This is a genomic window from Acinetobacter junii (genome assembly GCF_018336855.1).
In the GTDB taxonomy this organism is placed as follows: Bacteria; Pseudomonadota; Gammaproteobacteria; order Pseudomonadales; family Moraxellaceae; genus Acinetobacter; species Acinetobacter junii.
The window spans coordinates 3344939-3392646 of record NZ_CP059558.1 but is presented as its reverse complement, the minus strand read 5'-3'; the positions used below and the strand labels follow the sequence as shown (position 1 = coordinate 3392646).

At 40.0% G+C, this 47708-nt stretch carries 42 protein-coding genes, 2 tRNA genes and 3 rRNA genes (1 of these 47 cut by a window edge); 26 read left to right on the top strand and 21 right to left on the bottom strand.

Annotated elements, in window-relative coordinates:
• Positions 1–672 precede the first annotated feature (672 nt).
• The 5 genes from rpmH (at position 673) to mnmE (ending at position 4770) form a co-directional block, all read left to right on the top strand.
• Positions 673–807 (top strand): 50S ribosomal protein L34, encoded by a 135-nt coding sequence (rpmH, locus tag H2677_RS15725; RefSeq protein ID WP_000831329.1) that lies wholly within the window; start codon positions 673–675, stop codon positions 805–807.
• Between the two features lie 28 nt (positions 808–835).
• Positions 836–1231: a ribonuclease P protein component gene (rnpA, locus tag H2677_RS15720; RefSeq protein WP_004950005.1), complete on the top strand. Its 396-nt coding sequence runs from the start codon at positions 836–838 to the stop codon at positions 1229–1231.
• Between the two features lie 9 nt (positions 1232–1240).
• Complete coding sequence (gene yidD / locus H2677_RS15715; protein WP_004950001.1) at positions 1241–1561, top strand: membrane protein insertion efficiency factor YidD; 321 nt, start codon at positions 1241–1243, stop codon at positions 1559–1561.
• Positions 1562–1566: 5 nt separating this feature from the next.
• The gene (gene yidC, locus H2677_RS15710) at positions 1567–3324 is read left to right on the top strand and encodes a membrane protein insertase YidC (RefSeq protein ID WP_212638901.1); all 1758 of its coding nucleotides are present in this window, start codon (positions 1567–1569) and stop codon (positions 3322–3324) included.
• A gap of 90 nt (positions 3325–3414) precedes the next feature.
• Entirely contained in the window at positions 3415–4770 is a 1356-nt protein-coding gene (mnmE, locus tag H2677_RS15705; protein ID WP_212639625.1) for a tRNA uridine-5-carboxymethylaminomethyl(34) synthesis GTPase MnmE, read from the top strand.
• Positions 4771–4823: 53 nt separating this feature from the next.
• Here the strand turns inward: mnmE and H2677_RS15700 are convergent, their stop codons facing one another.
• Complete coding sequence (locus tag H2677_RS15700) at positions 4824–5999, bottom strand: PilT/PilU family type 4a pilus ATPase (RefSeq protein WP_004914541.1); 1176 nt, start codon at positions 5997–5999, stop codon at positions 4824–4826.
• A 379-nt stretch (positions 6000–6378) separates the two neighbouring features.
• Between H2677_RS15700 and H2677_RS15695 the strand changes: the two genes are divergently transcribed.
• A complete protein-coding gene (locus tag H2677_RS15695; protein WP_212638900.1) occupies positions 6379–7077 on the top strand; it encodes a DsbC family protein in 699 nt (232 codons plus the stop codon).
• A 49-nt stretch (positions 7078–7126) separates the two neighbouring features.
• Here H2677_RS15695 and H2677_RS15690 read toward each other — a convergent pair whose 3' ends face one another.
• The 3 genes from H2677_RS15690 to guaD all read right to left on the bottom strand — a co-directional run bounded on the left by H2677_RS15690 (position 7127) and on the right by guaD (position 9676).
• The gene (locus tag H2677_RS15690) at positions 7127–7378 is read right to left on the bottom strand and encodes a GlsB/YeaQ/YmgE family stress response membrane protein (protein WP_212638899.1); all 252 of its coding nucleotides are present in this window, start codon (positions 7376–7378) and stop codon (positions 7127–7129) included.
• A 228-nt stretch (positions 7379–7606) separates the two neighbouring features.
• Positions 7607–8134, bottom strand: a complete 528-nt coding sequence (gene hpt, locus H2677_RS15685) for a hypoxanthine phosphoribosyltransferase (protein WP_004914531.1) — start codon at positions 8132–8134, stop codon at positions 7607–7609.
• A 216-nt stretch (positions 8135–8350) separates the two neighbouring features.
• Positions 8351–9676, bottom strand: a complete 1326-nt coding sequence (gene guaD / locus H2677_RS15680) for a guanine deaminase (protein WP_212638898.1) — start codon at positions 9674–9676, stop codon at positions 8351–8353.
• Between the two features lie 185 nt (positions 9677–9861).
• Between guaD and H2677_RS15675 the strand changes: the two genes are divergently transcribed.
• Positions 9862–10335, top strand: a complete 474-nt coding sequence (locus H2677_RS15675) for a hypothetical protein (RefSeq protein WP_212638897.1) — start codon at positions 9862–9864, stop codon at positions 10333–10335.
• Positions 10336–10396: 61 nt separating this feature from the next.
• Here the strand turns inward: H2677_RS15675 and H2677_RS15670 are convergent, their stop codons facing one another.
• The 3 genes from H2677_RS15670 to H2677_RS15660 form a co-directional block, all read right to left on the bottom strand.
• The gene (locus tag H2677_RS15670; RefSeq protein ID WP_212638896.1) at positions 10397–11557 is read right to left on the bottom strand and encodes a glutathionylspermidine synthase family protein; all 1161 of its coding nucleotides are present in this window, start codon (positions 11555–11557) and stop codon (positions 10397–10399) included.
• A gap of 14 nt (positions 11558–11571) precedes the next feature.
• The gene (locus tag H2677_RS15665) at positions 11572–11946 is read right to left on the bottom strand and encodes a hypothetical protein (RefSeq protein WP_017397592.1); all 375 of its coding nucleotides are present in this window, start codon (positions 11944–11946) and stop codon (positions 11572–11574) included.
• Positions 11947–12135: 189 nt separating this feature from the next.
• Positions 12136–13092: a TerC family protein gene (locus H2677_RS15660; RefSeq protein WP_004914511.1), complete on the bottom strand. Its 957-nt coding sequence runs from the start codon at positions 13090–13092 to the stop codon at positions 12136–12138.
• Between the two features lie 391 nt (positions 13093–13483).
• On the opposite strand from H2677_RS15660, the gene H2677_RS15655 reads away from it, so the two are divergent.
• Positions 13484–14680, top strand: coding sequence for a low temperature requirement protein A (locus tag H2677_RS15655; protein WP_004949973.1), 1197 nt, complete (start codon positions 13484–13486; stop codon positions 14678–14680).
• A gap of 60 nt (positions 14681–14740) precedes the next feature.
• On the opposite strand, the gene H2677_RS15650 is transcribed toward H2677_RS15655, so the two are convergent.
• Positions 14741–15655 carry a LysR family transcriptional regulator gene (locus H2677_RS15650; protein ID WP_212638895.1) on the bottom strand — a complete coding sequence of 305 codons (915 nt, stop codon included), beginning with the start codon at positions 15653–15655 and terminating at the stop codon, positions 14741–14743.
• 106 nt (positions 15656–15761) lie between these two features.
• Between H2677_RS15650 and H2677_RS15645 the strand changes: the two genes are divergently transcribed.
• From H2677_RS15645 to H2677_RS15630, 4 genes are read left to right on the top strand one after another with little or no spacing between them, the layout of a single operon-like run.
• Entirely contained in the window at positions 15762–16991 is a 1230-nt protein-coding gene (locus tag H2677_RS15645) for an acyl-CoA dehydrogenase family protein (RefSeq protein ID WP_212638894.1), read from the top strand.
• 16 nt (positions 16992–17007) lie between these two features.
• Positions 17008–18129, top strand: a complete 1122-nt coding sequence (locus H2677_RS15640) for a phosphotransferase family protein (RefSeq protein ID WP_212638893.1) — start codon at positions 17008–17010, stop codon at positions 18127–18129.
• Entirely contained in the window at positions 18126–18824 is a 699-nt protein-coding gene (locus H2677_RS15635; RefSeq protein WP_129261197.1) for a histidine phosphatase family protein, read from the top strand. The genes H2677_RS15640 and H2677_RS15635 overlap by 4 nt, the downstream gene beginning before the upstream one ends.
• 19 nt (positions 18825–18843) lie before the next feature.
• On the top strand, positions 18844–19587 hold the full coding sequence (locus H2677_RS15630; protein WP_004914490.1) for an SDR family oxidoreductase: 744 nt from the start codon (positions 18844–18846) through the stop codon (positions 19585–19587).
• 259 nt (positions 19588–19846) lie between these two features.
• Here H2677_RS15630 and mpl read toward each other — a convergent pair whose 3' ends face one another.
• Complete coding sequence (gene mpl, locus H2677_RS15625; RefSeq protein WP_005403981.1) at positions 19847–21208, bottom strand: UDP-N-acetylmuramate:L-alanyl-gamma-D-glutamyl-meso-diaminopimelate ligase; 1362 nt, start codon at positions 21206–21208, stop codon at positions 19847–19849.
• 153 nt (positions 21209–21361) lie between these two features.
• Complete coding sequence (locus H2677_RS15620; protein ID WP_212638892.1) at positions 21362–21889, bottom strand: hypothetical protein; 528 nt, start codon at positions 21887–21889, stop codon at positions 21362–21364.
• A gap of 129 nt (positions 21890–22018) precedes the next feature.
• Here H2677_RS15620 and H2677_RS15615 point away from each other — a divergent pair, with 129 nt between their 5' ends.
• The 4 genes from H2677_RS15615 to H2677_RS15600 all read left to right on the top strand — a co-directional run bounded on the left by H2677_RS15615 (position 22019) and on the right by H2677_RS15600 (position 25999).
• A complete protein-coding gene (locus H2677_RS15615) occupies positions 22019–22318 on the top strand; it encodes a DMT family protein (RefSeq protein ID WP_004914485.1) in 300 nt (99 codons plus the stop codon).
• Between the two features lie 136 nt (positions 22319–22454).
• Positions 22455–22967 carry a 5-(carboxyamino)imidazole ribonucleotide mutase gene (gene purE / locus H2677_RS15610; protein ID WP_004914484.1) on the top strand — a complete coding sequence of 171 codons (513 nt, stop codon included), beginning with the start codon at positions 22455–22457 and terminating at the stop codon, positions 22965–22967.
• Positions 22968–22978: 11 nt separating this feature from the next.
• Positions 22979–24100, top strand: coding sequence for a 5-(carboxyamino)imidazole ribonucleotide synthase (locus H2677_RS15605; RefSeq protein WP_004949955.1), 1122 nt, complete (start codon positions 22979–22981; stop codon positions 24098–24100).
• A gap of 606 nt (positions 24101–24706) precedes the next feature.
• Positions 24707–25999: a lytic murein transglycosylase gene (locus tag H2677_RS15600; protein ID WP_212638891.1), complete on the top strand. Its 1293-nt coding sequence runs from the start codon at positions 24707–24709 to the stop codon at positions 25997–25999.
• Between the two features lie 54 nt (positions 26000–26053).
• Here H2677_RS15600 and H2677_RS15595 read toward each other — a convergent pair whose 3' ends face one another.
• From H2677_RS15595 to H2677_RS15580, 4 genes are all read right to left on the bottom strand, one after another.
• Entirely contained in the window at positions 26054–26425 is a 372-nt protein-coding gene (locus tag H2677_RS15595) for a hypothetical protein (RefSeq protein WP_004914476.1), read from the bottom strand.
• 128 nt (positions 26426–26553) lie between these two features.
• Positions 26554–27450, bottom strand: coding sequence for a matrixin family metalloprotease (locus H2677_RS15590; protein WP_212638890.1), 897 nt, complete (start codon positions 27448–27450; stop codon positions 26554–26556).
• 333 nt (positions 27451–27783) lie between these two features.
• Entirely contained in the window at positions 27784–28698 is a 915-nt protein-coding gene (locus H2677_RS15585) for a matrixin family metalloprotease (RefSeq protein ID WP_212638889.1), read from the bottom strand.
• 324 nt (positions 28699–29022) lie between these two features.
• On the bottom strand, positions 29023–29934 hold the full coding sequence (locus H2677_RS15580; protein WP_212638888.1) for a matrixin family metalloprotease: 912 nt from the start codon (positions 29932–29934) through the stop codon (positions 29023–29025).
• Between the two features lie 174 nt (positions 29935–30108).
• Between H2677_RS15580 and H2677_RS15575 the strand changes: the two genes are divergently transcribed.
• Entirely contained in the window at positions 30109–30993 is an 885-nt protein-coding gene (locus H2677_RS15575) for an MBL fold metallo-hydrolase (protein ID WP_212638887.1), read from the top strand.
• Between the two features lie 45 nt (positions 30994–31038).
• On the opposite strand, the gene dnaK is transcribed toward H2677_RS15575, so the two are convergent.
• From dnaK to H2677_RS15560, 3 genes are all read right to left on the bottom strand, one after another.
• Entirely contained in the window at positions 31039–32982 is a 1944-nt protein-coding gene (gene dnaK, locus H2677_RS15570; RefSeq protein ID WP_004949942.1) for a molecular chaperone DnaK, read from the bottom strand.
• A gap of 187 nt (positions 32983–33169) precedes the next feature.
• Positions 33170–33715, bottom strand: a complete 546-nt coding sequence (gene grpE / locus H2677_RS15565; RefSeq protein ID WP_005158808.1) for a nucleotide exchange factor GrpE — start codon at positions 33713–33715, stop codon at positions 33170–33172.
• Positions 33716–33874: 159 nt separating this feature from the next.
• The gene (locus tag H2677_RS15560; protein ID WP_004949938.1) at positions 33875–34768 is read right to left on the bottom strand and encodes a LysR family transcriptional regulator; all 894 of its coding nucleotides are present in this window, start codon (positions 34766–34768) and stop codon (positions 33875–33877) included.
• Between the two features lie 108 nt (positions 34769–34876).
• Between H2677_RS15560 and H2677_RS15555 the strand changes: the two genes are divergently transcribed.
• The 9 genes from H2677_RS15555 (at position 34877) to rrf (ending at position 44271) form a co-directional block, all read left to right on the top strand.
• The gene (locus tag H2677_RS15555; RefSeq protein WP_212638886.1) at positions 34877–35731 is read left to right on the top strand and encodes an MBL fold metallo-hydrolase; all 855 of its coding nucleotides are present in this window, start codon (positions 34877–34879) and stop codon (positions 35729–35731) included.
• Positions 35732–36119: 388 nt separating this feature from the next.
• Complete coding sequence (locus H2677_RS15550; protein ID WP_004914451.1) at positions 36120–36356, top strand: hypothetical protein; 237 nt, start codon at positions 36120–36122, stop codon at positions 36354–36356.
• A gap of 357 nt (positions 36357–36713) precedes the next feature.
• Positions 36714–37784 (top strand): alpha/beta hydrolase, encoded by a 1071-nt coding sequence (locus H2677_RS15545; RefSeq protein ID WP_004949932.1) that lies wholly within the window; start codon positions 36714–36716, stop codon positions 37782–37784.
• A 130-nt stretch (positions 37785–37914) separates the two neighbouring features.
• Positions 37915–38463, top strand: coding sequence for a peptidylprolyl isomerase (locus H2677_RS15540; RefSeq protein WP_125299720.1), 549 nt, complete (start codon positions 37915–37917; stop codon positions 38461–38463).
• A gap of 426 nt (positions 38464–38889) precedes the next feature.
• Positions 38890–40427 (top strand): 16S ribosomal RNA (locus H2677_RS15535).
• A gap of 59 nt (positions 40428–40486) precedes the next feature.
• A tRNA-Ile gene (locus tag H2677_RS15530) sits at positions 40487–40563 on the top strand.
• 70 nt (positions 40564–40633) lie between these two features.
• Positions 40634–40709: transfer RNA gene (locus tag H2677_RS15525), tRNA-Ala, on the top strand.
• Positions 40710–41090: 381 nt separating this feature from the next.
• Positions 41091–43981 (top strand): 23S ribosomal RNA (locus H2677_RS15520).
• A gap of 175 nt (positions 43982–44156) precedes the next feature.
• Positions 44157–44271: ribosomal RNA gene (gene rrf, locus H2677_RS15515) — 5S ribosomal RNA — on the top strand.
• Together the 16S, 23S and 5S rRNA genes with 2 tRNA genes alongside form the textbook arrangement of a ribosomal RNA operon.
• Positions 44272–44641: 370 nt before the next feature.
• Here the strand turns inward: rrf and H2677_RS15510 are convergent.
• From H2677_RS15510 to ileS, 4 genes are all read right to left on the bottom strand, one after another.
• The gene (locus H2677_RS15510) at positions 44642–45184 is read right to left on the bottom strand and encodes an NADPH-dependent FMN reductase (protein WP_212638885.1); all 543 of its coding nucleotides are present in this window, start codon (positions 45182–45184) and stop codon (positions 44642–44644) included.
• Between the two features lie 104 nt (positions 45185–45288).
• Positions 45289–45771, bottom strand: a complete 483-nt coding sequence (locus H2677_RS15505) for an FKBP-type peptidyl-prolyl cis-trans isomerase (protein WP_004907359.1) — start codon at positions 45769–45771, stop codon at positions 45289–45291.
• Positions 45764–46303: a signal peptidase II gene (gene lspA / locus H2677_RS15500; RefSeq protein WP_004907358.1), complete on the bottom strand. Its 540-nt coding sequence runs from the start codon at positions 46301–46303 to the stop codon at positions 45764–45766. Before lspA ends, H2677_RS15505 begins: the two co-directional genes overlap by 8 nt.
• On the bottom strand, positions 46296–47708 hold the 3' portion of the coding sequence (gene ileS / locus H2677_RS15495) for an isoleucine--tRNA ligase (protein WP_212638884.1). 1425 nt of this gene lie beyond the right edge of the window; the window shows 1413 of its 2838 coding nt (coding positions 1426–2838); its start codon lies beyond the right edge, outside the window; its stop codon occupies positions 46296–46298. Before ileS ends, lspA begins: the two co-directional genes overlap by 8 nt.

Sequence of the window (47708 nt, the reverse complement as noted above, 5' to 3'; positions counted from 1 at the left end):
GTGCATCCCCTATATATCCATTTTTTTAAATTTAAAAGTAAAAAAGCCTACACCCCACCTTTCGAAGGGGTCGCCATTCTAACCAAGTTATCCACATCTGTCAGGCAAATTTATGGGACTTTTGCCGAAAAAGAAAGCGTTTGTTTATAAATTTAAATTTAAAAGCACTTGTGAATAACTTTTAGCACAAGCTGTGGATATTTTTAACACCAAAGTTATCCACAAAACATAAAACCATTAAAAACACACTTATCCACACCGTAATCTAATGATTAAAAATGAAAATAGTGTGATTTCCACAAAAAACATCAACCCTAATAGTAATAAATTTAAATTTTAAAATTTGAATTTACTTATAAGAGGGATTTCAAATGTGGATAACTAAAATGTTTTAAATTTAAATTCAAAATACCGAAACTAAATTTAAAATCAAAAATGAATTGTTGATAACCTTGTTGGTATGGTGTGAATATAAGGTATTTCATATAAAATTTAAATAGATAGCTTGTGAATAATTATTTTTCTTAATTTCATATATTTAGTTGAGAACAATCAACTTGCTGTAAAACAAAGCAAACAATATGTAAAGTTTTTGCATTTTGATTGACAGAATAAAGATTGCGCAATAAAATCGCGGACCTTTATAGAAAGATCATTTTTGGGAGTTTCGATATGAAACGTACTTTCCAACCATCTGAATTAAAGCGTAAACGCGTTCATGGTTTCCGTGCTCGTATGGCAACTAAAGCTGGTCGTCAGGTTTTAGCTCGTCGTCGTGCGAAAGGTCGTCACAGCTTAACTGTTTAATTACTGTTAAGCCGACCAGACTTGGGTGATGGCACTTTACAGTTTTGGCACTGAATCTCGTATTCGTTGTGCTGCAGATTATAAAAGTGTATTTGATGGTGCGCTTTTTAAAGTGCATCAGCCCCATTTCCTTTTTTTAGCAAAATTAACCGAACAGCCGAATAGCCGTTTGGGTATTGTCGTTGCTAAAAAAAAGGTGCGTCGTGCACATGAGCGAAATCGAATAAAACGTCTTGCTCGGGAGAGCTTTCGTTTACATCAAGCACAGTTTGATGCAGACATTGATATTGTGGTAATGCCTAAAGTGGGTATAGAAGCAATTGCGAATAAAGAATTACATCAGCAATTAGATTTTGCTTGGCAAAAATTACAACGTTTAGCAAAAAAGCATTCTAAAGTCGTTGTGACCTCCCTCCAAAATTAGAGATCTCCAATGGTACGTCTACTGCATTGGTTGATAAGATGTTATCAAATCGCAATCAGTCCATTATTGGGGCCTCGGTGCCGTTATATTCCAACTTGTTCACAATATGCGCTTGAAGCTTTACAAACGCATGGTGCGGCAAAAGGTGTATGGCTTTCTACCAAGCGGATTTGTCGTTGCCATCCATGGGGTGGATCAGGCTATGACCCAGTACCACCCAAAGCACTTCGTTTTATTTCGTTTCATCAAATAGATTCTCAAATGCATCACGTTGCTGTACCCTTTCGTGATCGTTTACTCAAGCAAAATCTCTCTAACCATTTGGGATAATAGATATGCAACAATGGGCCAGATTTGCAATTCTTGGAGCCATGTTTGTTACCGCATATTTGCTAATTTTGGCTTGGCAAAAAGATTATGGTCATGCACAACCTGCTCCGCAGCAACAAGCAGCAGCAGTCACCACGCATGAAGTATCTGCAGATTTGCCAAATGCTCAAAATGCAACAGCGGCTTCAGACTTGCCACAAGCAAATGTGACTGCATCACAAACCACAGATAAGCCAACTGTGAATCAGCAACTGATTTCTGTTAAAACGGATCTTTATCATCTTTGGATTAACCCAAAAGGTGGAGATATTGTCCGTGTTGAACTACTAAGCCATGATGAAAGCAAAGACAGCGAAAAGCCGTTTGTTATGCTTGAAAGTGATGCGAAACGTACTTACGTCGCTCAATCTGGTTTAATTGGTTTGAATGGTCCTGACAGTAGCCGTAGTGGTCGTCCGACTTATGATGTTGAAAAAACAACATATACTTTGGCTGATGCAAAAAGCATAACGACGCAGGATGGAAAAAAACAACAGGTCTTAACAGTACCTTTGGTTTTCAAAACACCTGAAGGCGTAGAGATCATCAAATCATTCACCTTCACGCAAGGTGATTATCCGATTACAGTCAAGCACCAAGTCATCAACCGTAGCCAGCAAAACTGGCAAGGTCAAATGTTTGGTCAGCTGAAACGTGATAATTCTGATGATCCAGGGAAGTCTTCTCAAGGTATTTTCACACTAGGTACCTATCTAGGTGGAGCATGGGGTACACCTGAAGAGCCATATAATAAGTTGAAATTTGCTAATTTCTCAGATGAAAAACTGAGTTTAGAAGCAAAAACAGCATGGGTTGCAATGGTTCAGCACTACTTTGTGAGTGCTTGGGTACCAGGTAATTTAAAACTGACACAAGCAGATGGTCAGCCTTATGTTGCCAAGTTAGAATCTCGTCAATCTACCGATAATATGAATATTATTGGCTTCACTTCACCAGTGATCAATGTACCCGCTGGTACTTCAATGGAAGTGGATGCTAAACTTTATTCAGGTCCAAAAATTCAATCAGAACTCAAAGATTTAGCACCTGGTTTGAACCAAACTGTAGATTACGGTTGGTTATGGCCAATTGCTAAATTATTGTTCTTAGGCTTACAGTTTTTCCATAACCTCGTAGGTAACTGGGGTTGGTCAATTATTCTATTGACGATCCTTGTGAAAGCGATTTTATGGCCACTTTCTTCGAAAAGTTATCGCTCTATGGCGAAAATGCGTGTGATTGCACCTGAAATGCAACGCATGAAAGAAGAGTTTGGCGATGACCGTATGCGTTTCTCTCAAGAAATGATGGCATTGTATAAGCGTGAGCAAGTTAATCCGTTATCAGGTTGTCTACCATTACTATTACAAATGCCAATTTTCTTGGCTTTGTACTGGGTATTGATGGAATCTGTAGAGCTACGTCACGCACCTTGGTTAGGTTGGATTCAGGATTTATCTGCGATGGATCCATGGTTTATTCTGCCGTTGATCATGGGTGTCACCATGTATGTTCAGCAGATGCTTAACCCACAACCAACTGATCCAATGCAAGCAAAAGTATTCCGTATCATGCCGATCATGTTTACGGTATTTATGTTGTTCTTCCCAGCAGGTCTAGTGCTTTACTGGATTGTGAACAACAGTATTACTATTTTGCAGCAATCGTTCATCAATAAAAGCGTTGAGAAAGATCGTCTGAACAAGTCAGAGTCAGCGTCTTAATCTCGAACTTTTACTGAATAAATCCGCTTAAGATGGTAATCTTAAGCGGATTTTTCTTTGGCTGTTTTTTGGATCTTTTAGATGAACACTATGCAACATCAAACCACTATTGCGGCGATAGCTACTCCCTTAGGTCGTGGCGGTGTTGGCGTAATTCGTTTGTCAGGACCAAAAGCGTATGCGATCGCTGAACAACTTACAGCGAAAGGTTTACCAGCAGCTCGTATGGCTGGATTTCGTCAGTTCTATGATGCTGATGGTACGGTCATGGACGAAGGAATTCTCTTATGTTTTCCAAATCCACATTCCTTTACAGGTGAAGATGTGGTGGAAATACAGGGACATGGTGGTCCTGTCATTCAAAATGCATTACTTGCCCGATTACTTGACTTAGGTGCTGTAGCAGCCAAAGCAGGTGAATTTTCAATGCGTGCCTTTGAAAATGGCAAAATGGATTTAGTACAAGCTGAAGCGATTGCAGATTTAATTGATGCAAGCTCTCAAGCGGCTGCACGTTCAGCAGTTCGTTCACTACAAGGTGCCTTTTCTACCAAAATCAACACCGTATTAGAAAAATTAATTCATTTACGCTTGCATGTCGAAGCTGCAATTGATTTTCCAGAAGAAGAAATTGATTTCCTTGCGGATGGAAAGATTCTAGCGTTGTTGGATGATGTACAAAATTCAGTTAAGGCAGTACAACAATCTGCGCGTCAAGGTCAGTTGTTACGCGAAGGATTACAAGTTGTGATTGCAGGCAAACCAAATGCCGGTAAATCGAGCCTCTTGAATGCACTCGCAGGACATGAGCGTGCGATCGTCACCGATATTGCTGGTACGACACGTGATGTGTTGCATGAAAAAATTAGTTTAAATGGGTTACCGATCACATTGACGGATACAGCAGGTTTGCGTGAAACAGGAGATATTGTTGAACGTGAAGGGATCCGCCGAGCAATCAAAGAAATTGAACAAGCTGATCTATTGTTACTGGTTTATGATTTGAACCAAAATGATGATCCATTGTTGTTGGCTCAAGAATATTTTGCTGAACATTTAGAGCCGAAACGTTTACTTTTAATTGGAAACAAATGTGATTTGACAGGACAAGCAGCCGAATTAAGCGATTATCAGGGCTTCCGTCATATTCGTGTTTCAGCAAAACAAGATATGGGTGTTCAGGCATTGATAGATGCGATTACAGCGCATGCTGGCTTCCAACCAGAAGAAGATACCTTTATTGCGAGAACTCGTCATTTAGACGCAATGAAGCGTACTCAGCACTATTTAGCAGAGGCGCGTGAGCAACTCGTTGTGTTTAATGCAGGAGAATTGGTTGCTGAATCATTAAGACTTGCTCAAAATGCCTTGGGCGAGATCACAGGTGATTTTAGTGCTGATGATTTGTTGGGTAAGATTTTCGGTTCATTTTGTATTGGTAAATAAAAAAAGCCTAGGTACTTTACAGGTAACTAGGCTTTATTCTTGTGTCAAAGTTATTAAGCCTCTTCTTGCTCTTCAACTTCCTCTTCTTTGACCATGTTCAGTGAAGTGGTTGAAACGGGCATCCCATCTTGGCGTGAACTTTTTAATTTAATTTGCAAGCGTAACTCATTGACAGAGTCGGCGTTACGCAATGCTTCATCGTAACTAATTGCACCTTCGTTATACAGATCAAACAAAGCCTGATCAAAGGTCTGCATACCTAACTCACGAGATTTGGTCATGATCTCTTTGAGCACATGGAATTGCCCTTTCAAAATATTGTCTGCGATTAATGGCGTATTGAGGAGGATTTCAATGGCAGCTCGACGACCTTGTCCATCTTGAGTTCGCACTAGACGTTGAGAAATAATTGCTTTCATATTGGATGAGAGATCCATCAACAGTTGATTGCGACGTTCCTCTGGGAAAAAGTTAATAATACGATCCAGTGCCTGATTGGCATTGTTGGCGTGCAGTGTTCCCAAACATAGATGCCCTGTTTCAGCAAAAGCAATCGCATGTTCCATCGTTTCAGTATCACGTATTTCACCAATTAAAATCACATCTGGTGCTTGGCGTAGCGTATTTTTCAACGCGTGATGCCATGTATGACAATCAACTCCAACCTCACGGTGCGTGATCATGGATTTTTTGTGTTTATGGACGTATTCAACAGGATCTTCAACGGTAATGATATGTCCAGCAGAGTTCTCATTTCGATGATCAATCATGGCTGCTAAAGAGGTTGATTTTCCTGATCCTGTTCCGCCAACCACCAGTACCAAACCTCGTTTTTCCATAATCACATTTTTTAGTGATTCTGGGAGTTTTAGTTTTTGAAAGGTTGGAATTTCAGACGTAATGGTTCGAATCACCATGCCTATTTGTAATTGTTGTTTAAATACATTGACCCGAAACCGTGAAACATTCGGGACATTAATGGCAAAGTTACATTCCCAATCATTTTCGAAGTCTAGACGTTGTTTGTCATTCATTAAACTATAAGCAAACAACTTGGTTTTTTCTGCCGTAAGCGCTTGTTGTCCTAAAGGGCGCATCAAACCCTGTAACTTGATGCTCGGTGGGAAATCTGCGGTAATAAATAAATCAGATCCCCCATACTCAACTACTTTAGTGAGCATATGAAACATAAAGGTTTTGGCTTCTTCTAATAATTCAGTGGTATACATGGGTCAACCTAACGTAAAAACGAGACTTATGAGTGTTGTTTGTTGGAAAATGGTTCATCAAAAGAAAACATCTCCTTGTTTCTTTTAAATGAAGGACAACACGGTTTTTTGAATCATCAGATTATTTCAAAAAGCGACCAAACGTTCTACTTTTAATGTATTTTTTGTTTTTATATCAATGTGCTGTGATAATTTTTGTCGCTTTTTTACTTCGCGTGTTTGTAAAAGTGTGATCCATTTCAAATCGAATTTAGCGCTATGATGTTCCACGTGAAACATTGCTGTATTTAGTTCAAGTTTGGTTGTATCTCAGTAAGCTCAGCTACCCCTTAAACATGATATGCGTACAATACGGAAAACCTTTTATTCGAGTTGCACTATGCTAAAAAAAATTGGAATGCTGGCTGTGTTGGGAGGAGTGTCTACTCTAGCAATCGCGAATGTTGAGACATTGAAAAGCAATTTAAGCAAACAGTATCCAAATATGGAGATCACAAATATCCAAAAAACAGAAATGTCAGGCTTGTATAGTGCCAATCTTGATAATCAAATTATTTACTTGGATGAAAATGCACAACATATGTTCATAGGATCTATGATTCGCCTGCAAGATCAGAAAAATCTGACTAAGGATTTAGTGCTCAAACAAAACTCTATTGATTGGAAACAACTTCCTCTTCAGGATGCAATTAAAACGGTAAAAGGTAGTGGTAAACGTCAGTTGGCTATTTTCTCAGATCCGAATTGCCCGTACTGCAAACAGCTAGAAGCAGAACTTGATAAACTCAATGATGTGACTATCTATACATTTATTTATCCATTAAAAGCACAATCACTCACTGTATCTAAGCAGGTCTGGTGTGAGCAAAATCAAAGTGTAGCGTGGAAAAACTTGTTGCAAAAAAATGTTCAGCCGAAAGCAAAAACCTGTGAAAACCCAATTGAGAGAAACCTGAGCTTAGGACGTAAATTGGGTGTGAATGGTACGCCAACCTTAATCTTTTCAAATGGTTTAAAAATGGTGGGTGGACGAAGTGCCGCTGATATTCAAATGATTTGGAAAGAACTAGGTTTATAACATCAGATGCTCCCAATTCAAGTTAATGATTTGGGAGCTATCAGATTGATTAGGTCTTTTTCATAATTAAATTATAAATAAACAGAATAATCACTGCCCCTATCACAGAAGCAATAAATCCTGCTGCTGAATTTTCACCATAAAGCCCCAACAGTCGGCCACCATAAGTCGCAAGTAAAGAACCTGAGATACCAAGCGCAGTCGTCACTATAAAGCCTGCTTTATCATTTCCTGGATGCAAAGCGCGAGCAATCAAACCCGCAAAGAAACCAACGACGATTGCTACAATCAGAGACCACATTGTATTTTCTCCTTGTTTTAACATTAGTATTTTGTCTTATCCTGCTAGATTTCACCTTGAAATGTCTGTAGTCAATTGCCTACTTATGTCGTATTTTTGTGCAAAATTGAACAGTGTTTGATGAAAGCTCAAGCAAAAAAAAAGGTACGCAAGCGTACCTTATCAATATTTAATCTGCTTTTAGTTATGACAGCATCGTTATCAAAAAATGCTAAGAACCTATGCCAATTAAAGACCAATTTCTCCAATGAATGGGAGATGACGGTACTTCTGATCGTAATCTAGGCCGTAGCCGACAATAAAACGATCTTCGACTTCAAAGCCTAAGAATTTCACTTCTAAATCAATTTCACGGCGTGATGGCTTGCTCACCAGAGTACATAGTTCGATTGAATTTGGATTACGTGTTTTGAGCATTTCAACAACTTTGCTCAAGGTATTCCCAGAGTCAATAATATCTTCGACAACGAGGACATCTTTGCCGTTAATCTCACCATCGAGATCTTTTAATATTTTGACATCACGCGTGGAAACCGTACCACCGCCATAACTTGAAACCGTCATAAAGTCGAGTTCATGTGGCTTTTCAATTGCACGGCATAAATCTGCCATGAAAATGACTGAACCACGCAATAAGCCAATCAATACCAGTTCTTTATCACTTTGAGCATAGTGTGCGTTGATTTTGTCACCAAGTTGTTTCACTTTGGCTTGGATCTCTTCACTGGAAATCATTACGCGCATTGCAACAGTCATCGATAGATTCCTAAAACTTTAAAAATGGGAAAATAAAAAAGGTGTTGACCTGCAACACCTCGAAATCTTGAGTTAATACGAGAATTTTAAAACAAAATGAATTTTCATGCATCTTTTGATGCTGATGAAAATGTATCATTTTGAGAGGAATGACTGTCTCGTCGAAGTAAGACAGCACATCCGATCGCCAATAAGAGGAGTCCTAAGCTTTTTGAGTTAAATGCTTTGGTTTTGCTGATAGGCTTTTTGTCCATAAATATAGGTCGCTTCAATATTGCGGTCATCGCCCATGGTAAATAGGGCAAACAAACTGTCTTCGATGGATTTAGCACGTGATTGACGCAACTGTTGTAATGCCGTTGCTTTAAGATCAAGTACTACAAAATCCGCTTCTTTACCTACATTAAAGTTACCCAGCTTATCATCTAAATCTAGCGCTTTTGCACCACCTAAAGTGGCATGGTACAACGATTCATATGCGGATAATTTATCGCCTTGTAGTTGTTGTACCTTGTAGGCTTCATTGACTGTTTGCAATAGGCTAAACGAAGTACCTGCACCAATATCTGTACCGAGTCCAACTTTGACTTGCTGATCCCATGTTTTCTTTAAGGGAAATAAGCCACTGCCTAAGAACAAGTTTGATGTTGGGCAAAAAGCAATTGCTGAGTTTGTATCATGCATACATTTCCACTCAGTATCCTCTAAATGTACACAGTGTGCGAAAACGGAGCGCTGACCTGTTAAACCATAGTGGTGATAAACATCAAGATAACCATTTTGATGAGGAAATAAATCTTTCACCCATGCAATTTCATCTTTGTTTTCACTTAAATGCGTGTGCACATACACATCAGGGAACTCTGCTTTAAGTTGCCCTGCTCGTTCAAGTTGTTCTGGTGTCGAGGTTGGTGCAAAACGTGGGGTAATCGCATAAAGTGCGCGACCTTGACCATGCCACTTCTGTATTAACGCTTTAGAATCAACATAAGCGCTTTCTGCGCTATCACATAGCGCTTCAGGTGCATGACGATCCATCATTACTTTGCCTGCGATTAAACGCATTTGGTGCTGTTCTGCGGCTTCAAATAAGGCATCAACAGACTCTGGATGTACGGTACAAAAAACTAAAGCTGTGGTCGTACCATTTTTGAGTAGTTCATTAACAAAAAATTTGGCAATTTCTTGTGCATAGGCTTTGTCTTTAAACTGGATTTCTGTTGGAAATGTATAAGTATTTAACCAACTTAATAATTGTTCGCCATATGCACCCACCATTTCAGTCTGTGGGAAGTGAATGTGCGTATCAATCATTCCAGGAATGATCAATTGTTCTGGGTAATGTTGAATCTCAACATCTTTAGGAAGATGATCTTGAGCAGCTTCCCAAGGGCCAAACCAGCGAATTTTGCCCTGTTCAGTGATCAGAACACCATCCTCAATATAACGAACCTGCTCTGCGATCTCTGTCGCGTGTGAAACTATGTTTTGAATATCTAAGAAGCGACCACGAACAACCGTGATGGGAGTAGCCAAAGTCATAACAACCTACAATTTTACTTTTTTCGGTTGATTGTACCTGATTTTGATCATTTTACTGGATTGTTCTCATATTTTGACGCAGTAAAATGGATAGAAGTGAACTAATCATCTGAATCAATTCACTTTACTTTTAAGCTCAAATGAGTAAATTGTCAGCAATAATTATACTTTTTGGAAAAATAAGCATGTATTTTTGGAATACCAAAGCACTTGCACATGAACTTGCCGAAGATACTTTGAGCAAACAGCATTATAAAAATTATTATTTAGCTGCGGCTTTGGTCGTGAGTGTGGTGTATTACTATGGGATGTATTCACCTTATTATGATGTACGTGTGATTAGCCTAGAAGCCATTTTAACTTTATTGATTATGCTGATTGGTATTCAACGAACTTATCAAGCCAATGGTGCTGATGAGGGAATCAATTTTTTGAATCGGATCACAGCCCTCTCCTTTCCTATTTTGATTCAAACCACGGTTGCTGGTGTGGTTTTTGGAGTTGTTCTCTTGCTGATCTATCAAAATTTTGGATTGGCTCAGACTGCATTTGTAATATGGTATGAATGGTGTGTGTCAGCCTTTACAATTTTTCTGCAAATTTTATTTTTTACACGTTTAGTGTCTTATATAAAACGTGTGGCAGCACATACGATTTAAACTTGATACGGTCAGGATGTATCTCATTAAATCCTGACCGATAGATGATTGTTATCTAGATTTACTCTATAAAATAATGCGCTGCGAAATGTGCATCATTGCCAATAATGTCATAACAGTCTTCACGAATCGACATGCCTGCGCATTGATGTCCGACCATCCATAACCCCAGTGTCGGTAACTGACCAGAAAATAACGGCGTGTCGACCCACTTCTGAATCACATAACCATATTTGTCATAGTCATCAAAATAAAAACTACCTGAAGCAGCGCCCTGATCCTGACCATCTTGCAAGACACGGATATTTGCCCCTTCTCTCGCCAAGATTGGTTTTTTTACCCATTTTCCACTGAAGTGTTGTTCAGGGTCATAGGCATAGGTTTCAACCAACAATGGATGATTTGGATACCGCTTCCATAGCTCAACTAAAATCGCTTTATTGGAGAGCAACATTTTCCAACACGGTTCGATCCAGTTCGTTTCTGGCTGAAGATACTGGGCAAATGATTCTTCCCACATCCATTCCCACGGATATAACTTAAATAGATTTTGAATCGGTCGATTGTTTAGATCTACAAAACTCTGACCATTCCAACCAATATTTTCCATCGACAGTTCAGAGACCTGTAAATGAGCTTGAAAGGCAGTATCCATTAAGTATTCTAAATTGCCCCAATCTTCTCGCCCTGCTTCCTGACAAGCTGCAAAGTGGAGATGGCTCCCGCGAGGTAAAATAGTTTTCCAACGCTTAATTAGGTCTTCGTGAATGCTGTTGAATTGATCTCGATTTGGAATGCCTGAGACTTGTTCGATCCATAGCCATTGCGCTACAGAGGCTTCCAATAAACCCGTGGGTGTATCAGCATTGTATTCCAGCATTTTGATCTGCAATCCATCATAGGCGAAATCAAAACGTCCATAGAGCATCGGACTATTCCGTTGCCATGAATGCTCAATATGTGGAATAGCAGCCTGTGGAATCTGGAAATAATTGGGATAATCACCACGTTGAATTAAATCCCCTACTACAGCTAAACACATTTGATGAAGTTCGTTTGCTGCATCTTCCAACTGTTCGATTTGTTTTAGCGTGAACTCGTAGGCGACACCTTCCGACCAATAAATAGAACCGTCCAATGAAGGTAGATTAAAATAATCGAACCCAATCTTTTGGTGTTCAAGCTGCCAATCGGTACGTGGGGAAAATAATTTTCTTTTCATATTGTTGTTCTAATTTAACCACCGAAAGACATGCCACCACGTCCAAATCCGCCACGGATTGGAGAAGATAATGAAGAACTTTTCAGCGTAGTTGAAACAGTGGGTTGTCCCACACTAAGATTGCTTCTAGGTCGTAAAGTATGACCTCTAAACGAGACCTCACGATTATTTTGGTAGTATTGTGGTCCTAGATAACGGTTTGATCCATAACTACCTGCATAATAACCACTACTCGCGTTGTTATTCTCTTCTTCACAAGTGTCAGTATTCCAGTCAGCTGCGCAGTCATATTGGTTGTTGTAAACATCTTGAACCAATGGACCATCATTATGGCTACATGCAGTTAATAATAGCGGGACGACAACGAGATTGATTTTTTTAGAACGCATAATCTGCCACTCATTTAATTTAGTTGTAAGCGCCTTCATAGCGAAGCAACTTTGTTTATTATGTTTCTAATCAGAAAGATAAAAGCGTAAAGCCGACATATCATATTGATCTGTTTTTTTAATGTACAGTCTAATTTTAGGTTTTTAAATCTCAAGACATCTGAAGCTCAGATGTCTTGAGTGATTCGCTTAGGATTGTAGCTGTTTTTTGTTATGACGCAGAGAAAGGTAAGCTGTAATGCTTAAGACGAGGACGATGAAGCCTAATGAAATCCAAATCGGCATGTGGAACACGTCGAGCATCAGCATTTTTGCACCAATAAACAGTAAGATAATCCCTAAACCGTATGGTAAGTAATGCAATTTAGTTGCCGCACCAGCCAACAAGAAGAACATCGCGCGTAAGCCTAAAATCGCCATTAGGTTTGCAGTCAATACGATAAATGGATCACTTGTTACCGCAAAAATCGCTGGAATTGAGTCGACCGCAAAGATAACGTCGGAACCTTCAACCAAAATCAGAACTAAAAATAATGGTGTCGCCCACAACAAACCATCACGGCGAACAAAGAATTTTTCACCTTCAAGTTGTGGCGTGATACGCATATGTTTGCGTAACCATTTTAAAGTTTTGATATCTTCGATATTGGTTTCTTCGTCTTGTCCTTTTAGAAATTTGAAACCTGTATAGACCAAGAATGCACCGAAGATGTAAAGAACCCATGAAAACTCTTGAACGAACCATGCACCAATAAAAATAAAGATGGTTCTTAATACGATGGCACCTAATACGCCGTAGAGTAGGATTTTACGTTGCAGTGCAGAAGGAATCGCAAATGCAGAGAAAATCATTAACCAAACAAAAACGTTGTCAATCGCTAAAGATTTTTCTAACAAATAACCTGCGAAGTATTCCATGGTTTTTTGGTTGGCTATACCTACCCCAACAGTTTGTTGTAAATAGAACCACAAACCACCACCAAACATTACCGCAACTGAAACCCAAGCAATACTCCAATAAGCCGCTTGCTTAATTGGAACATCCTGATTTTGCTTTTGTTTAAAGCCCAAAAAATCGATCAGTAGCATCACGATGACGATGCCAAAGAAGATGGCATATAGCCATATATTACCGATAGTGTCCATCACAACTCCCTATCTGGCAAATGGGCATAAAAAAACCTTGACCAGTTGCCAGATGAATAAAAAACATCTGTTTCAACATGATCAAGGTCTTGCCTACATCACAATGTACTGTGATGCTCAGAGTCCGACTTTTTGCAAAGTGTAATGACGAAACTCTGACACCGAAGGCATGATATGCACTTGGGCTTGGAGGAGGCTACTCCCCTTGTCAAACTAATTCTGTATGGACGGTAACATCCAAATATGTGCATAGGATTACATAATTTGTGTGTTTGTGCAATTTTTGAATGAATAAATTTTCAACAATATTTTATCATGCTCGTTGTTGCCCTTTCATTCTGAAGGATTTTCTTAGCAATGATGAACAAAATACAGCGTAGAGAAAAAACATATGAGTGCTGAAAAACTTCACCACACAACATTAAAGGCATTTGCCCCACGAGATCCCCAAGAATCACATCGTGCCGCTACCCCTTTGGAGTTGTTATTTGATTTGGTTTTTGTTGTTGCAATTGCAACTGCAGGTCAACAACTGCATCACGCTATGATCGAAGGTCATTTGTGGCATGCTTTACCGACCTACTTTATGGTGTTTTTTGCACTTTGGTGGGCATGGATGAACTTTTCTTGGTTTGCTTCAGCCTATGACAATGACGATACGCTGTATCGTTGTTTGACCTTTGTACAAATGGCTGGTTCTTTAGTGATGGCGGCAGGTATTCCTGCGGTATTTCAGCAGCATAATTTTGACATGATCATTATCGGTTATGTGATTATGCGTTTGGCTTTGGTGACTCAGTGGATTCGTGTCGCTAAACATGATCCTTTGCGAAAAGTAACCGCCTATCGATATGCCATCGGCATTGTATTAGTTCAATTAGGTTGGTTGATTACTAATTTTAGTTCGATTCATATTAGTCCGTTGCTCTTTCTAGTCTTGGTGATATGTGAACTAGCAGTACCATTCTATGCCGAAAAACATGCGATCACACCTTGGCACCCACATCATATTGTGGAGCGTTATGGCTTGTTGACGATTATCGTATTAGGTGAGTCGATTATTGGATGTTTTGCTGCCACTCAAGATGCATTTTCGAATCAGGTATTGAACCTTGAGGAGATTTTTCTGATTGTGGGTGGGCTATTGATGATGTTTGCGATGTGGTGGGTTTATTTTGATCGCAGTCATCACCACCATCAACGCCGTGGTGTACAACCATTTTTATGGGGTTATGGGCACTTTCTCATTTTTATTAGTATTGCTGTGTTAGGGGCTGCATTAGCCGCTGCGGTCGATGTTTCAACGAAACATGCCGAAATTTCAGCTCAAATGATGGGTTTGATTATTGCCGCAAGTTTGGTTGTTTATAGCACCTGCGTATGGCTATTTTATGAAGCGTTTTATTTAAAGGGATGGAGACGTTGGATTTATCCAATCACGGTTTTTATTCTATTGTGTCTGCCATTTATCTTTAATCAGATTGGACACATTGTGTTTGCGATGGCGATTGTCTACATCCTCCGTCTTATGTTGTCTAAAGCTTTTTTGATGAATTGTGATGATGAGCAAAGCATCGCAACACATTAAGCCTCCTTTCCATTTGAACTACCACCAAGTTTGGCGTTTTAATACGCTAACTTGGTAGGCTCAAAAAATTTTCAAAATTTCATTTCGAAGAAACTGATGGCGAGGATTCTGTCTGACGTGTTCGTGCCAATACATCCCCATTTTAATTTTAGGCAGCTCGATGGGTAACTGATGTATTTTTAAATCTTGCGCATAATGCAGATGTTTTAAAATACTATGAGGAATGGTGAGAATCGCATTAGGATACTGAGCCAAGACTTGTAAGGCAGTGGAATAGTGCTGACAGCGCATAAAAATTTGTCGAGAAAGTTGCTGTCGATTGAGATAAATATCTTCAAGTAATAATCCTGTTCGCCGAGAGGACACTCCGATATGTGGTGAGGATAAATAGAGAGATAAATCCATCTCTGTTTGAAGTGTACACGCCACAAAATGATCTTCAATCAAGTTTTCAAACTGTAAATTTTCTTGATAGGGTTGTACTAGATCAATCACAAAATCAATTTGTTGTGCTGAAAGATCAGCCAGCATATTCTTTCGATCAAGTTTGGAACTCAAAAACTGAATATCGAGATTGAGTTGACTAAAATGATGCACTAATTGAGGAAAAATAATCGGTTCAATTTCATCATGAATTGCGATTTTCAAGCTTTGTAGCATGCTAGGATCAAAGTCGTGTTGTGGAATCGCAATATTTTGAATCGTTGATAACGCCGTTTGAATCGGTTGATAAATTTGTTCGGCAAAAGGTGTGGGAAGCATTTTTTGTCCACTGCGCACAAATAATTCATCTTTAAGTTGCAGACGCAAACGTTGTAGAGCATGACTGACCGCAGATTGACTAATACAAAGAAGTTGAGCGGCCTTAGAAATACTTTTTTGCTCAAAAATCGCAATAAAAAGTGGATACAGATTGATATCAATACGATGGAAGTTACCCACTTCTAATGGGTTTATATTATGAATATGATTCATAGTGTTGAATAAAATAAAATCATTTCATTCATAATAAGTTTTCGCTTAAGGTGATGTAAAGCAGCGAATTCAGTTTCGCCACATATTTACCTTGAGGGAAATGATGATGTTTGCATTATCTGAACGAGCACAGGATTTTATCGCGCGAACACAAGCTTTTATTCAACAAGAAATAGAACCGATTGAAAAAGCATTTTGGGATGAAGTACATCAACTCAATGTCGATGGTGACTGGACCAAATGGCAGTGGCCAACTCAACTCGAACAACTCAAAACCAAAGCCAAAGCAGCAGGCTTATGGAATATGTTCTTGCCTGATGCTGAACTGGGTGCAGGTTTATCGGTACAGGAATATGCACATATTGCTGAATTGACGGGACGAAGTTTACTGGCTCCGACAGTATTCAACTGTAATGCACCTGATAGTGGCAATATGGAGCTGCTATGGCGTTATGGATGTCGGGAACAAAAACAACAATGGCTGCAACCTCTACTAAATGGTGATATTCGCTCTGTATTCTGCATGACTGAACCTGCGGTCGCGTCGAGCGATGCGACTAATATGCAAGCCACGGCAGTGATTGACGGTGATGAAATTGTTCTGAATGGGCGTAAATGGTGGTCATCTGGCTTGGGTGATCCGAATGCAAAAATTATTATTTTTATGGCTTATACGCCAGACCCTAACAAAGATCGTCATCATCAACACTCAATGGTATTGGTGCCGATCGACACGCAAGGCGTAACGATTGAAAGGATGTTGCCTGTGTTTGGTGATTACGATGCACCGCATGGACATGGACAGGTCAGTTTTGACAATGTGCGTGTACCTGTGAGCAACTTTATTGGTGGTGCGGGTCAAGGATTTGAAATTGCTCAAGGGCGCTTAGGGCCTGGTCGTATTCATCACTGTATGCGTTGTATCGGTGCAGCGGAAAAAGCGTTAGAACTCATGATTGATCGTGGCATGTCACGCAAGGCATTTGGTAAAGAAATTCTTAAACTTGGCGGCAATTTAGAACGTGTCGCGGAAGCCCGTGTGCAGATCGATCAAGCTCGCTTATTAACGCTGTATGCAGCTTATAAGATGGATACCTTAGGCAATATGGCAGCACTCACCGAAATTTCTGCAATCAAAGTCGTTGCACCGACTGTATTGCAAAACGTCGTTGATATGGCGATCCAAATTCACGGTGGTGAAGGTGTATCACGCGATACTCCGCTGACAGCATTTTTCAATCAAGCACGTAGTTTACGTTTAGCTGATGGACCTGATGAAGTGCATAAGGGCATGATTGCTAAATTAGAATTGAAAAAACGTGGCTATGGCCGTTAATAAGGATAAAAACAAAATGACAATGATTGATATCGGCGGTCAGGTTCGTCACGGTGAAGAATTGGATATTTCCGCTGTTGAAAAGTGGTTAAAAGATCAAGGTGTTCAACTGCAAGGTCAAGCACAAGTCACTCAATACTCAGGAGGTGCTTCGAATTGGACCTATCGTTTGCAATACGACAATCAAGATTTAATCCTACGACGTCCACCGAAAGGCACTAAAGCCAAATCAGCGCATGATATGGCACGTGAATACAATGTGCAGAAGCATCTTGAGCCGTTCTACCCTGTCTTGCCTGAAATGGTTGAATTGTGTCAGGACGAGAACGTAATAGGTTGTGATTTCTATGTCATGAAACGGATTGAAGGCATCATTCCGCGAGCTAATTTACCCAAAGAATTAGAATTGAATCAGTCACAAGTTCAACAGTTGTGTCTGAATGTTTTGGATAAATTAATTGAATTGCATCAAGTGCCATATCAAGGTACAGAACTGGAAAAACTGGGCAAAGGCGAAGGCTATTGCCGCCGTCAAGTTGAAGGTTGGGATGCACGTTATAGTAAAGCGCTTACGCCAAATGTACCTGATTTTAGCTTTGTGCGGAAATGGCTACAGCAACATATTCCAGCGGATTCTAAAACTTGTGTCATTCATAATGATTGGCGTTTTGATAATGTCATTTTAGATACTCAACAACCTACTACAGTGATCGGAGTGTTGGACTGGGAAATGGCGACTATTGGCGATCCGCTGATGGATTTAGGCAGTGCTCTCGCCTACTGGATTCAAGAAGATGACGATGCATTGATGAAGTCTAGTCGTCGTCAACCGACCAATCTACTAGGCATGCTGACACGTCAACAGGTGGTGGACTACTACTTGGAAAAAACTGGTTTGCAACCTGCCAATTGGGCATTTTATGAAGTATTTGGTTTGTTCCGTTTGGCGGTGATTGCTCAACAGATTTATTATCGTTATTACCATCAGCAAACCGATAATCCAGCCTTTAAGGATTTCTGGATCATGATTCATGCCTTACATATTCGGGCACTAAAATTAATTGCACAAAACAATGCTGAAGCACAGCAGTTAATTCCTGAATATGGGGCGAAATTACAGGATATTTTAAAACGATGACCACTATCTATTTGGTACGACATGGGCAGGCATCATTTGGTGCTGCGAGTTATGATCAGCTTTCAGCCAAAGGTGAACAACAGGCGCAGGTGGTGGGTGATTTTTTTAAACATACCTTGAAAGAACGTCCTTTAGTGCTTGCAGGATCAATGCAGCGGCATCAACAAACAGCACAATTAGCCTTGGCTCAAGGTTTTAATGATGCACCAATTCATACAGAGTCGGTTTGGAATGAATTTGATCATCAACAAGTATTTGCCAAATATGATGAACGTTTTAATCAACCTGAGTTATTGAAGCAGGATGTTGAGTTAATTGCCAATCCACGTGCTTATCTTGCCAAAATCTTTGATGGCGCGATTGAACGCTGGATTGGAGAGCAATATGACCATGAATATCATGAGACATGGTTAGGCTTTCAAACACGTGTAGAAGGTGCTTTACATGGTTTATGTCAGCACATTGATGCCACACAACCACGTCAGGCTGTAGTGTTTAGTTCAGGTGGTGTGATTTCTGTGGCGGTTGGGAAGGTTCTAGGTCTGAATGCTAAACAGATTTTTGCGCTCAATTGGTCGATTGCCAATGCCAGTATCACCACATTGCGTTGGACAGATGGTCGTTTGCAATTACTCAGTTTCAATGAGCATCACTATTTGAAAGCGCGTGATGCTGAACTCTTAACATGGATATAAATAAGAATAGGTGAAGGAAATGACAAAGACGATTTTAATTACAGGTGCAAGTTCAGGTTTAGGCGCTGGTATGGCACGTGAATTTGCAGCCAAAGGCTACAATTTGGCATTGTGCGCACGCCGTTTAGATCGTTTGGAATCCTTACAACAAGAATTGCAAAGCCAGTTTGCAATTCAGGTCAAAATCAAAAGTCTTGATGTGACTCATTACGATGATGTTTTTACGGTTTTTAAAGCTTTTCAGCAGGAATTTGGGACAATTGACCGGATTATTGTCAATGCAGGTGTAGGTGATGGTCGTCGTATTGGTAAAGGGCATTTTGAAGTAAATCGTGCCACAGCGGAAACCAACTTTATTTCAGCATTGGCACAGTGCGAAGCAGCAGTTGAAATCTTCAGAGCGCAAAATAAGGGTCATTTGGTGGTGATCTCCTCAATGAGTGCAATGCGCGGTTTACCGAAGCATTTGTCGACCTATGCTGCGAGCAAAGCAGCAGTGGCACATTTAGCGGAAGGCATTCGTGCAGAGTTGTTGGATACGCCAATTAAAGTTTCAACCATTTTCCCTGGCTATATTCGTACTGAAATGAATGAGGGTGCGAAAAAACTACCGTTTGAAGTGGATGAAAAGACAGGTTGCAAGGCGTTGGTTAAAGCCATCGAGAAGGAATCAGTAAAGGCTTATGTACCGCAGTGGCCATGGTTGCCAATGGGCATAGCAATGAAGATTTTGCCGTTAAAATTGGTGAATAAACTGAGTTAATTACTATTCAAAATAGATCGGAGATATCTCTATTTGGAAAGTTTGACAGCCTCATATAGGCTGAATCATTGACCTGTTTGGATATAGGCGTTTCCTTACTTTTCATGGGTGAGGAGTTTACTCCGCAAGTTAACAAAAATCCTTTGTTGGACTGATGGTATATCCCTATACCACAGTCCAACGGGCGGCATCCATGCCGCCTGTCACGATAGTGAATACCGTTTCAATATTAGATAATGAAAATAAACTAGGGGCTAAATTACGACAAAGCCGTAATCAATTTTTGGTGTAAACCACCAAAACCACCATTGGACATGATCACAACAGCATCGCCCTCGCCTGCTTCATTCACTACACGGGCAATGATGTCATCCAAAGAGCGGCTGACTTCAGCCTTGTTTGAAGATGCTGAGATTACAGGTTGTAAATCCCAGTCTAAACCTTCTGGTTGATACCAAATTACCTCATCCGCTAAACGTGCAGAGTGCGCCAAACCATCTTTATGACTGCCCATACGCATAGTGTTAGAACGTGGTTCAATGATTGCCCAAAGTTTACGTTCACCAAGACGTTTACGTGCGCCGTCGAGTGTAGTTTCAATCGCAGTTGGGTGATGGGCAAAGTCATCATAGACTTCGATGCCACGCACAGTACCTAACAGCTCCATACGGCGCTTTACACCACCAAAGTTAGATAATGCTTCACAGGCTTGTTCAAGGCTGACACCGACATGCTGAGCAGCAGCAATCGTTGCCAAAGCATTGGCTACACTATGCTGTCCTGTCATATTCCATTTTACTTCCCCGATTGCCTTGCCATTTTCAAGGACTTTAAAATGGCTACCATCGGCACTGATCAGCTCCGCTGATAAAGCAGCTTGGTCATTAGGTTCAAGACTGGTGCGAACCACAGGCGTCCAACAGCCTTGTGCTAATACTTCATCAATATTGGTTTCAGTAATTGGAGCAATAATACGACCTTCGCTTGGAATGGTGCGTACTAAATGATGAAACTGTTTTTGAATCGCAGCAAGATCATCAAAAATGTCAGCATGATCAAATTCAAGATTGTTTAAAATCGCAGTTTTTGGATGATAATGGACGAACTTAGAACGCTTATCGAAGAAAGCAGAATCATATTCATCAGCTTCCACACAGAAATATTTGCCACCACCTAAACGTGCGCTTTCGCTAAAACCAAGCGGTACGCCACCAATTAAGAAACCTGGATTTAAACCTGCTTGATCGAGTACCCACGCCAACATTGTAGTCGTCGTCGTTTTTCCATGTGTACCCGCGACACCTAAGACATGTTTACCTTGTAGCACATGATCAGCTAAGAATTGTGGGCCAGAAATATAAGGTAAACCTTCATTGAGCATATACTCGATGGCATCAATACCACGTTTCATGGCATTGCCGACGATCACGAGATCGGGATGTGGTTGCAAATGGCTACGATCATAACCTTGCATCAGTTCGATGCCTGCATTTTCGAGTTGAGTCGACATCGGTGGATAAACATTGGCATCTGAACCTGTGACTTTATGTCCTAAATCTCGTGCTAATAGAGCCAAAGACCCCATAAATGTGCCACAAATACCCAAAATATGCAGATGCATAACTCGCCTACTCCACTGCTTTGCATACAGCACGGAACACGTGTGTATGATTGTCGTTATCAATAAAATTCAATCGCAACGATAGCAAGGCTTGCAGTGAAAAGATAGTCAAAATTCGTTGTTGTTCTTCACTTAAAATTTAAGCGAGAAGTGTCAAAATTTCATCGCTGTAGTCGCAAAAAAATATAAACTATCTTCTTCACCATTTTTTAGAAATTTAACAACTTTATTCAGTGGAAAGATGAAATGTTCACCATCTGTTAGTACTGCAGCAAGTTCAATTGAGTGATCCAAATTATTAAAAAGTTCAGGATTTAATTCCTTAGCTGTTTCATAATCAACCCAATGCCAATTTGTATTTTTATCATTTTTTCTGATTGTTTCTCCTACATATGCACCTGTACGTAGAACAGTTTTAAATCTTAGATCATCAGAAATTTGATCTAAATTATTTTTCTTTAAATCTAACAAATATTTATCTATAAATTTCAAACTTTCTACAGAATAATCTAGTTTTTGAGGATCTAAGGCTTCAAAACGATATACAGGGTCATTTTTTTCACTATAGAACATGTTGGCTAAATCAGATAGGGCTTCATTTTGGTTATCTAAATCTAATTCTATCGCGTGGTTTGTGCTCATCGAAAACAGTAAAATAGTCAGTAGAAATAACTTTTTCATAATCCTTATGTTTCTCAAATCTTATTCAAAAACGGATTTTACTATAAAATTATTACAAAATTTTTAGAGTAAATACAATTGAGCCCGACGCTTTTAGCCCTGTGTTTATTGATTATTTCAAACTGTTTTATGACCTTGGCATGGTATGGACATCTCAAAATCTTACACGATGCTCCGCTTTGGCAAGCGATTCTATTTAGCTGGTGTATCGCTCTACTCGAATACAGTTTTATGATCCCCGCAACGAAATTATTAAATCAATATGGCTGGAGCTTGGGAGAAATGAAAATTACCCAAGAAGTCGTGACACTATTGGTCTTTGTTCCGTTCATGATTTTTTTATTTAAACAGCCATTTAAATTAGATTATGTCTGGGCAATGTTGTGTTTGCTTGGGTGCGTCTACTTTGTTTTTCGTAATCAGAGCTAGTTTTTCTATGCGATGCTTAATCGTTTCTGTAGTTGGGGATGCCTGAAAAAAACGCTATAATATCCCCCAATTTATTCCTTTGTGCTTGGCGCAAGTCGAGACACTCTCCTCTTTTTATCTTGTTTTGGAAAAGCCAATGAATGCGGTCGCAACAGATAACCAACCTTTAGTCGGGATTATCATGGGTTCTCAATCGGATTGGGCAACACTTGAACATACCGCAAACATGCTCAAACAGTTGGGTGTGCCTTTTGAAGCTGAAGTGGTTTCTGCGCACCGCACACCAGATCGTTTATTTGAATATGCTGAAACAGCACGTGATCGTGGTATCCAAGTGATTATCGCGGGTGCTGGTGGGGCTGCACATTTACCAGGAATGTGCGCAGCAAAAACTGATTTGCCAGTGCTTGGCGTGCCAGTGAAATCTTCGATTTTAAATGGTGTTGATTCGTTGTTATCGATTGTGCAGATGCCTGCAGGTATCGCGGTAGGCACATTGGCAATTGGCCAAGCTGGTGCAACCAATGCAGCAATTATGGCAGCTCAAATTCTAGGTTTAACACGCCCAGAGATCGCAAAAAATGTTGCAGATTTCCGTACTGCACAAACTGAAAAAGTATCGAGTAATAACATTCCTGGTCAAGTATAACGAGGTTGATCATGAATAAAACCATCGGTATTTTTGGTGGCGGACAGCTTGGACGCATGATGGCGCAAGCCGCTTTACCACTCAATATTCAATGTAGCTTTTTCGAAGCAGAAACAGATTGCCCTGCGGCTATTCTAGGTCCTGTATTTTCAAGTAAAGATCCACAAGCGCTTCAAGCTTTCATCGCAAGTGCTGAAGTATTCAGTCTTGAGTTTGAAAATACGCCTGTAGCTGATGTGGATGTTCTGACTCAGACAAAAACATTACACCCTCCTCGTCTTGCTTTGGCGACTGCTCAGAACCGTTTAGCTGAAAAAGGCTTGTTTGATGAGTTAGCTATTCCTGTTGCGCCCTATCGCGCAGTGGATAGCTTGCAAAGTTTAAAGCAAGCTGTTGATGAATTAGGCTTACCGATCGTATTAAAAACCGTAACAGGTGGCTACGATGGTAAAGGTCAGTTCGTATTGCGTTCAGAAGATCAAATTGATACAGCTTGGGCTGAACTTGGGCCTGCAAAAAGTCTAATCGCTGAAAGTTTTGTGAAATTCAGTCGAGAAGTATCGATTATTGCAGTACGTGGACAAGATGGCGATGTCAAAACGTGGGCATTGGCAGAAAATCATCATCACAATGGTATCTTGTCACACTCGATTGTTCCTGCGCCAAACAGCACAGATCTACAGCCTGTTGCACAAGATTACATTACCCGTTTATTGAACCATTTGAATTATGTGGGTGTGCTTACGCTTGAGTTATTCGTAACTGAGCAAGGGCTTTATGCCAATGAAATGGCATGTCGTGTACACAACTCAGGACATTGGTCGATTGAAGGTGCGATTTGTTCGCAATTTGAGAATCATATTCGTGCAGTTGCAGGCTTACCACTTGGTGCAACGGATGTTGTTCGTCCAACTGTGATGGTAAATATCATCGGGCAACATCCTAAATCTGAGGACGTTTTAGCGCTGAAAGGTGCTCATTTACATCTTTATAATAAGTCTGAGCGTGCTGGTCGTAAGTTAGGACATATTACTTTGATGCCGAATAATTCTGATGAATTAACAGATTTATGCCGTCAATTGGCTCAAATTTTACCTGTGCCTTTAGCTTTGACGACTGATATGAATATCTAAGTTATCCACAATGCAACGAAAAGCGATCCTTGGATCGCTTTTTTATTGGCTTAATGTTTTTGAATTTAAAAATGTATAATGAATTTGGTTGTGGATAACTCTTGCTGGTGTTTTGAATTTAAACAAGGTGTCCTTAATTTGAATTTAAAACTGAGTTTTGGTTGTTAGGTTGCTTTTAAATTCAAAAGTATAGGGTGAGATTTAAATTTAAACTTGATGATTTAAGTTGTTTTGAATTTAAATTTTAGTGGTGTGTATCAATGACTATATGCTGATTTTAAAGAGAAAATTGGCTTAATTCATCTTCTTGATAGTTTTAGGGTGATTGCTAAGGAAATAAATTTAAATTGAGTGATTTTTTTGAATTTAAAACAAGCTGTATCACTTGGATTGTGTTTTGAATTCAAAAAAAGATGTGTTGATTTGAATTTAAAAACGATAGGTCAAAGTTTTAAATTTAAAAATCGCAAGTTTTTATGAATTTAAAATATTTATTTAAATTTGAAAGACAAGAAATGAATTCAAAGTTACGATTCCAAACGATACATGCTGTTGCTGCATGCTATCTTGAATACGAAATTTAAATTCAAAAATTCTGGTTAAGACATGAAACATTTTTTGCGTTTTTTTCTAGGCACTGCCTTATTCACTTTATTCAATCAAGCTCATGCGGAACTGGTGATTAATGGTGCTACCATTTCAGCTACCACTGTAACGCCAACTAGCAACGTTTATTCTCCAAGTTCAAATTTTCAGGGATGTTTGGCAAATTTACGTTCTCAAGCCATCGCATCTGGTGTTTCTGCTTCGACCTATGATCGTTATACGCAAAATCTAATGCCAGATTATTCAGTGATTGATAAATTAAATTATCAACCTGAATTTTCGACGCCGATTTGGGATTATTTATCAGGTTTGGTTGATAACGAGCGTGTGCAAGCAGGTCAACAGAAACTTACACAGCATCAAGACGTACTACGCCGAGTAGAACAAGCCTATGGTGTTCCAGCAGAGACAGTCGTTGCTGTTTGGGGAGTTGAGAGTAACTATGGTGACATTTCAGGTAAATATCCTTTATTACAGGCTTTAGGCACTTTGAGCTGTGAAGGACGTCGCCAAGGTTATTTCCGTGGTGAGTTTTTTGCAACAATGCGTATTTTACAGCGTGGAGATTTAACCCAGGACCAACTTTATGGTTCATGGGCTGGAGCATTTGGACATACGCAATTTATGCCATCAACCTATGAAAGCTTAGCTGTAGATTTTGATGGAGATGGTCGCCGTGATTTGGTTTCTAGTACGACCGATGCGTTAGCCTCTACAGCAAATTTCTTGAAAAGAGCAGGTTGGCAAACAGGAATGCCATGGGGATTTGAAGTCAAAATTCCTGATGGAATCTCGATTTCAGGTGAAAGTCGCCGTAATAAAAAATCACTTAATCACTGGATTGCACAAGGTCTTACACGTGCCGACGGTACCGCTTTAATTCAAGGAAATCTCTCTGGCAGTACATTGGCGGGTTTAATGGCACCAGCAGGTTCAAATGGGCCAGTATTTTTGGTCTTCAAAAATTTTGATGCGATTTATAGTTATAACGCTGCTGAAAGTTATGGATTAGCGATTGCTCATTTATCTGACCGATTACGTGGAGGTACGCCATTTTTAACTTCATGGCCGACGGATGATCCTGGTACTTCACGCGCGGAACGCCGCGAAATTCAACAATTTTTACTACAGCGTGGCTATGATATTGGTGTAGTAGATGGGCTAATAGGTGATAAGAGTCGTCAAGCTATTCAACAAGAACAAACACGACTTGGCTTAAATCCAACTGGACGCGCAGGGCAGCAAATATTACGAGCTTTCCGTCAAGAACAAGCAAAACAAATGATGCAATAAATCATTTATCAATAATTTAAAAAGAAAAAGGTCTACTTTAAGTAGACCTTTTTCTTATGGTTCAACGTCTAATTTGACCGCTTCTAAGATATCAAAAATAACCGCAGTCACATCTTGGCTCAAATCTCGATCATTAAAGATTTCATAAGCAGTAATAGTGACATCTGTATCGCTTGGTAATTGTTTTTGTTCTTCTTCGATCAGATGTTCGATAGGTAATAGCGTTTGTTTTACTTCTAAATGAAGAATCTCATCATAAGTCACATTTTCATCTTCAAGTTCAACGATTTGCTCATTGAAATATGGAATCAAAATCGAGTGGAGATAAGGGCTAATATCTTGAATATTCAAGATCTCAATATCACGAGTTTGTTCAATCGTACTGATGTGGTCGTTCACTTCAATGAGGATATGATAATAACTCATGTTGATCTCCGTTAAGACTAAGATGATGTTTTATCAACACAATAACACGAATAAATCCAAAGAATCGACCTATTCTTGTTACCTGAATAGAAATGTAGATTTCATGTGATTTTATAGAGGGATCATCATTAATTTGTATGATTTAACAGTGCGAGATCAGTTGCTGTTAGTTGGAAGTTTTTGGGATCTTGCTCCTTAATTCGTGGATACATCAATGATTTAGGATTATGTGTATGTTTCAATCCCAAAGCATGTCCAAATTCGTGGGCTAGGGTTAAGCGTAAATCATCAATCGAAGAAAACTCATAAATAAAGATCTGTTTTCCTTTAAATTGCCCTTTATGAATGAGTTGAGGTGCAAAGTTTTGATTAAAGCGATCAACGGACTGAGTTAGCTGTTCGTGAAGTTGTTTTAATTCATCTGTTTTAACCTGAATTTGTTGATGGTTACGATCATGATCATTGATCAGGATTTGTAAGACATCTCTCTGCTGTTTGAGTAGTTTTGTGCGCTCTTGGAGTAAGTTTAAATTTTTTGTATTTGATTTATTGAGATATTTTTTCTGAGCGCTTGCGTAAGCATTGAGTTGGGCCTGATATTTAATTTTTTGTAATTCTAATTGGGTATGCAATTGTTGAGAGTCTTGCTTCAGTTTTAGTAGTTTTTGATTCTCATCTAACCAAAACTGCTTTTCTTGTTCTAGATTTTTGAGATTTTCAGTTCGTTTCATACTACGAACTTGACGCTGATCAAAGACCAAATTTACAGTAAATGTTGCTTTGGGATCATAAACAAAATAGCGTTTTCCCGTACCTTGTTCCCAAATTGCGGCGGCTTCTTGACTAATTTCAACCATTTTTTGCTTACTAATGTTTAAGCGAGGATCAAGGTCTGCAATACGATAGTGTAGAGGCGAATCATCATCTTCCGCCTCATCCAGATGTTGAGACACAGGGTGAGCATGAGTATGGATTGAGGTAAATGCTGAAATAATGATAAACAACAGCCAAGACAACGGATGCATATACAGGAGATAAACTGGAAAAAGGACGTATTTTATTCAGTTAAAATGATCAGTCAATTTTCTTAAAAAACCATTTTTACTATTTTTTCTTAATAATGGAGTTCTAAATAAAATAGGGAATTAGCTTTAAAATTGCCATTTTTTGTGTTTTTTATGTACGAAATTTGAATAATAAAAATAATTACAGCATGTTAGATTTAATAATAAACTTTGAATATTATGTGAAATTAACCTCAATATTTACTTTTCTATTCATCTAATAAAAAAGTTTGTTTGTCTAATAAATATACCGAATGGTTAAATTGATCGGTGCAAATCAAGTTCTTAATATGATTAATTGACGGCACGAACCAACTCTTGTTGATCTGCATGTGCTAGTGCAAATCGTTCCATATTTTGTTTTTGAATGACAGGATACATTAATGACGTTGGATCATCAGTGTGATCTAAACCTAAGGCATGACCGAACTCATGCGCAAGAGTCATACGTAAGTCATCTTTGGAAGAGAACTCATACACAGAGATTTGTTTTCCATTAAATTGACCTTTGTGGAAAAGGCGTGGTTGGAATGTTTGGTTAAACTGATTTGCCGAAATTGCTAATTGTTGATTGTTTTGGTTTAACCCTTTGATTTGTTGATTTAGTTGTTGCGTTTTTTGACTGTGTTGTTGGATTGCTTGTTTCAATTCAGCAGATTGTTGCTGTAGTTGTTTTTGACGTTGTGCTAGTTGATCTGCCCATTCTTTAGAGGAAGATCGCATTTGATTGAAGCGTTGTACATCTGCATTGTATTGTTGGAATTGTGCAGTGAGTTGGCTTTGTTTGCTTGCAATTGAGGCGGTTGCACGTTGTATCTCATCTTTTACTTGTTGTATTTGTAGAGAGTCGATTTCCCATTGCTGCTGTTGTTGCTTAAGTTGATTGAGACCTTGTAGGCGATTTGAGGTGTGTTGTTGACGGTCATCGTAAACTAGATTGATTGTAAATTCAGCACTTGGATCATAAATGAAATGCTTTTTACCCGTTTCTTCTTCCCAAATTTTTGCAGCTTGCTGAGTCAGTTCAAGGACTTGTTTGCTACTCAAATTAAAACGAGGATCTATTGGAGCGATACGATAGCGTAGGGGCATGTCAGCAACTTGATGCTGATGCGAAGTTGCATTGTGCGGGTTATTTTGAGCATGGCTTAAACTGCTAATATTTAGACTCAAACACGCAACAATAATGGACAAAGCTTGATAACGCATGAGCAACATCCCCCCAAATAAAATTCATTTTTGAGCAAAATTTTGATGTCGTCAAAACGCTATCTAATTAATAATTAATATGAAAAAGTGTGATTTTTTTCCTTAAAATAAAAAAAATAATGCGATTCATAGCACAACGCAATAAAAGAGAGATGGAGTCTATATTGTTGTTTTTTTATTCATAACATTAGATTAATCAATGCTTTAAAATTGATCAATTGACCGAAAGTGCATAACTTAAGCTTCTTTTTAGTTAAAAATCAAATTGTTATTTTTTGTAATTTAATTTTTTAATGAGATATACTTCACCTTCTATAACTTTCTCTATTGCACGCTTTGAAGTAACTCCAAATCAGCAGGTTTTAAACGGAAATCATTGAGGTCTTGATCTTGCATTAATGGATGCATCAATGCTTGTGGATCATTATGATGGGAGAGCCCCAGCGCGTGTCCAAATTCATGAGCAAGAGTGAGCCGTAGATCATTTTCAGATTGGAATTCATATATCAAAATCTGTTTTCCGTTAAATAGCCCTTTGTGAAAAAGGCGTGGCTGAAAGCGCTGTCGATATAATTTTACAGAACTATCAAGTTGTTGATCTAACGAATTTAAGCTGTCAATTTTTCTATTCAGTTCGACAATGTTCTGATTAAAGTTATCAATCTCAAGCCTGAGTTTTTGTACAAGCTGTTGTAATTCGTATTGTTGCTGTTGGAAATATTGGCGATCATGATCAGTAGCATTTTGTTTAGCCAACAATACTTGATGGTTATAGTTTTCAATCTGTTGATTTAATTCTTGTTTTTTTCGATCTAGGCTTTGTTTATTGAAGGCTAATTGCTGTTCCATTTGATCTAATTCTTGTTTTTTATTGATCCATTCTTGTTGATTCATTTTGAGTTGATTGAGATGAGCGCGTTGTTGTTCACTCTCAAATTGACGCTCATCATAGATCAAGTGAATTGTAAGCTGAGCATTTGGATCATAAACAATATATTGCTGACCTGTTCCATCGTTCCAAATCGTCGCTGCTTGTTCGCTAATTTGTCTTACTTGTTCGATGCTGAGTTTAAAACGTGGGTCAACATCGCCGATACGATAACGTAGGCGGGTATCAAAAGGATGAAGCACTCGATCTGAAAGCGCATTAAATTTGAGTTGTGGATGTTCCCGACTTTGATAATTTAGCCAAAATACAGCAATCAGTATAAATATAACAATCAGAAGGCGGGGCATTTTTTGAATATTCTTGTCTAAGCTTACATTGCATCAATGTTGTAGAAGCATATTATCTTCATACATAAAGTAGCACTACTGTAAAAGAGTGGATTAAGAAAATATATCATTGTGTTTAGGCTTTTGCTTTAATAACGCAATACTTGGAATGATAAAAATAATCAAGGAATGCAGATGCGCAACTATTTATTAAAAGTACCTGATCACCAGTGGAATGCGAGTTCACCAGCAAAAAGTAGTTTCCAAAATTTAAAGATTCAATACTTGGGAACAGCAGGATTTATTCTTTCAGATCAACATCGAACTATAGTTTTGGATCCTTTTATTAGTCGTCCGAATTTTTGGCAAACATTCACGCAACCTTTGCTCAGTGACCCAACTTTAGTCAAAAAACATATTCCAAATGCCGATGATGTGTTAATTGGACATGCGCATTACGATCATATCTTGGATGCACCAGAGGTATGTAAACAAACAGGTGCACGCCTAATTGGTTCGAAGGCTACTTTGATGTATGGGAGATCGGCAGGTTTGTCTGAAGCACAAATGCTGGAAACCAAAGGTCGAGAAATTATTGAATGTGGGCAATGGCAAGTTGTTGGGCTGCCATCGATTCATGGCAAAGCATTGTTTGGTCGGGTGCCATTACCAGGGGATATGACTACACCGCCACCTTATCCACCGAAATTTCATCACCTACGGCATGGTCAAGTGTTTAATTGGTGGATTAATACGGGGCATCTTCGCGTTGTACACATTGATTCAGCTGATTTTATTGAACAAGAATTACAAGGGAGGCAAGCAGATATTGTCTGTTTATGTGCGATTGGACGCAAATATCGGCCGAACTATGTCAAAGATGTCGTGCGCTTGCTGAAACCTAAATACATTATTCCATGTCATTGGGATACGATGCTCACGCCTATTGATCAACCACCAAAATTATTACCTGGTGTGAATATCCCTAAATTTTTAGAAGAAATAAAAGCTTTTGGAGTTGAACCATTATTTATGCCAATTTTGAGTGAACTATATTTCGATCAAAATAATGAATCTTAAAATAAAAAAAACCGCGCTTTCGCGCGGTCTTTTTAAAGAGACAAATTATTTTTTGTCATCTTTAACTTCTGTGAACTCAGCATCTACAACGCCATCGTCCGCTTTTTGTTGTTGACCCGCATCGCCACCTTGGAATGCATTTGGATCAAAACCTTCTGCGCCGCCAGCACCTTGTGCTTGTTCATAAGCACGTTGAGTGATTGGCATCAAGATGTTTTGTAAAGCTTCAGTTTTCGCTTTGATGTCTTCAACATCATTTTCTTTAGTTGCTGCTTCAAGCTCAGAAACCGCAGTAGCGATTGCAGTTTTTTCATCTTCAGTCACTTTGTCACCTAGATCTTTAACTGCTTTGTTTGAGCTAGATACTAAAGCATCTGCTTCGTTACGAGCTTTCGCTAACTCTTCAAATTTGCGGTCTTCTTCAGCATTCGCTTCAGCATCTTTAATCATTGCTTCGATTTCAGCATCAGACAAACCTGAGTTCGCTTTAATCTGGATTGATTGCTCTTTACCAGTGCTCTTATCTTTAGCCGATACTTTTAAGATACCGTCAGCGTTGATGTCGAATGATACTTCAATTTGCGGTACGCCACGTGGAGCAGGTGGGATATCGCCTAATTGGAAGTTACCCAACAATTTGTTTTGTTGAGCCATTTTACGTTCACCTTGGTAAACAGAAATATCTACAGCAGGCTGGTTGTCAGCAGCAGTAGAGAACACTTGTGATTTCTTCGCAGGAATCGTGGTGTTCTTCTCAATGATTGGTGTTAATACACCGCCCATTGTTTCGATACCTAAAGTTAATGGTGTTACGTCTAATAAAAGAACGTCAGTTTTGTCACCAGACAATACTGCACCTTGAATCGCAGCACCGATTGCAACCGCTTCATCAGGGTTGACGTCTTTACGTGGCTCTTTACCAAAGAATTCTTGTACCTTTTGTTGTACAAGTGGCATACGAGACTGACCACCAACTAAAATTACGTCAGAGATGTCTGAAGTCGAAAGACCAGCATCTTTAAGCGCGATTTTGCAAGGCTCGATTGTACGAGCAACTAAATCAGCAACTAAACCTTCAAGTTTTGCACGCGTTACATTGATCACTAAGTGTTTAGGACCAGTTGCATCAGCGGTGATGTATGGAAGGTTGATTTCAGTTGCATTTGATGAAGAAAGCTCGATTTTTGCTTTTTCAGCAGCTTCTTTCAAACGTTGTAACGCAAGTGGATCATTTTTCAAGTTCACACTTTGTTCTTTCTTAAATTCTTCAACCAAGAATTCAATTAACGCGTTATCAAAGTCTTCACCACCAAGGAAAGTATCACCATTTGTTGATAACACTTCGATTTGTTGGTCGCCATCAAGGTCTGCGATTTCAATGATTGATACGTCGAATGTACCACCACCTAAGTCGTAAACTGCAACTTTACGGTCGCCTTCTTTTTTGTCCATACCGAACGCAAGTGCCGCAGCAGTTGGTTCGTTAATGATACGTTTAACATCAAGACCTGCAATTTTACCCGCATCTTTAGTTGCTTGACGTTGAGCATCGTTAAAGTAAGCAGGAACTGTAATCACTGCTTCAGTAACTGTTTCACCTAAATAGTCTTCTGCAGTTTTCTTCATCTTTTTCAAGATTTCAGCAGAGATCTGTTGAGGCGCTAATTTTTTATCGTTTACTTCAACCCAAGCATCACCATTGTCTGCTTTGATGATTTTGTAAGGTACAAGACCGATGTCTTTTTGTACCGCTTGATCTTCATAACGACGACCGATTAAACGCTTGATTGCGAATAATGTGTTTTTCGGGTTTGTTACAGCCTGACGTTTAGCGCTTTGACCAACTAAGATTTCACCATCTTTATAAGCGATGATTGATGGAGTTGTACGTGCGCCTTCAGCGTTTTCGATTACTTTTACTTTATCGCCTTCAAGTACAGCAACACATGAGTTGGTAGTACCTAAGTCAATACCAATAATTTTTGCCATTTGGGATGTTCCTCTAAAATTTTGTGAACCCCCTGATTTCCTATTTAATAAATGGAATTTAAAAGGGGATTTGCTTGTTATTCGATATGAGAGTCAATCGGTTTTTTTCAAGCATTTTTATGAAAAAAAATCAAAAAACTCTCGAATTATTGTGTTTTGAGCAAAATTTTAAATGCTCAACGTCAATTTATTGACCAACCATCACCATTGCTGGGCGGAGTAGGCGACCATTTAAGGTATAACCTTTTTGCAATACGGTGCCGATTTGGTTCGCTTGAGCGTTTGGATCGATACCGACCGCTTGATGAAGGTCTGCGTTGAAACCATTTTGTGTATCTGCTTCAACCACACCAAATTTTTCAAGTGTAGTCAGTAGCGATTTCAAAGTGAGTTTTACACCTTCAAGCAAAGGTGTTTGTTCATCACCAGCGGCTTGAATCGCACGTTCAAGATTGTCGACTGAATCCAACAACTCTTTAGCAAATTTCTCAAGAACGGTATCTTTGTGTTTTTCAGATTCACGCTGGATACGTTCAACACTCTTTTGTGCTTCGTACACGGCATTTGCGGTACGGGCTTTTTCAAGTTTCAAGCTTTCTTCGAGTTTGGTGATTTGCGCTTGTAAATCTTCAACGCTAAGCTCGTTTGCTTGCTCTACACCTTCAGCTTGAGTTTGTTCAGTTTGTTGCTCATTTTGAATGTCTTGAGCTTGCTCATTTTGCTCATTAGCCATTGATGATCTCCGTTGAAAAAAGTTCTTAAACATGTACAGTCCTTTTGGCGTGAATGCTCATAGGGTTAAACCCGAACTGCCACATCTTGGTCATTCATAGATAGGGATGAAGTATGGGCAAGGCGACAAAATTCAAGCGTTCAGGTTGATTTAAATCTTTTAATTTTGCTGATTTAAGTAAAAATTTAAGTTTTCGATGACAAAAGCAATAAATTCTTGTGTGATTTTCGGTAAATGTTGCCTTGATGCATAGACTAACGACAAGGTTAGGTCAGGTGCAGAAAAATCTGTAAATACCTGTTGCAAACGTTGTTGCGCAATATCCTGACGCACCAATAGCGTTGGTAACATGGCAATGCCTTCTGCTTTGAGACACATTTGATACAGCGCAATCACATCATTACTTTTAAACGTAACATTTAATGGATAATTCTGAGGTTGTTGATCTGTATCAAACAAAGTCCAATACTGATTATGCGTATGGTGGGCTATACATTCATGCTGAATCAGTTGGCTTGGGTGTGAAAGGGGAGTGTGATCTTGTAAATAATGTGGATGCGCACAAAAGATAGATTCAATATCACAAACAGGCCGAGCAATTAAACCATCAGCAACTTTTTGTGTAATTCTGAGTGCAAGATCAACCTGAGCATCCATCAAATCAACCGTATTTTCAGTTAAATACACATCAAAATGAATGTGTGGATATAATTTTTTAAATTGCTTAATGCATTCATTTACCCCTAGTTGAAACAAAAACAAACCACAAGTAAAACGGATCGTACCACTATGTTGTTCAGGTGCAGCCAAACCTTCAAGCAACTGTTGCTGCTGTAAAATATTCTCACAATAGACCAAGGCTTTTTCACCCGCAGGGGTAAGAGAAACTTTACGTGTATTACGCTGAAATAGACGAGTAGAAAAGGTTTGTTCCAAGTGTTCAAGATAGCGTGACACCATCGCTTTCGAATAGTCTAAATGTTCTGCTGCTTTACTCAAATTGCCTTGTTGAGCAATACATACAAAAACTTGAATGGCTTTTAAAGTATCCATATAGAATTCTTATTGTTGCAATTTATGCAATATTTTATCTTAATTTAGGGTGTTTATTTGGCAATAATTGCAACTTAAAGTGTTTCTTATCAGATAGGAGACATATTAATGAATATCAAATCATTCACATTTGCACTTACTGCATTAGCGGCAACATCAACAAGCTTTGCACAGGATTTAAAAATTCAGAACTTCCTAGCAAAGCCTGAACATTTTGGCGTGACTTCAACATTAATCGAAGGTGACAAAGAAGTCTTACTGGTCAATGCGCAATTTTCTAAATCGGAAGCTTTACGTATTGTGGCAGATATTTTAGACAGTGGTAAAACTTTAAAAACAATTTTTGTCAGTTACGGTGATCCTGACTTCTATTTTGGCTTAGATGTATTTAAACAATATTTCCCAAATGTGCAAATCATTGCAACTCCTGAAACGGTAAAACATATTCAAGATACTCAGGCTTTAAAAGTTGCTTATTGGGGACCCAAAATGGGAGCCAATGCACCGAGTCAAATTATTGTTCCGCAAACGTATACGGCTAAGACCTTAAAATTTGAAAATGAAAATATCGAGATTAAGGGAAAAAATGAGCTGACTTATTTGTGGATTCCAAGTGCTAAAGCAGTTGTAGCCGGTATTCCAGTCTCTTCTGGGATTCATTTATGGATGGCGGATACTCCTACAACAAAAGATCGTAACGAAGTGGTACAGGCATTAGAAAGTATCAAATCATTAAAACCGAATGTAGTCGTTCCTGCACATATGAAAGCGAGTGCAGCAGAAGGATTGGATGCAGTTAACTTTTCTATCGATTATTTGAAGCAATATGAGAAAGCAGCAAAAGTTACGAAAACATCGACTGATTTAATTCAAATGATGCAAAAAGAATATCCAACTTTAAGCGAATCAAGCAGTCTGGAATTAGGTGCTAAAGTGGTTAAAGGTGAGATGCAGTGGCCTTAAATTCGCTGTAAACGAAGAAAACCGTGATTAATTTTCACGGTTTTTTATTTTTAATACATCTATTGTTAACTCAAACTTTTTAATTGTAAGTTTTTAGCAGTGTTAATAGCACTTTGTATAAATGATAAAAATTGAAGATAAGACTATATTTGTATGATCTGATCCGAATCGTATTGCAGAAAGACAATAAATTATAAATATTTAATCTAATTCAAAGAATTGCAAAATTAAGTGAATGCTCATCTAAACTGATTTAATAAAAATTGCAAAACAATACGGCTTAAACAACAAACTGCAACCAATCCTCACCACGTTCATCGAAAAAATTGTGAATCATAGGCAACGCAAAGACAACTTTGCTTTTTGTCATAATGAAAGGAAATACACAATGAAAAAGTTAGCCCTAATCTCTATGGTTGTATCAGGTGTTGCATTCACAGCTGTAGGTTGTTCAACACAAGGTGGTCTTGATGCTTCTGGTTCAGCACAAACTAGCGTTAGCCCTTCAGGCGTACAAGGTGGTGTAGGTGTACAAGCGGGTTCATCTGTTGATGTTCAACCTGGTGGTGCTTCAGCAGGTGTTTCTGGTTCTGTTTCAGGCTCAGCAGATGCTTCTGCACAATAATCTCTTCGTTCTTGAGTAAAAGATACGATTAATTGGTGCGATAGATGCCCAATCCAATTGATCAAAATGTACTGCTATACATTGCATCAATTTACTCGTTAAGAACAAATGGATCTTGATCCAGAGGATGAGAGTGAATAGAAAAAATTCTCATCCTTTAATGACGCTCATGAAGCAATTTTTGACTTTGATTGGCAAAATAATTAGTTTGGATTAAGCAGAATAGTTAATGACTTTTTAAGCTTAGCTCTTTAGCGTACATCATATTTTTGAAATCTTGATCTTGATCTCTGGCTTTATAAAAGCATATAGTCGGAAAGAACAAGAATTATGAACAGCGCGATAAAGGGGACAAACGTGACAGCATTACCTCAGAAAATTCAAACGATTTTAGATAAAGGACAAGGTCCAGCTGCACGTGCATTAGATAAACTTCCCAAAATAGTTCAAGAATCTCTCGCAAAAGTTTTAGGTTATCCCTATCAATATCCTGACTTAGACGCCTTTACCAAGTGCTTAATGGCGGTGCAAATTAAACAAGGACGTATAGGGTTTATCGGGGAAGATCCAATTGAATCACGCCGCCAGTTTGATGCACAAATGTTGGCGATCCTAAACAAAGCGACACAGATTGAATCGGTAGAAGACATTCGATTACCTTTACAAAGTGGAACAGTCTTCGCTAGACATTATCATCCTGCACCCAATAAAAAATTACCTATGATCTTGTTCTATCATGGTGGTGGTTTTGTGGTTGGTGGATTGGATACTCATGATGAGGTGTGTCGACTCATCGCCAAATATGCCAAAGTACAGGTATTAAGTATCGATTATCCACTTGCACCTGAAGCTTCTCCGCAACTATTAATCAAATCATGTGAAGATGCATTAGCATGGGTCTATCAGAATCGCCGACAATTAAAGATTTATAAAAATAGAATTGCTGTTGCTGGTGATAGTGCCGGCGGAAATATCAGTACAGTCGTTGCACAACACACAGCTGGTAAATCTTATGCTCCACAAGCTCAATTACTTATATATCCAGTTGTAGACTTCAAAAGTAGACATCCATCATTTTATGCATATGGTGAAGGGTTGGTATTGACGAGTAAGGATGTTGATTATGTTACTCAGTATTATGCGACTCAACACAACATCGCTTTGGATAATCCACTGATCTCTCCAACCTATGGTAATTTGAGAAAGCTAGCACCTGCGTATGTTATTACAGCTGGGCATGACTTGCTTCATGATGAAGGAGAAATTTACAGCCATAAATTGAGACAAAGCGGAGTTAAAGTTCAATATGTAGATTATCCAGATCAAACACATGGATTTATCAATTTGACACCTATTTCTAGTAAGGCTAAGCGCAATACAATCGAAATAGCCAAGAACTTTAGAAAATTTTGGGATAAACATAGCTGATTCAAAAAATGCCGATGTTTCACGTGGAACATCGGCATCCTTTAATTAACAATTAGAAATAGCAAAATTATAGATAGAAAACTAAAATCGGTACCCATTCTAAATAGACTTTAAATTGAGAACAGTAATCATGAAAAAACTATTCCTCGCAACCAGTTTGGTTTTAGCAAGTAGTCAGCTATTTGCAAATACAATTATTGATATGAAAACCTCAATGGGGAATATTGAAATTGAACTTTTTAATGATAAAGCACCCGTATCAGCAAAAAATTTTGAGAATTATGTAAAAAGTAACTTTTATGCTGGAACCATTTTTCATCGAGTCATCCCAGGATTTATGATTCAAGGTGGGGGGATGGATGCCAATATGATTGAGAAGGCAACTAAAGCTCCAATTATTAATGAGGCAAATAATGGTCTCAAAAATGCACGTGGAACTTTAGCAATGGCACGCACGAGTGATCCTAATTCTGCCACGAGTCAATTTTTTATTAATGTTGCTGATAATAGCTTCTTGAATCGTTCAGCTATGGATGCAGGTTATGCCGTATTTGGTAAAGTCACCAAAGGAATGAATGTTGTTGATAAAATCGTAAATGTGCCTACAGGTAATTATGGAATGCATCAAAATGTACCAAAGCAACCGATTAAAATTATCAGTGTGCAAATAAAGAAATAACGAATAAATTAAGAGAAAATTTAATTTATTTGTTTAAATTCAATATTTTAATGTGATTTTTGCTGTATTTTTATGGGTGTTGTGGGTAAAAAAACAACACTCGTCACAATCTTTTTCTAAAAACACTTGCGCACCAAAAAAAACCTCCTATAATGCACACATCCCGACGCAATGAAGCAAATAACTTAGCTTTAAACGGTTAAGTTGATTAACTTTATTGTGTTGAATTTTTCACTGACGAGGTGAAAAAAGATCATTAAGAGAATAGAAGAACAACTTGTGTGGATTTTTACTGGTTGATCGATCGAAATAATTTTCATTGATTGAATGGTAGAAATTTCTCGAAGTTTATTTGAGCGAATTTTTAGTCAGAAAATTGATGAGCCAGAATTAGCACCTTGTCTTAACTAAGGTGCAAAATGATTTTAACTGAAGAGTTTGATCATGGCTCAGATTGAACGCTGGCGGCAGGCTTAACACATGCAAGTCGAGCGGAGATGAGGTGCTTGCACCTTATCTTAGCGGCGGACGGGTGAGTAATGCTTAGGAATCTGCCTATTAGTGGGGGACAACATTCCGAAAGGAATGCTAATACCGCATACGTCCTACGGGAGAAAGCAGGGGATCTTCGGACCTTGCGCTAATAGATGAGCCTAAGTCGGATTAGCTAGTTGGTGGGGGTAAAGGCCTACCAAGGCGACGATCTGTAGCGGGTCTGAGAGGATGATCCGCCACACTGGGACTGAGACACGGCCCAGACTCCTACGGGAGGCAGCAGTGGGGAATATTGGACAATGGGGGGAACCCTGATCCAGCCATGCCGCGTGTGTGAAGAAGGCCTTATGGTTGTAAAGCACTTTAAGCGAGGAGGAGGCTACTGAGACTAATACTCTTGGATAGTGGACGTTACTCGCAGAATAAGCACCGGCTAACTCTGTGCCAGCAGCCGCGGTAATACAGAGGGTGCGAGCGTTAATCGGATTTACTGGGCGTAAAGCGTGCGTAGGCGGCTTTTTAAGTCGGATGTGAAATCCCCGAGCTTAACTTGGGAATTGCATTCGATACTGGGAAGCTAGAGTATGGGAGAGGATGGTAGAATTCCAGGTGTAGCGGTGAAATGCGTAGAGATCTGGAGGAATACCGATGGCGAAGGCAGCCATCTGGCCTAATACTGACGCTGAGGTACGAAAGCATGGGGAGCAAACAGGATTAGATACCCTGGTAGTCCATGCCGTAAACGATGTCTACTAGCCGTTGGGGCCTTTGAGGCTTTAGTGGCGCAGCTAACGCGATAAGTAGACCGCCTGGGGAGTACGGTCGCAAGACTAAAACTCAAATGAATTGACGGGGGCCCGCACAAGCGGTGGAGCATGTGGTTTAATTCGATGCAACGCGAAGAACCTTACCTGGCCTTGACATACTAGAAACTTTCCAGAGATGGATTGGTGCCTTCGGGAATCTAGATACAGGTGCTGCATGGCTGTCGTCAGCTCGTGTCGTGAGATGTTGGGTTAAGTCCCGCAACGAGCGCAACCCTTTTCCTTACTTGCCAGCATTTCGGATGGGAACTTTAAGGATACTGCCAGTGACAAACTGGAGGAAGGCGGGGACGACGTCAAGTCATCATGGCCCTTACGGCCAGGGCTACACACGTGCTACAATGGTCGGTACAAAGGGTTGCTACACAGCGATGTGATGCTAATCTCAAAAAGCCGATCGTAGTCCGGATTGGAGTCTGCAACTCGACTCCATGAAGTCGGAATCGCTAGTAATCGCGGATCAGAATGCCGCGGTGAATACGTTCCCGGGCCTTGTACACACCGCCCGTCACACCATGGGAGTTTGTTGCACCAGAAGTAGGTAGTCTAACCGCAAGGAGGACGCTTACCACGGTGTGGCCGATGACTGGGGTGAAGTCGTAACAAGGTAGCCGTAGGGGAACCTGCGGCTGGATCACCTCCTTAACGAAAGATTGGTGACCGGTAAGAATCCACAACAAGTTGTTCTTCGAAGATGTATCTGAGGGTCTGTAGCTCAGTTGGTTAGAGCACACGCTTGATAAGCGTGGGGTCACAAGTTCAAGTCTTGTCAGACCCACCACTACTGACGAAGTGATGAATAATCACAAGCTGCTAGATGAAAAGATATGTCGTTCATTATGATTAAAGCTGGGGACTTAGCTTAGTTGGTAGAGCGCCTGCTTTGCACGCAGGAGGTCAGGAGTTCGACTCTCCTAGTCTCCACCATGAATTAAATGAAATATTTAATTCTGAGCTAAATAGATTATAGAGTTTAATGAATAAAAAGATTAAGTAATTGATCTTGGTTTATTAATCTCTGTGATTTATCACAGTTTACTACGCACCGACGAGGTGGTAGTTAATCATTAACAGCTTAGAAAAATTGAGTCTGAAATAAATTGTTCACTCAAGAATTTAAGTTGATCGAAGTAATTCGATTGATTTAAACATATTGAGAACTAGCAAAAACACTGAATCAAGCGTTTTGGTATATGAATTTAGATTGAAGCTGTATGGTGATTAAATTCACAGACAACAAACCAGTAGCAATTAAGTTTGCAACGATAACACTCACTTGTATGTGTTAACGACTGTTTGGGGTTGTATAGTCAAGTAATTAAGTGCATGTGGTGGATGCCTTGGCAGTCAGAGGCGATGAAAGACGTGATAGCCTGCGAAAAGCTCCGGGGAGGCGGCAAATATCCTTTGATCCGGAGATTTCTGAATGGGGGAACCCACCCGCTATAAGGCGGGTATCATAAACTGAATACATAGGTTTATGAAGCGAACGAGGGGAAGTGAAACATCTCAGTACCCTTAGGAAAAGAAATCAATTGAGATTCCCTTAGTAGCGGCGAGCGAACGGGGAGCAGCCCATTAAGTTATGTGTGTTTTAGTGGAACGCTCTGGGAAGTGCGAACGTAGAGGGTGATATTCCCGTACACGAAAGGGCACACATAATGATGACGAGTAGGGCGAGGCACGTGAAACCTTGTCTGAATATGGGGGACCATCCTCCAAGGCTAAATACTCCTGACTGACCGATAGTGAACCAGTACCGTGAGGGAAAGGCGAAAAGAACCCCTGTGAGGGGAGTGAAATAGATCCTGAAACCGCATGCATACAAGCAGTGGGAGCCGACTTGTTCGGTGACTGCGTACCTTTTGTATAATGGGTCAGCGACTTATATTCAGTAGCGAGGTTAACCGAATAGGGGAGCCGTAGAGAAATCGAGTCTTAATAGGGCGTTTAGTTGCTGGGTATAGACCCGAAACCAGGCGATCTATCCATGAGCAGGTTGAAGGTTGGGTAACACTAACTGGAGGACCGAACCCACTGTCGTTGAAAAGCCAGGGGATGACTTGTGGATAGGGGTGAAAGGCTAATCAAGCCTGGTGATAGCTGGTTCTCCCCGAAAGCTATTTAGGTAGCGCCTCGGAACTCATCTTCGGGGGTAGAGCACTGTTTCGGCTAGGGGGTCATCCCGACTTACCAAACCGATGCAAACTCCGAATACCAATGAGTACTATCCGGGAGACAGACTGCGGGTGCTAACGTCCGTAGTCAAGAGGAAAACAATCCAGACCGCCAGCTAAGGCCCCAAAATCATAGTTAAGTGGGAAACGATGTGGGAAGGCATAGACAGCTAGGAGGTTGGCTTAGAAGCAGCCACCCTTTAAAGAAAGCGTAATAGCTCACTAGTCGAGTCGGCCTGCGCGGAAGATGTAACGGGGCTAAAACTATGTGCCGAAGCTGCGGATTTGACATTAGTCAAGTGGTAGGGGAGCGTTCTGTAAGCCGATGAAGGTGTATTGAGAAGTATGCTGGAGGTATCAGAAGTGCGAATGCTGACGTGAGTAACGACAAAACGGGTGAAAAACCCGTTCGCTGAAAGACCAAGGGTTCCAGTCCAACGTTAATCGGGGCTGGGTGAGTCGACCCCTAAGGCGAGGCCGAGAGGCGTAGTCGATGGGAAATTGGTTAATATTCCAATACTTCTGTGTAATGCGATGAGAGGACGGAGAAGGTTAAGTCAGCCTGGCGTTGGTTGTCCAGGTGGAAGACCGTAGGCATGCATCTTAGGCAAATCCGGGGTGCTCTATGCTGAGAGTCGATAGCAAGCTGTACTTGTACAGTGAAGTGGCTGATACCATGCTTCCAGGAAAAGTCTCTAAGCTTCAGTTACACAGGAATCGTACCCGAAACCGACACAGGTGGTCAGGTCGAGTAGACCAAAGCGCTTGAGAGAACTCTGCTGAAGGAACTAGGCAAAATGGTACCGTAACTTCGGGAGAAGGTACGCTGCTGACGGTGATGGGACTTGCTCCCTGAGCGGTTGGCAGCCGCAGAAACCAGGCCGCTGCAACTGTTTATTAAAAACATAGCACTCTGCAAACACGAAAGTGGACGTATAGGGTGTGATGCCTGCCCGGTGCTGGAAGGTTAATTGATGGGGTTAGCGTAAGCGAAGCTCTTGATCGAAGCCCCAGTAAACGGCGGCCGTAACTATAACGGTCCTAAGGTAGCGAAATTCCTTGTCGGGTAAGTTCCGACCTGCACGAATGGCATAATGATGGCGGCGCTGTCTCCAGCAGAGGCTCAGTGAAATCGAAATCGCTGTGAAGATGCAGTGTACCCGCGGCTAGACGGAAAGACCCCGTGAACCTTTACTGCAGCTTGACATTGAACTTTGACCTTACTTGTGTAGGATAGGTGGGAGGCTTTGAAGTTGGAACGCTAGTTCCAATGGAGCCGTCCTTGAAATACCACCCCTGGTAATGTTGAGGTTCTAACTCTGTCCCGTAATCCGGGACGAGGACCATGTCTGGTGGGTAGTTTGACTGGGGCGGTCTCCTCCTAAAGAGTAACGGAGGAGTACGAAGGTGCGCTCAGCGTGGTCGGAAATCACGCGTAGAGTATAAAGGCAAAAGCGCGCTTAACTGCGAGACCCACAAGTCGAGCAGGTACGAAAAGTAGGTCTTAGTGATCCGGTGGTTCTGTATGGAAGGGCCATCGCTCAACGGATAAAAGGTACTCTGGGGATAACAGGCTGATACCGCCCAAGAGTTCATATCGACGGCGGTGTTTGGCACCTCGATGTCGGCTCATCTCATCCTGGGGCTGAAGCAGGTCCCAAGGGTATGGCTGTTCGCCATTTAAAGAGGTACGCGAGCTGGGTTTAGAACGTCGTGAGACAGTTCGGTCCCTATCTACCGTGGGCGCTGGAAATTTGAGAGGATCTGCTCCTAGTACGAGAGGACCAGAGTGGACGAACCTCTGGTGTACCGGTTGTCACGCCAGTGGCATCGCCGGGTAGCTATGTTCGGAAGGGATAACCGCTGAAAGCATCTAAGCGGGAAGCCTACCTCAAGATAAGATTTCCCTAGGAATTTATTCCTCTAAAGAGCCGTTCGAGACTAGGACGTTGATAGGTTGGGTGTGGAAGCACGGTGACGTGTGAAGCTGACCAATACTAATTGCTCGTGAGGCTTGACTATACAACACCCAAACAGTTGTTGTATTCAAGATAAATTCAATACACAACTTGATTTAGTGTACAAACTAGTTACAATACAGACCCAATAATCTAATCCGTTAATAACTCTTTGGATCGTAAGTAAGGCAAACATTATTAATTAATGTGAATAAGACCCGAAAACACCACAACAGTTTGCTGGCGACAATAGCAAGAGTGAACCACCTGATCCCTTCCCGAACTCAGAAGTGAAACCTCTTCGCGCTGATGGTAGTGTGGCGTTTGCCATGTGAGAGTAAGTCATCGCCAGCTTTTAAATCTAAACACCCCTAACCTAACGGTTAGGGGTGTTTTTTATTGCAAAAAAGAAAATTTAAAAGCAATCTACAAAATCTCAATTGTTTTATCCCTACTTCAATTTATGATTGATTTAAATTCATAATTATAAAAAGGAATTCAGCAATTGCTAGAGAAAGAATAGATAAAAAGAAGCCCCATCATCCTGACGGGGCTTCTTAGTATTCAGTTTCTTGTCGTTTATATTCCTTATCAACGACCGCTTCCTGCGTATCTTGTTATTTTCGATGAGACTTCCTGTCTCTTTATGCATCTTATATTAGCGGTCAAGTCGACAATGGAATAGACGTAAATCTACCTGATCAATGTACGCTTAGACGTACAACTAAGTGATATTATATTTCTGTAATTTGGCAACTAGTGCTGCTAATCCTTTCACTTCAAATTCATTGGCTTCAAATTTTTCGTCTTTATTGCGTTTAAAAATGTCTCGAATTTCAATGACGGCGTTTGGATCAACTAGACCTAAGCTTGAGGTTACTTGACGAATTTGGCTAATTGAACGTGAACCATTGGTTGAACCATAGCCGATAAAAGCTGCAGGTTTGCCTTGCCATTCTTTACCAATATAATCCAAGGCATTTTTCAGTGCTGGACTATAGCCATGGTTATATTCAGGGCTAATAAATATGAATCCTTGTGCTTGAGCAATTTTATCTGCCCAAGCTTGCTGTTTAGGCTGATCATAGATACCTGTTGCGGGTGGGTGAGCACCTGCAAATAACGGTAAATCCCACTCTTTAAGATCGACGATTTCTGTTTGAAGATTATTTAACGTGAGCTCAGAGATTGCTTGTTGTACCCAGTTTGCAACTTTAATTGCAGTTCGACTTTCACGAACACTGCCGACAATAATATAAATGAGCATATTTAAATTCCTATGTGTTATTGCTTTGATTTAAAAATGAATGTTTCTATGATCTTATACAATTCTTTAGCGTTAAAAAAAGCTCTCATTTGAGAGCTTTTGTGTTACATCAATTTGATGCCTTGCTGACCTGCTGGGGTCACTTTAAAGATTTCAACTTCAAAGGTAATGTTTTTACCAGCAAGTGGATGATTAAAGTCAATCTCTGTGATGTCATCATTGACTGATTTTACGATGCCAAACAAGGTTGCTTTAGCTTTATCTTCAAATTCAATCATATGCCCGATGATAGGACGTTGTTCAAACTTCACGGTATCAAAAGTTTGAATATTTTCAGGATTCCATGGACCAAAAGCATCTTCAGGCGGTAAATGTACAGTACGACGGTCGCCTGCACGTAAACCAAATAATGCCTTTTCAAATCCTGGGAGTAGGTTGCCATCACCAATGACTAGACTAACAGGCTCTTCACGACCACGGGTATTATCAATTTCAACACCATTTTCGATCGATACTGAAAAATGTAAATCAACTTTTGAACCATCTTCAATCCGAATTTCTTCGTTTGGTTGGATAATTTCAGACATTTTTTGTTTCCGCATTTTGGATACGTTTCTTTTCAAGGAAGAAAGTATCAATAAGTAGCAGGATTGTTCCTAAGGTAATCGCACTATCTGCAATATTAAAAGCAGGGAAGTGACTGTCTTGATAATAGACATGAATAAAGTCAACGACATAACCCAATGAGACGCGGTCTATGAGGTTGCCTATAGCACCACCGAGAATTAATGCAATTGCCATCGGAAGGATGATCATCTTTTTTGGCATTTTCATTAACCAAAAAATAAAGATAATCGAGACAAAGCCTGCTAAAGAAGTAAAAAAGTAACGTTGCCAGCCACCAGCATCAGAAAGAAAACTGAATGCAGCACCATAGTTATGCAGTAATGTCCAATTCAAGAAAGGTAATACAGGAACAGGATCGGCATAGTTTAAGTGTGTACTTGCAATCCATTTTGTCCATTGATCTAACACAATGGCAAGGACTGAAAGTCCAAGCCACATGAGATTATGAGGATAAAACTGGAACAAGCCTTTTTTTGCTTGTGTATTAGGCATACTTTCTCACTTCGCCACTACCAGTGACATTGACGATACAACGAGCGCATAAACCAGCATGACCAACGTGGGTATTCACGTCTGGCAATACATGCCAGCAACGTACACATTTTTCACCATCAGCCGCAGAAACTTTGACACGTAATCCTGTTAAGTCAGTGCTTTCACCTTGTTCAGCATACGGGTAAACGATGACTTGAGACGTGATCAAGACGAAACGTAATTCATCAGCCAACTGATTTAATAATGTTTGTAATGCTTCATCTGCCCAAAGTTCAACTTTTGCAGATAAGTTACTACCAACGAGTTTAGCGTTACGTGCTGCTTCAATCTGTTTATTTACTGCTGATTTTACGCTAATCAATGTTTGCCAATCTGCTTCTGAAAGCAAATTTGCTGTTGATGCCGTTGGGATGTCATACCATTCAGCAGTAAATACATATTTCTCAGTTTGCTCTGGGATCAATGGCCAAGCTTCTTGAGCAGTAAAGCTCAGGATTGGTGACATCCAGCGCACAAAAGCTTGTACTAAATGATACAGCGCAGTTTGTGCTGAACGACGAGCTTGTGAATCCGCTTTGGTGGTGTACTGACGATCTTTGATGATGTCGAGATAGAAACCACCTAAGTCATTGATACAGAAATTGGTCAATGCGTTAGTTACAATGTGGAAGTTCATCTCTTCATAGGCTTGCTGAATGGTTTTTTGTACTTCAGCAGCACGTTGCAAGATGTATTGGTCTAATGCGATCAATTCGTTTACAGGTAAAGCATCTGTTGATGGTTTGAAACCATTTAAGTTTGCCAACAAGAAACGTAAAGTGTTGCGGATACGACGATAACCATCAGACGCACGGCTAAAGATTTCTTTACCTGCGGTCATTTCATAGCGATAGTCAGCCGAAGCAATCCAGAAACGTAAACCATCTGCACCCATATCTTTGATGATGTCTTGTGGGGTGATGATGTTGCCTAATGACTTAGACATTTTACGACCTTTCTCATCCACGACGAATCCGTGAGTGAGTAGACCTTTATACGGTGCACGTTCATTAATCGCAATTGAAGTTAACAATGACGATTGGAACCAGCCACGATGTTGGTCAGAACCTTCAAGATACAGATCCGCAGGGTCTTGTAACTCTTCACGTTCACGCAACACTGCATAATGTGTAGTACCTGAGTCAAACCAAACGTCAAGTGTATCGCGTACGGCATTGTACTGTTCAGCATCAGCGCCAATGAAGTCGCTAGCATCGCGGTTATACCAACCATCAATACCTTCTTGTTCGATCAGTTTAGCAACTTCTTCAATGAGTTCAGGTGTACGAGGGTGTAATGCATTAGTATCTTTATGTACAAAGAATGGGATTGGTACGCCCCAAGTACGTTGACGTGAGATACA

Bases quoted from the DNA above. Each gene is read 5' to 3' on its own strand.
- rpmH (WP_000831329.1), top strand. From the start codon at position 673: ATGAAACGTACTTTCCAACCATCTGAATTAAAGCGTAAACGCGTTCAT.
- yidC (WP_212638901.1), top strand. From the start codon at position 1,567: ATGCAACAATGGGCCAGATTTGCAATTCTTGGAGCCATGTTTGTTACC.
- lspA (WP_004907358.1), bottom strand. From the start codon at position 46,303: ATGCCTAATACACAAGCAAAAAAAGGCTTGTTCCAGTTTTATCCTCAT.
- H2677_RS15670 (WP_212638896.1), bottom strand. From the start codon at position 11,557: ATGAAAAGAAAATTATTTTCCCCACGTACCGATTGGCAGCTTGAACAC.
- H2677_RS15555 (WP_212638886.1), top strand. From the start codon at position 34,877: ATGAATATCAAATCATTCACATTTGCACTTACTGCATTAGCGGCAACA.
- H2677_RS15595 (WP_004914476.1), bottom strand. From the start codon at position 26,425: ATGAGTTATTATCATATCCTCATTGAAGTGAACGACCACATCAGTACG.
- grpE (WP_005158808.1), bottom strand. From the start codon at position 33,715: ATGGCTAATGAGCAAAATGAGCAAGCTCAAGACATTCAAAATGAGCAA.
- H2677_RS15505 (WP_004907359.1), bottom strand. From the start codon at position 45,771: ATGTCTGAAATTATCCAACCAAACGAAGAAATTCGGATTGAAGATGGT.
- H2677_RS15540 (WP_125299720.1), top strand. From the start codon at position 37,915: ATGAAAAAACTATTCCTCGCAACCAGTTTGGTTTTAGCAAGTAGTCAG.
- H2677_RS15590 (WP_212638890.1), bottom strand. From the start codon at position 27,450: ATGCATCCGTTGTCTTGGCTGTTGTTTATCATTATTTCAGCATTTACC.
- H2677_RS15690 (WP_212638899.1), bottom strand. From the start codon at position 7,378: ATGTGGTCTCTGATTGTAGCAATCGTCGTTGGTTTCTTTGCGGGTTTG.
- H2677_RS15665 (WP_017397592.1), bottom strand. From the start codon at position 11,946: ATGCGTTCTAAAAAAATCAATCTCGTTGTCGTCCCGCTATTATTAACT.
- H2677_RS15560 (WP_004949938.1), bottom strand. From the start codon at position 34,768: ATGGATACTTTAAAAGCCATTCAAGTTTTTGTATGTATTGCTCAACAA.
- H2677_RS15700 (WP_004914541.1), bottom strand. From the start codon at position 5,999: ATGTATACCACTGAATTATTAGAAGAAGCCAAAACCTTTATGTTTCAT.
- H2677_RS15585 (WP_212638889.1), bottom strand. From the start codon at position 28,698: ATGCGTTATCAAGCTTTGTCCATTATTGTTGCGTGTTTGAGTCTAAAT.
- hpt (WP_004914531.1), bottom strand. From the start codon at position 8,134: ATGACTGTTGCAATGCGCGTAATGATTTCCAGTGAAGAGATCCAAGCC.
- H2677_RS15635 (WP_129261197.1), top strand. From the start codon at position 18,126: ATGACCACTATCTATTTGGTACGACATGGGCAGGCATCATTTGGTGCT.
- purE (WP_004914484.1), top strand. From the start codon at position 22,455: ATGAATGCGGTCGCAACAGATAACCAACCTTTAGTCGGGATTATCATG.
- H2677_RS15575 (WP_212638887.1), top strand. From the start codon at position 30,109: ATGCGCAACTATTTATTAAAAGTACCTGATCACCAGTGGAATGCGAGT.
- H2677_RS15510 (WP_212638885.1), bottom strand. From the start codon at position 45,184: ATGCTCATTTATATTATTGTCGGCAGTGTTCGTGAAAGTCGAACTGCA.
- H2677_RS15650 (WP_212638895.1), bottom strand. From the start codon at position 15,655: ATGAATCATATTCATAATATAAACCCATTAGAAGTGGGTAACTTCCAT.
- H2677_RS15640 (WP_212638893.1), top strand. From the start codon at position 17,008: ATGACAATGATTGATATCGGCGGTCAGGTTCGTCACGGTGAAGAATTG.
- H2677_RS15655 (WP_004949973.1), top strand. From the start codon at position 13,484: ATGAGTGCTGAAAAACTTCACCACACAACATTAAAGGCATTTGCCCCA.
- guaD (WP_212638898.1), bottom strand. From the start codon at position 9,676: ATGACTTTGGCTACTCCCATCACGGTTGTTCGTGGTCGCTTCTTAGAT.
- mpl (WP_005403981.1), bottom strand. From the start codon at position 21,208: ATGCATCTGCATATTTTGGGTATTTGTGGCACATTTATGGGGTCTTTG.
- H2677_RS15620 (WP_212638892.1), bottom strand. From the start codon at position 21,889: ATGAAAAAGTTATTTCTACTGACTATTTTACTGTTTTCGATGAGCACA.
- H2677_RS15630 (WP_004914490.1), top strand. From the start codon at position 18,844: ATGACAAAGACGATTTTAATTACAGGTGCAAGTTCAGGTTTAGGCGCT.
- H2677_RS15660 (WP_004914511.1), bottom strand. From the start codon at position 13,092: ATGGACACTATCGGTAATATATGGCTATATGCCATCTTCTTTGGCATC.
- dnaK (WP_004949942.1), bottom strand. From the start codon at position 32,982: ATGGCAAAAATTATTGGTATTGACTTAGGTACTACCAACTCATGTGTT.
- yidD (WP_004950001.1), top strand. From the start codon at position 1,241: ATGGTACGTCTACTGCATTGGTTGATAAGATGTTATCAAATCGCAATC.
- H2677_RS15550 (WP_004914451.1), top strand. From the start codon at position 36,120: ATGAAAAAGTTAGCCCTAATCTCTATGGTTGTATCAGGTGTTGCATTC.
- H2677_RS15615 (WP_004914485.1), top strand. From the start codon at position 22,019: ATGACCTTGGCATGGTATGGACATCTCAAAATCTTACACGATGCTCCG.
- H2677_RS15600 (WP_212638891.1), top strand. From the start codon at position 24,707: ATGAAACATTTTTTGCGTTTTTTTCTAGGCACTGCCTTATTCACTTTA.
- rnpA (WP_004950005.1), top strand. From the start codon at position 836: ATGGCACTTTACAGTTTTGGCACTGAATCTCGTATTCGTTGTGCTGCA.
- H2677_RS15695 (WP_212638900.1), top strand. From the start codon at position 6,379: ATGCTAAAAAAAATTGGAATGCTGGCTGTGTTGGGAGGAGTGTCTACT.
- H2677_RS15675 (WP_212638897.1), top strand. From the start codon at position 9,862: ATGTATTTTTGGAATACCAAAGCACTTGCACATGAACTTGCCGAAGAT.
- H2677_RS15580 (WP_212638888.1), bottom strand. From the start codon at position 29,934: ATGCCCCGCCTTCTGATTGTTATATTTATACTGATTGCTGTATTTTGG.
- H2677_RS15605 (WP_004949955.1), top strand. From the start codon at position 22,979: ATGAATAAAACCATCGGTATTTTTGGTGGCGGACAGCTTGGACGCATG.
- mnmE (WP_212639625.1), top strand. From the start codon at position 3,415: ATGCAACATCAAACCACTATTGCGGCGATAGCTACTCCCTTAGGTCGT.
- H2677_RS15645 (WP_212638894.1), top strand. From the start codon at position 15,762: ATGTTTGCATTATCTGAACGAGCACAGGATTTTATCGCGCGAACACAA.